Consider the following 57,671-nt stretch of genomic DNA (forward strand, 5'->3'; position numbering starts at 1 on the left):
CCGGCAGTCGGCATCGTCGCTGGTGTTGGAGAAGATATCGAACAGGTCAGCAGCGGACTATTGCGCAAACATCAGCTTCTGCCCAATGGCGAACTGAGGCGAGCAGCCCACACCATTCGTTCGACGTTACGATATCAGGATGATGGTGGTCGTACGGAAACTCCTGCTTTCGGTCCAGACCACTTTCAAAGCCTTCAACTCACCCCAGACGACATCCCCGGGCAATTTCGGCCCGCTTCTGCAGCCTATATCTTTCGCGATTTGTGGCCGGAGTTTTGGAATAGCTACACGCGCCATCGCTCCGATCTTGGAACCACTCTTTGGGAGCTACAGGGAGACGTCGCCGGTCCTCAACATTGGCCAGCAATCAAGGAGCGCCTTCCGGACATAGACATCTTTTCACTTAACCTCGCTGAAGGTTGCAGCCTATTGGGCGAAGCACTGTCGCCGCGAGAGATCGCAGCCGAACTCGTCAACGCTGGCGCACGTGTTGTTGTGCTCAGAATGGGTGCTCAGGGCGCATTGATTGCAACAAGCGATCACCGACTGACCGTCCGACCTCCAAATTACCAGGTGGTCGACGTTACTGGAGGTGGAAACGCCTTTTGCGGCGGATTTCTTTCAGGTTGGGCTCTGAAGCCCGGAGATCTGGAGCACGCGGCACGCACCGGAGCCGCATCAGCTGCGCTGTGCATTGGACAATACGGACTACCTGATCCAGCGACAGCCAATTTCGCGGTGCGGCTTGCCAATGCCTGTCACGTGGAGTGGGAGCCCATCGACTCTATTGCGGGGGGCACCGTTCATGCATGACGCAAAGATCCCTTCGCCAACTGTTGCCATAGGGGCGACGCAAGCACAGCGGCAAGTCAGTCGTGTCAGGGTCAGAAAGTCCGGCAGCGGTTTCCAATACGCACTTTTTGTCCTGCCAGCACTGCTCCTCAGTGCCTCTGTCGTCGTCGTGCCTGCGCTTTTGACTTTCGCAGCATCTCTGACCGATTGGGACGGTGTGTCCGAGCCGTATTGGGTTGGATTGGAGAATTTCCAGGATCTTCTTTCAGACGGAATATTCTGGCAGGCTATCGTCAACAATATCACCTGGACGGTCATTTTCTTGACCGTTCCCATGGCGGTCGCTCTCGTTGCAGCCTCGATCCTGCTGAACAGAAAGAAGAGCGCAGCCATTTACCAAGTCATCCTCCTGACGCCGTACATTCTTTCCCCGATCGCAAATGCCAGCATCTGGAAGTTCATAATTTTCGACCCGATCTCTGGTGTCGTTTCCTTCGCCAATCGGCAGGGAATTCCGCTTCCAAACCCTCTCGGCGAACCATCGGCTGCGCTTTACGCAGTAGCGGCTGTCGATATGTGGCACTTCTGGGGTTATCTGGCAGTCGTCTTTCTAGCCGCTATGCGCCAGACCCCAGCAGATCAGCTCGAGGCTGCGTTTCTCGAAGGTGCCAATGGCTGGCAGGTTTTTCGCTACGTGACCTTGCCAAACATACTGCCGACGATCGCGCTGATGTTTGCGATGGTGACGATCTTTTCCTTCCTCACATTCGACTACGTGTACCTCCTCACGAACGGTGGGCCGGCGCACTCGACGGAAATGCTATCGACGCTCGCCTATAGCGCGGCGTTTAGGACCTTCGAAGTCGGCAAGGCCGCCGCCATTGCGCTCTTCATGAGCCTATTTGGGCTCGTTGCGTCGTTTATTTACGTCTGGATGAGCCGGGAGAGCCTGCGATGAGCCAGTCCATTCCAAACGCTCGAGCAACGCAGCGAATTTCTGGGAATCTGTTTCTTGGTCTTGCGGTGGTCGTCGCATTGGCACCGTTCTGTCTCGTGATCATGAATGCCTTCAAGCCACATGTGGACATTGTCGCCAATCCCTTGTCGCTCCCCAAGACCCTCAGCTTCGCAAATTTTGTCACGGCCTGGACAACCGGTCATTTCACGACAGGGCTCATCAACAGCGTCGTGATCTGCGCGTTCACCATTGTGATCACAGTTGGGTTTGCAGCGCTTGCGGCATTTCCTCTTGCCCGCAGGAAAGGTCGGATCTGGAGAGCCATTTCGATCTATTTCCTTTGCGCCGTGACGGTGCCGATCCAGCTCTTCATTTTCCCGCTTTACTTTATCTACGCAGCACTGGGTATCGTCGGAAACCTGTTCGCAACAAGTCTCATTCTATCGGCGATCAATCTCCCGCTCGCTATTTTTTTGTTGCGCACCTACGTCCTCGCCATCCCGACGGAACTCGATGACGCCGCATTCATGGACGGCGCCGGGCCGTGGAAGACATTTTGGTATGTCATTCTTCCGCTCCTCCGACCTGGCCTGATCACAGTCGGCATCCTCGTCGGCTTCAATGCCTGGAACGAGTTCATGATCACCTCGACCTTCCAGCAGGGTCAAGCCAATTTCACGATGACCCTCGGCTACCTGTCGATGAATTCAACGATCGTCACTGATCGCGGGATCATGATGGCCGGCGCACTCATCATCATCTTTCCCATCATTATTTTCTTCCTCGCGATGCAGCGTTTCTTCATCGGCGGAATGACAGCAGGAGCAGTAAAGGGATGAACATGCCAATCGATAACAAGAGCATTTTGAACAAGGACGGGTTTGCAGAAAAGACCTATGCCGGAGTCGTCGGAAAACTCATCGGCGTATATCTGGGTCGAGCCGTGGAAGGCTGGTCCTATGATGCGATACGCAACACTTTCGGCGAGATCGATTACTTTGTGAACGACAAGGTCAACTGGCCGCTGATCGTGCCCGATGATGATATCTCCGGCACATTTTTGTTTTATCGCGCGCTCGAGGACAATGGCTTTCCGACAGATATCTCCGCCAAGGCGATCGGCGATACATGGCTGAACTATATCATCGAGGACAAGACCGTTCTCTGGTGGGGTGGCCTCGGTCGTTCGACCGAACACACCGCTTACCTTCGGCTGAAGAATGGTATCCATGCGCCCGAAAGCGGGTCGGCAAAACTCAATAGCCGCGCAATGGCGGAAGCGATCGGCTCAGAGATTTTCATTGACACCTGGGCAATGTCGAACCCCGGAAACCCGGAGCGAGCTGCCGATATGGCCCGCAAAGCTAGCACCGTCAGCCATGATGGTATTGCGGTCGAGGCGGCGGTGCTGCTCGCCGCAATGCAGGCCGCCGCCTTTACCGAGACGGATATCAATAAGCTCCTTGAGATCGGCCTGCGCCATTCACGCCACGACGAATTGAGGCGGATCGTAGGTGATGTTCGCGAGCAGTGCGCTAAGGCCAACCACTGGAGAGATGTCCGGCAGTGGCTGGAAGAAAACCACTCCTATCGCCATTATCCCGGTTGTTGTCCGATGGTTCCAAACCATGCGCTGTTGCTCGCATCCTTCATCCTCGGCGGAGACGACGTGCAGCACGGTCTCAAGATCGCGGTTTCGTCTGGCTGGGATACGGATTGCAACGCAGGCAACTTAGCGTGCCTGAATGGCATCCGTCTCGGCTTGAAGGCGTTCGAACAGGGTCCCGATTTCAGAGGGCCGATCTCCGACCTGATGTACGTCGTCGGCGCGGATGGCGGCGACTGCCTCAGCGATGCCGTCATCGAGACGCGCCGTGTTCGCAGGACCGCCGCAGCTCTCAACGGCTGGGCCTATGACCAGCCAAAATCGCGTTTCGCATTCGAATATCCAGGCTCCGTGCAAGGCTTTCAGTTGTGTCCGCTGCATGACGGAAGGCAAGCGGTAACCGCCGTCGGTAATCTGAACATGTCGGGTGGCGATAACGGCCTCGAAATACGCTACGAGGCACTCGCCAAGGGTGTAAGCGGGTCGGTTTCCGTCCCGACCTTTATTGATCCGAAGCCGCGTGCACTATCGGAGACCAGCTACTTCGAGGTGCTCGCCAGTCCGTCAATCTATGGTACCCAGACCGTCAAGGCCACGGTTCGCGCGTTTGACGCTGACACGCCGCTCCTGAACTTTTTCGTCATCCACTATGATGGTGATGGCAACCTTGCGAAGGTCAAGGGAGAAACATTCAACCTCAAGAAGGGCGACAACGCTCTTATGTGGAAAGTGCCGGACGTTAGCGGTCTACCTATTCACCGCGTCGGCGTTGAGCTGAACGCAGAAAAGCGTATCACCGGCAAGATCGCGCTGCTCGACATGGATTGGTCCGGCGCGCCGGAAGCCTTCGTCATGGGCTCTGCTCCCGATCTCTCGCCGAGAATGTCGCCGTTTGACACATCATCATATTGGTTGAAGTCCTTTGTCAGCTCTGCCTTGCATTTCAGGCCGGATGTCGACACCACTTTTGCCCTTTCCCATCCATTCGAAAACGGTGCGATCACCACAGGTGGCCGCGACTGGGACGACTATAAGGTGTCGTCGCGCCTGACCATGGATCTCCATCGCGCGGCGGGTCTGATCGCACGATCCCGCGGTCACCGGCGTTACTATGCCGGCATCGTGGAAGATCAAAAGGCGAAAATCATCAAGCGCAAGGACGAACAAGTCACCGTCCTCGCGGAAGTCCCATTCGCCTACGACGAGAACACGAAACTTAAGTTCGTGTTCTCCGCCAAGGGCAATCAGCTTGACCTTGCGATCGACGGCAACGCGTTGGTGAAGGCAGCAGACGCTGAATACGTGAGCGGCGGAGCTGGCTTCCTCATTGAGGAGGGCACCATTCCGGCGCTTGGCTTCGAAGTTCACTCTCTGGCGTAAGACGATTAAGGAACGACGAAAATGGCAGATCTCCGTCTCAACCGAGTGACGAAGAGTTATGGCGATCATTTGGTAATCGAACCGCTCGATCTCGCGGCTGAGGCGGGGGAATTCGTTGTCTTTGTCGGCCCGTCCGGATGTGGGAAGTCAACACTCCTGCGAATGATTGCTGGTCTCGAGAACACGACCGGCGGTGAAATCGAGATTGGGGGAAAGGTGGTTACACACCTTTCCCCTGTCGATCGCGGCGTGGCAATGGTGTTCCAGAGCTACGCGCTTTATCCGCACATGACGGTCGAGGAAAATATTGGCTTTGGCCTCAAAATCGCCGGCCTTCCCAAGGCGGAGCGGAAGGCAAAGGTAGAGAAGGCTGCGGAAGTATTACAGCTGACGCCTTATCTGCAGCGAAAGCCCAAAGCTCTATCAGGAGGCCAACGCCAGCGTGTTGCGATCGGCCGTGCGATCGTCAAGGAACCTCGAATTTTCCTGTTTGACGAGCCGCTTTCTAATCTCGATGCAGAGCTCCGCGTTCAAATGCGCCTGGAGGTCGCGAGGCTTCATCAGGAGCTCGGTGCCACAATGATCTACGTCACGCACGATCAAGTGGAGGCAATGACGTTGGCTGACAAGATCGTCGTCCTCCGCGGAGGGAGGATCGAGCAGGTCGGCAGTCCGATGTCGCTCTACGAAGATCCCGACAACACCTTTGTGGCGGGCTTTATCGGCTCACCCAAAATGAACTTCGTCAAGTGCGCCGTAGACGCGGTCGACGAAGGTCGCGTTTCAGTGACGGCTCCCGAACTGGGCGAAGGTTCGTTCACCGTCTCCAGCATGCGAGGACAGGTGGGTCTCGGGACTGACCTTACTCTCGGTTTCCGTCCCGAACACGTGGCGATCGGGAGCGACCTTCCTGTCACCGCACGGATCGAGGTCGTCGAACGGCTCGGAAATGTGACCTACGCCCATATCGCAACATCCCAAGGTGCCCGCCTGATCCTGGAACTCAGGGGCGACGATCGTGCCCGGCAAGGAGATTCCATTTCCTTCAAACCCAATCCCGACAGAGTGCTGCTCTTTGATTCCAACGGCCAGCGCGTCTGACGGTAACGACTGAAACAATAAAAGAGAGGAACTGAACATGAAGCGGATTTTTGGAAGTGCATTGATCATTGCCGCCAGCCTCGGTGCAGGGCCAGCCCTTTCGAAGGACAAGGTCACAATGTGGTTTTGGGGCGCGTCGCCCGCCTATCAGCAGGCACTGGATGACGCGCTGATTAAGCCGTTTAACGCCTCGCAGGATAAGTATGAGCTTGTCATCGAGTACCGGACCTCCGTTGACAATGATGTCCGTACATCCGTAATGGCCGGGCAGGGGCCAGACCTCGTCTACACTTCAGGCCCGTCCGACGTGACGCCCCTAGCGAAGGCCGGCAAGCTTGCGCCGATGGAAGACTATGCGAAGAAATATGGCTGGAACGAGCGCCTTCTTACACCGATCCTCGATAGCTGCCAGCAAATTGGGCATCTCTATTGCCTGCCGCCCTCTGTGATGGCCGACGGCATGTATTACAACAAAGCGGTACTCACGGAGAATGGCTGGGACGTTCCGAAGAACAAGGAAGACCTCGAAAAGATCATGAAAGCCGCTCAGGCTAAGGGCATGTATGCCTCGGTGACCGGCAACAGCGGTTGGCAGCCGATCAATGAGAACTACGCTTCCATCTTCCTCAACCAGATAGTTGGACCAAAGTCCATCTATGAACTGCTTACCGGAAAAGGTGACTGGTCTTCGCCGGATATGGTGGCTGCGATCAAGGAACTCGATCGTTGGTACAAGGCAGGCTACCTCGGTGGCAAGGACTACTTCTCACTGAACTTCGACTCGTCACTTTCCCTATTGCAGCAAAAGCGGGCGCCTTTCTTCTTCGCGCCCTCGTTCAGCTATCAGTGGGCCGTGAACTATTTCAAAGACGCCAATGCTGACGATCTTGGGTTTACGGCATTCCCAAATATGAACCCAGCGCAGCCCTATCCAATCTACTCGATTGGAAGCGCCTTCACTTATTCCATCAACGCTAACTCCCAGGTGAAGGACGGCGCCGCGATGGTTCTCGACATGATGATGTCGAAAAAGTTCGCCACCGATATCGCGAAGGTCTGGCCGGGTTATTGGTCTATTCCGCTCAATGATTTCCCGAACGATCCTTCCGCGACCGGCATCACCAAGTCCTACTATCAGGCGATGGCGGACATCACCGCCGCAGTGAAGAAGGGACAATTCGGATACAAGATCGTCGCGTTTTTCCCGCCCGCGACCAAGGATGTCTTCATTCAAGATCTGGAATCGGTCTGGTTGAGTAAGGAGACACCCGAGGAGATGTTGCAGAAGGCCGGAAAAGCCTTCGAGAAAGAGTATCGTCGCGGGCTTGTACCGCAGGTTACCGCACCGACCTTCTAAATGGATCTGCCGCGCGGAGACGCGCGGCAAACCTTTCTTAGGGATTGGACCAATGCAGCACCCGGAAAACATCGCACACCAGATCGAGCAAAAGGTTCGTCCGTTCGCCCGCGCTGACTCTCACTTCCACCTCGACTTCAGTCGGTTCATACCTGGCTTCCATGGCGACGAGGAAGCCGCCTCACGCTTTGCCAAGCACCCAGCATATCAACGCAGCCACCGTGTCTTCATCACGCCAGACAATTCGCTGATCCCGATCCGGCAAAGTCTCTTGGAGGAGGGCAGGGATATTGTGTTGCCGACCTATGGCCTCCACGATGGATTCATCATCATATCGGCGGCAACGATACCGATGGGCCACGAACGCTTTGCGAGTTGGCTTGACGGAGCACAGCACTTTGGCAGATCGGTAAGCCTGGAAGAACTGTGGCAACGGGGAGCATTTGACCTTATCGTTGCGGGCGCGGCCGCTGTCGATCGCGCAGGGCGACGGTTTGGTATGGGCAGCCATTATCTTGACATCGAGTGGGGAATCTTTGCCGAAGCGGGATTGGTGAATTCCGAGACCTCGGTTGTTGCCATCGTCCACGACTCTCAGGTTTCGGACCAATTGGTCTCTGCAAGCACCAGTCATGTCCGGGCCGATGTCGTGGTAACAGCCACCCAAACGTTGGACATTGGAATCAAATCGAGGCCGGTTGCTCTCGATTGGAGCTTGGTCGAACCGGAACTGTCTAATGCCCCACCGCTTCTGGAGCTGAGGTGAGACCGCTAGCGGCTATTCCGGCGGGCTCGTGAGATGCGAAGTGGAACCTCACCTGCCCGGACCAAAGTGCGACAGTGTACTCCGTCGGCTTGTCGGCCGCGTCGTAGCCGGTACCCGTAAAGCGAATAGCTTGTGTTTCGGCGTCGATATGAAGTTGGTGCGCTTCAGAAGGGGAGACGCTTACCAATTCTACGATGTTGTCGGTTCGAGAGAGATGGACACCGTAATGCTCCGCCAGCGCAGCCCACAGGGATCCATTGGTCAGGTCTACATTCTCGATGCTCGGAAACCGAGTAGTGGGAAGCCAGGATGTGGTAACGGCCATCGGGCGTCCCTCGACCTCTCTGACGCGCCGGAATACAAGGCACTGCTCGTCCGAACCCAGAGCAAGAGCCACCCGAACTTTCTCCGGTGGATCGATGACAGCTTTAAGATCGACGATTGTCTTCGTTTCAAAGCCCTGACGACGAAGTTGCTCAGTGAAGCTCATCATCAAGCTCAACTCGAAGGTCACCGGTTCCTTTGGTGCGACGACAATCGTTCCTATGCCATGTGTACGCTGGATGAAGCCGCTCGAAGCGAGGCCTTCCAGGGAATGTCGAATAGTCATTCGGCTGATGCCATAGAGGTTGGCGAGCTCGGTTTCGCGGGGTAGCCGGCTACCGTTGGCGAGTGATCCCGACAGGATCTGACGCCGGATATCCTGCTCGACCTGCGCGTATACCGGAACAGGTGACTCCACGTCGATCAACCCCGGCTCGAGACCACCTTGCTTGCTTGGCATTTTCTTTCCTCGTCAATGGTTTGACCAACTCTCGGTGACTCGGATTTCAAAAAAATACAAGCCCCCTTGCTGATAGAGGTATCATAATGTAGACCTATCGCAACAGCACAGAGGAAAATGAGAATATGACTATCTTAGTAGCAGGAAGCGCAGCGCACGAAGACCTCATTCTCGACGCGGATCGCCAACCTTCGTCCTCCGAAGTTGCCACTCTTGCAATCAACCCTGGTTCCAAGGGCATTTGGCTACCAGGAGGTGCTGCTAGAACAATCTCGCTCGCGGCGAGAATGCAAGGCGCCGATGTGCGTCTTTGGTATCCCCAGCCTGTGACGGATCGCGCGATAGCCCTTCTCGAAGAGATGGGCGTGGATATTTCCCAAACGCCAGTCCAAGACATCGACGCCGTTCGCTGCCTCTTGGTGTACGGGAACGAGGGCCGACTTGCCTGGTCGACACGCCTTCTTTCCGTCGCTCCAGCTTATATTGAGCGCCTTTTGGAGGGCGTGACGCACACTGTGATTTCGCCGGTCTGGGGGCCGTGGGCGGACATTCTCGTCGAGGCCTGTGACAAGCGCGATATCCCGGTCTCCTTGATCGGCGACGCGTCACCACAAGCTCGGGCCTATAAGTGGCATACGGTAATCCTTGATGCGGAGCAGTTTTCAGCCATTGGCGACATCAAGTGCGAGACGGCTGTTGTCACAGATGGAGAGCGTGGCGCGACGGTCCGACGCAACGGGGCGCTCACAAAGATTGAGGCGGTTAAAGTCAGGGTGGTCGACACCACCGGAGCCGGAGACACATTCGGTGGTTCTTTCCTTGCCTGCAGGCTCTTGGGGCAAGGCATCGCCGACGCTGGAAATATAGCGGCGAAGATAGCCGCGCGTGCGTGTGAGGGATGGGGTTCGTGGGCCGCATTCGAAAAAAAGGAGCAAGCTAAATTGTCAAACGATATTTTCGATCGGATTGAAGGCGCACTGCTGGCAACAGCCTGTGGTGACGCGTTTGGTATGCCAAACTCGTTTCTGAAGTCGCCCCCATGGCGCTCCCAGATGGATGTTGGTCCGGAAGACAGCCCGTATCACGCGGGATACCCGGCCGGCCGCATCACAGATGATACCGAACAGGCGCTCGCTCTGACAGACGCCTTGGAAGAAGGCTTTACGCCCGAAATCGTCGCAAGGCACCTGAATGACTGGTTTGTCAGTGTCGGCGGCGAAGACTCGCTTGCCGTCGGACCAAGCACCAAGCGTGCACTCATGGCATATCAGGCCGGTGCACCGGTTTCTGAAATCGGACGTTTCGGCGTGACGAACGGCGCCGCAATGCGCATTTCCCCGATTGGTGTCTATGGAGCAATCGCCGGCCTTACGCTCGAGCAGCTTGGAAGGCTCGTCGCCATCGCTTGCATGCCTACCCACGCCACAAGTCCGGCGATCTCAGGCGCGCTAGCGCTCGCCGCCGCGATCTCGGCCGGGATCGAGGGCAAATCCTGGGAGGAGGTTATGGCTGCCTCGGTTGCTGGCGCCCGGCTTGGAGCGGAGCATGGAAACTGGATTTATGCTGCCGATATGGCATCTCGGATCGAGCTGGCTCGTCGTTTGGCTAGCCAAGCAAGCAGCAAGCTTGAGCTCGCAAGGCTGATGTCGGAAGTCGTCGGCGCTGGCGAACCAACGACTGAATCTGTTCCCGCTGCCATCGGAATTGCCGACTTCGCTCGTGGCAATCCCACGCTTGCCATCGAAATCGCAGGCAATCTTCGCGGGGATACTGACACCGTTGCTGCCATGGCTGGTGCCGTATGTGGCGCCTTCGCCGGAGCGTCTGCACTACCGAAGGAGTGGGGAACGCTTGTAGAGGTAACAAACAGCTTCAGCAGCCGTCAGTGGGCGGAGCGACTTCAAGCGCTTGCAGAGCGCGACTCGGCCGGAGCAAAGCGGAGTGCTGCGGCATGATCCCGACCCTCATCGATTGCGATCCCGGGATCGACGATTCTGTTGCGATCTTTTTTGCACTTGGCTCGGGCGTCCTTGACGTCCGAGCTATCACGGCGGTCTCGGGCAACTTGACCTCGAACATATGTGCACAAAACGCATGCCGGATCCTCGACCTTGCGAACCGGCGCGACATTCCGGTCGCTGCCGGTCCTATGAAGCCCCTTGTTCGCCCATATCCACGTGACCCCTTCTCACATGGCAGCGATGGACTTGGAGAACTCAATCTGCCTGAGCCGAGCCGAGAGCCGGATGGCGTTTTTGCGCCCGACCTGATCATTCGTGAGGCAAACCGCCACAACGGTGAGCTCGTCATCCTGGCTTTGGGGCCGCTGACCAACATCGCACTCGCTCTCATCAAGGATCCGCTTCTACCTCGTAAAGTGAAGCGTTTGATCATCATAGGGGGCTCCTACGGCTTTCAATCGAACGGAAGTACGCGCGCGACGGGCGACAACCCCGCAAGCGAATGGAACATCTATGTCGATCCTGAAGCTGCAAAGCTCGTTTTCGAGGCCGGCTTTAATCTATCTGCTGTCGGCCTGGACGTTGCCACCCATCCATCGATAGAGCTTTCGAAGGAACATAGAGCCACTCTGCTCGGCTCAGCAAATGCCCAAAGCGAATTCCTGTTGGGCGTTGTCGACTTCGTGGAGAAGCGGGGCTTCCGATCGTACTGCGGATTGATCGACTCTCTTGCGGTCGCGACGGCGATTGATAGCAGCGTCCTGAGATACGAAGCCGTTGCTGTTGCAATCGAAACGCAAAGCTCTCTCAGCCTCGGACAAACGATCGTAGATCGTCGCGATCACTTCCGCTGGTCGAATCTTCCAATTGTGGATGCTGCGAGCGAGGTCGATGCTCAGCGCTTCTTCGAGTTGCTGATAGCGAGCATCACTTCTCCTGTCCGAACCGACACGGAAAACTGAAAAAGGGGATAAGAAATGGATCACAAATCGTCCGTGCGGGAACGGGTTTGGGCCGATCTGCGCAAGGTCGCACGCGCCGATAGCCGTTTTCACTATGATTTCGGCGAATTTATCGCGGACTTCGAGGGCGGCGATGCGGCCTGTGCCCGGCTCACCAGCCATGAGTACTACCGCAATAGCAAGCTAATCTTCATCGCGCCCGATAACTGCATCGAGCGGTTGAGACTCCAAGCCCTTCGCGATGGCAAGAAGGTGCTTATGACGACCTACTCGATCAAACGGGGTTTCTGGTTACTGGATCCCGATGTCATGAGCCCCGAGGATTTTGTTTATGCCTCGACACTCGACGGCATGGAACGGGTGGGGCGACCCGTGACACTTGCTGAAATTTCGTCCATGCAGCCGGTGGATTATCTTGTGACCGGGACGGGTGCCATCAACCATGAGGGCGTTCGGTTCGGCAAGGGGCATGGGTTCTTCGACGTCGAGTGGGGCATGCTTTTCAAGCTCGGGCGGATTACCATCAATACGCCGGCTGCGGCCGTTGTGCACGACTGCCAGCTCCTTACCGAGAAGCTTCACCCAGAAGTTTTCGACACTGTTGCCGATGTGATATTCACGGCCACTCAGACCATCCGCGTCGAGAACCCGCATAAGCCAACCTGTGGAATTATATGGGATGTGCTTGACCCGCACATGTACGAGACGATTCCGCCTCTACAGGAATTGCGCGCCATGGGTCTTTGATCCCAGCGTAGCAGGAACTGTACTGTCGAGTGGCGGCTGCGCGCCGCCGCTCGAAACTCGCGGTATCCGCAAAGGCTCAGCAGATACTCTCGCACCGTGATCAATTGCTTGTCGGCATACGGAAGTGAAGGCGTCTTATAAGCGTACCGCTGCGGCCGCTGAACCTGCTCCATCCTGATACGGTGCGAAATAATATTCTTTAAGATTTTTAAGGTACGCTATATAGGTCATTATACGGTCAGCCGCCTTGCCCGGCTCGATTATCCTTGGAGATGCTGTCGATATTCAGACTGTCTTATGGCAGCGACTATGTGGTGGTATTAGGATCGATATATCGATTGTAAAAATCTATAAAGTTCTTTATATAGATCTTTATGAAGACGACACAGTATCCACCTTCGGTGCAGCGCGCCCTGCGAAAGTTGGGCCAGGACATCCAGATTGCGCGCAAGAAGCGGCGCATGACGGTGGAGGATTTTGGCGACCGGTTGGGCGTAGGCAAGGGGACGGTCATCAGACTGGAGCGGGGCGAGGCGGGTATTTCCATTGGCACGCTGACCATGGCTCTCCTGGCGCTGGGCGAGCTGCATCGAATGTCCGACCTGATTGACGTGGCGAGTGATGACTCCGGGCTGCTCCTTGACCGCGAGCGCCTGCCGGAGCGGGTGAGACATCCTCGCCCCACTTCACGCTCCAAGGATGAACCGCAGGACAATGGACCAGAGACCGAGGGGATGGGTTTCTAACCATGGTTTCGCGTACCGTCCGCCTGGCGCTTGGTGAGCGTCTTCTCTCAGTTGGCAAGCTGACTTTCGACAGCGATGGCCGGCGACAGTTCAGCATGTTCCGATATGATGAAGCCTGGCTGACACATCCTCAGCGGTTCGCACTCAGCCCATCGATGCCGCTTTCCGATTCTCCCCATATCGCGTCGGGGTCCAGGGAAAACATGCGTGCGGCGCTCCCGTACGCGATATCTGACGCCGCGCCCGACGCCTGGGGTCGAGGCATCATATCGAAATCGCTCGGTGGCGCTCCAAGCGAGCTGGATTTTCTCCTGGCCGCCGATGATCGGACCCGCCAGGGCGCACTGCGCTTTCTGGACGAGGATGGTAAGCCGCTCTCGGACGCCGATCCGCCCGTGCCGCGCCTGAACGATCTGGAAGATCTAAGAGAGCTCGCGCGGGCCTATGAACTCGATCCCGATATGGCCCGCCAGGCCGCCGATCGGTTAATCGGCTTTGCCGGATCACTGGGCGGGGCGAGGCCAAAATCGAGCTTCGACGATGATGGCGTGCTGGCCATCGCCAAATTCACCTCGGAGAACGACACCATGCCCATCGAGCGCGTCGAGGTGGCGACGCTGAGACTCGCTGCGAAGGCCGGGATCCGAACGCCTGCGGCGCGCCTTGAGCTGGCGGAGTCAGATCGACCGGTAGCGATCATCAGCAGGTTCGACCGCGGTCGGGGAGTGCGAATACCCTATATCTCAGCGCAAACTCTCACCGGCATCGACGCTCGGGAGGGCGGTTACTACACCGACATCGCGGACGCGATCCGCGCGTATGGGCTCGAACCGCGCAAGCAGATCCTCGAACTCTATCGCCGTATGCTATTTACGCTCTTGGTCTCGAACAACGATGATCACCTCAAGAACCATGGCTTTCTCTACGGCGGCAACGACAAATGGCTCATGGCGCCGATGTTTGATGTCAATCCGCAACCCGAGCGCCATCGCCATCTCGAAACCGGTATCAGTGAGTTGAGCGGGAACAATCCTTCGGTTGAGGCGGCCATCGAGGCTTCGCCATTTTTCGACGTCGATCGGGACGAGGCGGTGAGCATCCTTGGCGAGGTGCTGATAGCCGTCGAGCAGAATTGGAAGTCGCTGCTGCTGGAGGCGGGTCTAACCGAAAAGCAAGCAAAAATCTATGCGTCGGCCTTCGATCACCACGAGACCGAAACCGCCCGCCGCCTTGTTATGCCGAACTAACCTCGACTATCTCGCGCCGGACGCTTACGAAGCCAGTCTCTCGCAACAGCGGCAAGGGACACCAGACGCAATTCACAGCGCGGAGAACTGTTACTGACTGCTGTCTCACCAAAGGGGTGCAGTCCACGACAAGGCTCACTGCATCATGCCGCGCGCAGCCACGGGAAAGACGGCTTCAACACGTCCGCTGCGCATGCCGACATACCAGTCGTAACGGTCGACCGTGGGGTCGCAGTGGCCGGGAACAAGACGCAGCGTTTCGCCGATGGCGAGACTGCCTGGGCCTGAGCGAACAACAAGCGCCCCATGCTCGTCCGAGGCACCGGCAAACTCGATGTCCTGGCGCGCATGGATGAGGGGAAGCCCGCTGTCGACGGCTATGCCCTTGTGACCACAATCCAACACCGCGATGCCATCGCGGGCAGCACTCATGACGGTGCTCAGGACGAAAAGCGACTGCTGAAAGGGAGGAGCGGGGCGGTTTCGCGCATAATCGGCGTCCATAAACAGATAGGAGCCGGCTTGCAGCTCGGTGTAGACGCCGCTTGCCGCCTCATGAGAAAATGTTCCCGTGCCCGCACCGCCGACAATGGCGCATTCGAGGTGTTGCTTCCGGATGGCGGCAATCGTATCCGCCGTTCGCTCCACCGCCCGGCCGATTGCCTCGCTCCGCTCTTCTTCGGTGCGCAGATGCTGCGCGCCCCCGTGATACGATTGCAGGCCGCCGAACACCAGATGGCGGCTTTTGGCGATGCGTGTTGCCAGTGCTGCGGCCGGCTCGCCAGCCTCCACGCCGCAACGCCCACCGCTGACATCGATCTCGACCAGAACGGTCATCCGGGTGGCGCAAGTTTCCGCCAGCGACTCGATCTGATCGATGACCGCGGCATTGTCGGCGCAAACCGCCATCTTCGCCATTTTCGACAAGGCGGCGAGCCTTGCCAGCTTGCGGGGGGAAGCGACCTCGTTCGAAACGAGGATGTCACCGACGCCGCCCCAGGCAAGCACTTCGGCTTCGGCCGTCTTCTGCACGCATTGCCCGACGGCGCCCCGCGCCATCTGCCAATGGGCGATCACGGGCGATTTGTGGGTCTTTGCATGGGCTCTCAACCGCACGCCTGACTTGCGGCAGAAATCAGCCATGCGATCGAGATTACTTTCCATGGCGTCGAGATCGATGACGAGGGCAGGGGTATCGATATCCGCCTCGCTCATTCCGGGCTCGGCAGGAGGGCGTTGAAGCATTTTGTTTTCCTCTGATCGCGGTGATTTCGATCATGGTCATGTGGGCGGGAGGGGTGACAGTCTTTGCACGGCTGCGGGAGACGATGCACGGCGGGACCACCCCGCATCGTTCGGGTCGCATCAGGCGGCAATCGACGGTTTTGCCTCCCGCGATAGTGTCTCGAAATTATCGCGGATATAGGCGGCGGCGCGCAAGGCGAGCGCCGAGATGGTCGGCGTCGGATTGACGACCCCGCCGGTCGCAAGCACACTACCGTCGACAATGAAGAGGTTGGGAACCTCCCAAGTCTGGTTCCATTCATTGACAACGGAGGTCGCCGGGTCGCTACCCATGCGGCAGGTGCCGATCATGTGCCACGCGGGAGTTCGGTAAACCCCATCCTTGTCACGATAATCATGGAGTCGATATTCGAAGGCGCCGCAAGCCTTGGCTAGTTCCTCCAGGCGCTCCAGCATGTAGTTCATCATGCGCTTGTCGTTTTCGCCGGGAGCGTAGTGTGTCTTCGCTGCAGGTACGCCGTCGGAATCCGTCAGTTCGGGATCGAGCGTGACACGGTTTTCCGGGTTGGGTATATCGTCGCCTATGCCGAATACGCCGATGGAATGACCGAAATGACGCTCAAACCATTGGTGATGCTGGGCGCCCCAGGGTGCACGGGCGGGGGTGAACCAACCGGCTGCGAGTTCGCCTGCCGAGGCGGCGGAGGTGATGCAGTTGAAATTGAAGCCGTTGACGAAGCCACGCGACACGTCGGTCTCGGCAAATTGCCGGGATAGAAGTGAAGCAACATAGCCGATCTGACCGTCGACAGGCTCATCGACCCACATTTCGCAGGCGACAAGCGTGTGGTGGAGCAGGTATCGGCCGACTTGGTCGTTGCTATTGGCTAAATTGTCGGAGGCGAGCAGCAGTCGTGGCGTGCCGATGCCGTTCGCCGCGACGATGACCAACCTGGCCTTCTGGAAATGCTTCTGCCCGGTGTTGCGGTCAATATAGAGCGCACCGGTGGCTCTGCCGTCGGCACCTTTTTCGATCTTCAGCACGCGCGCGTTGATGCGCAGTTCGCAGCCGGCCTCGAGCGCCTTTGGCCAGATCGACAACGAGTATTTGCTCATCGAACCGCGCGGGCAGCCATTGCACATGCCGCAATTGTTGCAGGCGGGCCGGCCGTCATAGTCTTCGGTGATGACGCCAGCTTCGGCGGGCCACCAGTGCCAATCGAGCGCGTCAAAGCCGGAGGCGAGCCGCTTGGCGACTTTCGAGACGGGCATCGGCTGTGTCGGACAGCGTTCGCGCGGCGGCATAGCGGGGTCGCCCGCTAGACCGGACACGCCGACAAGCCTGTCCGCCTCCTCATAATAGGGAGCGATGTCTTCATAGCTGATCGGCCAGTCCGGCTGCATGCCGTGTTCCGTCCCCTTGCGGAAATCGGAGGGGCGATAGCGCGGCCAGATTGCGCCATAAACATTGGTGGAGCCGCCGACGGCATTCCACATCAGGATCTGGGAGGAATCGGAATTGACCGGAAAGTCGTCCGGATGGCTGCGCTTGTTGACATCCGGGCTCCAGTTGGTCCGCCGCTGCCAGGACCAGTCGGCATGAAGGTGGGGATGGTCCTTGGCCTCGACCCAGGAACCCTGTTCTAGGCAGACGACATCCAACCCGGCATCGGCCAGGGTGAGGGCCGCCAGTGATCCGGTCGCGCCGGCGCCGATGATCAAAACATCGCAGATGCGTTCCGTTGTCATCTTTCCACTCCCCACTGAACGGTTTTCACCGTGTCGAGATCGAGTACCGACGTATCGACCGGCGCAACCTCGTCCGTCTTGAGATAGTGACCGCGCCCGTGCTTGGGCATGTCGCGATTGAAGTCGAAAGGCTCCATCTTGTAGCCCGTGACGTGCGGCCGATACGAGTAGGGGCGGCCGGTGTTCTGAATGGCTTCGATGACGAACGGCGTCTCGTAGTAGGCGAGTGTCACGGCGGTATAGATCTTGTCGAAAAGCTCCGGGTCAGCTGTCTCGAAGCCTTTGACCGCCATGACGCGCGTTTCGGCATCCGTGCTCGATAGCCCGCCGCTCCGCCAGCCAAGCATGTTGGCAAGGGCGACGATCCGCTCGTCATTCCACTCGGCGAAAATGCGCAACCCGACAATGCCGTGGACGCCCGCGTCGGATGCCGATGGCCACCCGTCGGCGCCTGGGATCAGTTCGTCGACGAGCGCCTTTATCATCTGCGTTCTCTCCGAAGGGGAGATCAGCGAATTCCTGTCTTCGATTGATACGGAGGATTGCCTAGTCATGCTGCACCCAACTTATGGTTCATCGTCACGGTGATCATCTTCAGCTCGGTCATCGCCTCCATCGTATGGATGCCGCCGAGACGGCCGATGCCGCTCTTGGTGCCCGAGCCGCCGCCGAAAGGCAGATGGATCTCCCACCAGGTGCTGCCGGCGTTGACGTTGACGATGCCGGCAGGGATCGCCTTTGCCATCGACACCCCACGGGTGATATCAGCGGTAAACACGCCAACCGAAAGGCCGTATTCGCTGTCGAGCGCCAGATCCAGCGCTTCGGCTTCGTCCTTGAAGGAGATGACGGGGACGACAGGCCCGAAGGTTTCCTCGCGGTTGATCCGCATTTCGCGGGTGACACCCGAAATTACCGTCGGCTCGAAGTACAATCCGCTGCCGAGATCGGGCCGGGCATTGCCGCCATAGAGCACCTTGGCGCCCTGCGCCACCGCGTCATCGACGTGTTCCTTGACCTTGGCCGCGACCTTGGCGTTGTTCAGCGGTCCCATCGTGGTTCCCTGATGCAAGGGGTCGCCGAGGACATGCTTTGCCGCGTGGGCCACGAGCTTTTCGGACAGGCTGTCTGCGATCGAATGATGCGCAAGGACGCGACCGGTCGCGGCGCAGACTTGGCCGGCATTGAAGAAGGCGCCGCCGGCTGCCGCGGCTGCAGCAGCGTCCAGATCCGCATCCTCGAAGACGACCACAGGGCCGTTCCCGCCAAGTTCGAGCAACAGGGGTTTGCCGGCGCCGCGCTGGGCGATGACCTTGCCGGTTGCAGCGCTGCCGGTAAAGCCGATCGCAGCCACATCCTTGTGAACCACCACGGCGTCGCCGGCGGTCGCGCCTTCGCCGATGACAAGGTTGATCACGCCGGCCGGCAGGCCGGCGCTGTCGATCGCTTCCATCAATGCGCAGGCGACCAGCGATGTCGAAGGCGCTGGCACCCAGACGATGGTGTTGCCGGTGGCAATGCCCGGCGCCAGATATTCGACGGGGATGTTGACCGGGAAATTCCAGGGCGTAATGACGCCGTAGACGCCGCGTGGCTGGCGGATTGTCATAACCAGCTTGGTCGGATCTTCGGCGGGCAGCGTCTGGCCGCCCATCTGCTTGACGAGCTCGGAGGCCAGCCGGAAGCCGTCGGCCGCCTTGCCGACTTCGCCCATGGCTTCTGCCAGGATCTTGCCCTGCTCGGCGGACAGAATGCGGGCGATCTTCTCGCGCGAGGCGTCGATTGCCGCGCCGATGGCAACGCAGATTTCCGCCCGCTTGAAGACAGGTGTATCCGCCCAGGCAGCGCCGGCTGCCTTTGCAGCGGCGACGGCCTTGTCTGTGGTTGCGCGGCTGGATTTGGGGAGCTGCGCAATTGTCTCGCCGTTTGCCGGGTTCACGGCCGGCATGGTCTCGGGTTCGGTCTGCCATTCGCCGGCAATGAAATTGGCCGGGACATTCTTCATCGTGTAGGTGCCGTCCATTGTCCGATCTCCTCTATTCGGCTGCCGCTGCAAGCGGCTGTGCATCCGTGCCAATATTTTTCCCGGCGATCACGAGTCCCGCCGCAAACAGTCGCTCCTGAGCAATGACGATGTCGCCGCGCGTATCCTCGAGCGAAAACCTGCCGCTGCGCAGTTCCAGAACGCTGGCATCGCCGGCTGCGCCGATCTTGAAGGTGCCCAGTTCCGGCCGATTCAGCGCCTTGGCGGCATTAACTGTCGATGCCGCGATGACGTCGTTGATCGGCATGCCGAGCGCCAGGAATTTGGAAAGGGTCGTTACCTGGTCATAGGCCGGCCCCTCGATGCAGAGCGCATGAACGTCGGACGAGATCGTATCCGGCACGAAGCCCTCCGCCATCATGGCGCGAGCGGTCTTCCAGGAGAATGAGCCCATGCCGTGGCCGATGTCGAACAGGACGCCACGTTCGCGTGCTGCGATGACCTCTGGCTTGATCTTGCCCTTGCCGTCGACCGGTGCATTAGGAAAGGGACGGAAGCAATGGGTCAGAACGTCACCGCCGCGCAGGCGAGAAACGACAGCCTCATAGGACGGCGGCGGTTCGTCGATATGGGCCATCAGCGGCAGGCCGGTCTCGTCGGCCACTTGGAGTGCAACATCGAGAGGGTAGATGCCGGCTGGACCCGACGCGTTGCGGCCGATGCGCACTTTGACACCAATGATGACGTCACGGTTAGCGTTGATGACCTCGACGGCTTCCCGGGCTGCCAGCAGGCGGATGTCATGGCTCTCACCAAGCATGATATTCTTGGCAAAGCCGTAGATTCCGGCGAACGAGATGTGGAGGTAAACGAGAATGCGAGCCGTGCTCTGCTCGATCACGTGCTTGCGGAAGCCGAGGAAGTTGCCGGGGCCGGCGCTGCCGGTGTCGACGCAGGTCGAGACGGCGCTCTTGCGGGCGAATGCATCCGGATCAACGCCGAGCGACGTGCCGCCCCAATAGACATGCGTATGCAGATCGATGAGGCCTGGCGTTACGATCAGGCCGGAAACATTCTTTTCCTCGAGACCGGAGAGATTATTCTCCAGTGCGGCAACCTTGCCTCCAGAGAAGGCGACGTCTGTGATGCGATCGATACCTTGCGACGGATCGATCACACGTCCGTTTTTCAAAACGAGATCATAGGGCATGAATTCGACTTTCAGTTTCCATAAAGTTCTGGTTGATGCGAACGCCGCTGTCGGCGGCAAACAGGCGGACGGCGTCAGAGCTGGCACCGAGGGTGATACTTTGGCCGGGAGACAATCCCGTCGTGTCGGTACAGGTCGCGCGCACGACATGGTCGCCGACCGCGACGTCGATGAACTGGAACGGGCCGGCCGGCTCGATCAGCAGCATCTCGCCGGTCAGAGAAAGGCCGCCATTGGCGCGGGCAGTTGGCTTCAGATCATGCGGGCGCACGCCGATGATCTGGCCCGCGCCGCCACCACAGAGGTCGGCAGGTAGAAAATTCATCTGCGGACTGCCGATGAAACCGGCTACGAACTGATTGGCAGGCTTGGTGTAGACCTCCATCGGCGGCGCGAACTGCTGAACGACGCCGTCTTTCATGACAGCGATGCGATCCGACAGTACCATCGCCTCTTCCTGATCGTGGGTGACGAAGATAACGGTGATGCCGAGTGCCTTCTGCAGCCGGCGGATCTCGGTTCTCATGTGCACGCGCAAGGAGGCATCGAGATTGGACAGGGGTTCGTCCATCAGCAGGACCGACGGGTTTCTGACGATGGCACGGCCGACGGCGACGCGCTGGCGCTGGCCGCCGGAAAGGGCCGCGGGCAGGCGGTCAAGGAGTGCCTCGATGCCGAGTACATCGGCGGCCCAGGCAACCTGCTTGGCGATGGTCTGTTCGTCGAGCTTCTGCTGGCGCAGCGGGAAGGCAATGTTCTCGCGCACCGTCATATGCGGATAGAGAGCGTAATCCTGGAAGACCAGCGCTATGTTCCGCTCGCGAGGCCCAAGATCGGATATCTCCTTGCCGTTGAAGCGGATCGATCCTTCGTCGATCTCTTCCAGGCCCGAGATGCAGAAGAGGAGCGTGGACTTGCCGCAGCCCGAAGGCCCGAGGAAGGAGATGAACTCGCCGTCGCTGATGGTAAGGTCGAGGCCCTTGATGACGGGAGTTTCTCCGAACTTCTTGACGAGACCGGCTATCTGGATGGATGCCATTGTTGAACTCCTTTCAGCCCTTGACCGCGCCTGAAAGCGCACCCTGGACGAGGTAGCGTTGGAAGAAGAAGGCGACGGCAACAGGCGGGACGATCGCAAGCACGCTGGCAGCAAACATCGGGCCGTATTCGTAGAAGCGTGCCTGGCTGAGGAAGCCGGCGATGACGACGGGGATGGTCTGCGTCGCCGGCGTCGATGTCAGGATCATGGCGAAGAGGAACTCGTTCCAGGATACCAGGAAGCAGAAGATCAGCGCCGCGATGATGCCGGGCCTAACGACCGGCACCAGAACCTTGCAGAACATGGTGAAGCGGCTGCATCCGTCGATCTGGGCCGCGCGCTCGAGGCTGAGCGGAATGTTCTCGAAGCTGGTCTTCATCATCCATGCGGCAAGCGGCATGAGGATCGTCGAATAGGCGATGACGAGGCCGATATGTGTGTCGATGAGCCCGAGGATCCGGAAGATGACGAAGAACGGCAGGACCAGTGTCAGGGCCGGTATCATGCGGGTCAGCAGGAGCAGCCAGAGGCTGATGGAAAAGAAGCGCTTGTCGGCGTAGCGGGCAAAGCCGTAGCCGGCCAGCGTTCCGAGCGCGACATTGATGACAGAGACCACGATGCCGGTCCCGAAACTGTTCAGAAGCGAGAGTGGAACGCGCGCGGCCTGAACGCTCGTCGTGCCCTGCGCCATCAGCACAGCCTTGTAGTTGTCAAGGGTGAGTGCCGAGGGGATGATGGACGGCGGCGTGCGGATGAGGTCCGTGGGCGGAGAGAGGCTGATGAAGATGAGGGCTACGATCGGTAGGAACGACCAGAGAAAGATCAAGGCAACGGCGATCGCAAAGAGCGCCCTTCCGATGTTCCGCGCGGTCGTCGGGCGCATCATGCGCCTCGGCTTCCATTCCGGCAGGATGACCATGGCGGCGCGGGGCTTGGCCATGGCTGCGGAAGTTGTAGCCGGCGCTGCCGTCACCTTCTTTACCCGCTTCGGGCTCAGAACCACGAAATAGAGAATTGCAAATGCGAGGCTGAGGAAGGTGAGGATATAGAGCGTCGCAGCGCCTTCCCCGAACTTGAGAAACTGGAACGACTGCATGTAGCCGAGCCATGACAGCGTGGTGGTCGCAGCACCAGGGCCACCGCGCGTCATGATCCAGATGATGTCGAAGGCCATGAAGGCGTTGATCGTCGCGATGATCGTCGAGAACAGCAGCGTCGATTTCAGCCAGGGCAGGGTGATGGAAAAGAACCGTTTCATCGGTCCGGCACCGTCGAGAATAGCGGCACGATGAAGGTTGCCTGGCATGGACTGCAGGCTGGACAGAAGCATCAGCGTCGTCAGCGGCGCTTGGTTCCAGACCTGCGTGAGGGCCACGAGATTCAACGCTAGAAAGCCGTTGCCGAACCACGCACGCGCCCAGGAGCCGAGGCCGATATCGTTGAGAAGGCCGTTGAGCAGTCCGAAATTGCCGGCATAGATGAAGGACCAGAGCACGCCGATGGAAACAGGCGCCATGGCCCAGGGGACGAGGACGATGCTGCGAAGAAAGCCTCGTCCGGCAAAGCGCTGGTTCAGCACCAGGGCAATCAGCGTTCCGAGCACCGTGGTGCCGACGACGGCAAGCAGCGAGAAATATAAAGTCCGGCCGAGTGCGTACCAGAAGTCCGCGTTCTGGAAGACGTTCACATAATTGTTCAGGCCGACGAAGATCCAGCGCTTGGTGATCGGGTTAGTGCTGTTGAAGGACAGATAGAGGCTGTAGATCAGCGGTAGACCGACGATCAGCACCATCAGGATCAGGGTCGGGGCGACCGAAAGATAGGCAAATGCCGGGAGCCGGCCCTTCCGCCTGTCTTCACGGGCCAAGGGCTCTACCCTTGTCGACTGCAGGGTCATTGTCATCGCGTCCTCGTGCATCATGCGGACCGCTCGAACGAGCAATGGTCCGTCTCATGATGTCGCTGGCGGTTGATATGCTGGGAGGAGCCGACGCCATCGAGAGCCGGCTGCTCTCGTTTCCCCGTTTTACTGATACTGTGTCTTCAGTTCCTTGGCCTTGGCGGCTAGAGCGGCGACCAGCTCATCGGTGGAGCTGCCCGAGCGGATATATTCCTGCACCTTCTGCATCATGAACATATCCCATTCCGGGAACCAGATCGTTTTGCCGATGGCGCGCGAGGTCGCCATGCCGAGCTGCTTGGAGGAGATGTCGAGATCACGCCACTTGGAGAAGCTGGCGACGATCTCCGGATCTGCCATGACTTCCTTGTAGCCGGAGCCCAGACCGAACTCGAGCGCCCAGCGTTTGATCACGTGGTACTGGCCATCCTTTGCCTTGCCGCCGAAGAACTGCAAGAGGTTCCAGACCCGCTCTTCGTCGACGGGCTGAGCACCCATCAGATAGGCGGCGGTCCATGCCATGGTGGAATGCGTAGCACCGGGCATGATGGCATTGCGCACCTTGCCGGCGATCTTGGAAACCGCAGGATCGTTGGCGACCTTGTGATTGTAGTCGTGGACGACCATGAACGTGTGGCGACCAGAAGCGTAGCTTGGAACACCTTCGCCGGGCAGCGTCATGATGTCCTCGACGACCAGCTTCTCCTGATAGAATTTCTGGTTGATTTCGAGGATCTTGCGCAGAGCCGGCTCGTCTACGAAGTTGCCGTCGGCATCAAACACCTTGGCGCCTTCCGAATACCAGGCTGCAAACATGTACCAGGACATGTCTGGCCACTGCTGCTGCCACATGGCATGGAACGGCGCGTCCGAAATGCCGTCCTTCTTCAGCTTGCGGCAGGCTTCCAGAACTTCGTCCCAGGTTTCCGGCGGCTTCAGTCCGGCCTTCGTCAGGTGCTCTTCATTATACAGGAACGTGTTGTAGCCGGCGTAATATGGCAGGCCGCAGAGCGGGCCGCCGTTGGGGAGCGACAGCGAAGTCACGCTGACCGGGAACATGCCGGCCTTGATATCGGCGGCGCCCGTGAGGCTTTCGATGTCCTTGATCCAGCCCGCCGTATGCCAGCGGGCAATATAGTTTTCTTCCGAATAGAGCATGTCGATATGCTGGCCGCCGGTCAGCTTGGTCTCCGCCACCGGATGGTAGTCGCCTGAGACAAGCTCATAATTCACGTTCTCGTCGTAGAGCTTCATGAACGTCTTCACGTTCTCTTCGACGATCTGTGGCTGATATTGCCAGCCGACGAAGCTCATTGCCGTTGAGGGAGCGGCGTAAGCACGCGATCCCATCATCGCAGCGGCGGATAACCCCGCGGCGCCTTTCAATATCTGTCTTCTGGACAGCAGGTATCGTTCCAGCGAAGAAATCATGCCAGTTCCCCATTGTGATAGCTTTTTTTGATTTCGGCCAACCGGCTGAGCCGGAAGATAACTTTCGGTATCTCCGGCCTGGACTAATCGTCGGGCCGGTTAAGCTCTTGCTGTGGAGTAAATATGCGCAATATTTTTCCGCTGTCCAACGAAATTTTCATTTCTGGATCATTTTTTGACATTTATTTCGGCTTGATTATTTTTTACGCTATTTTTTGATCAAGAAAACAAAAAATAGCCATTCGCTCGCGTCAATCGCACAAAGGTTGGGTCTGTGCTGCATCGCGTGCGATCGCCAGCTGCTGCTTGAGGCGGCGAAGCTTTTCTCGGCCGGCATCCTTGCGTGCAATGGCAACGCCATAAGAGATGATATCGATCGCAATCAAGTAGGCATAGCGGATCGAGGCTGGGCTCAGAATGTCCTCGTCCGGAGGGCTGTCGATCGGCAAGAGTTCGTCGACGGCGGCAGCAAGAGACGTCCCGCTCGGCGTCAGAGCGATCGTCGTGGCTCCGTACTCCCGGGCAACGGATATCGCTTTCTCGAGCTCGAGGTTGGCGCCCGTGAGCGAGCAGCATATGACGACGTCCGTGCGCTCCACCGCCGTTGCCAGCATGAACTGCATCTGGTGATCGTTACAGGGAATGACACGTATGCCCAGGCGGAAGAAGCGATTCTGGATCTCCTCGATCAACCAGGAGGAAACGCCACCGCTGCCGAATGCATAGAGCGTGTGGCAGGCGGTGATCCTGTCCACCACTGCCTGAGCGCGTTCAAGATCGACGTTGTGGTGAATGTCTGCAATTGTCTTCTGCGCCCGTTTGCTGACCCGCTCCGCCACCTCGGCGATGGACCCAGGTGGCGTCTGCGGTTCAAGATACCGGATACCTACACGGACAGATCCCATGATTTTGAGCTTGAGATCCTTGAGACCATCACACCCCAGCATTCGGGAAAACCGCGTCACGGTTGGTGCAGATACCCCAAGCCACGTGGTGAGTTCTTCTATGGGCTTTTCTACGAAGCTATGAGGCTCACTCAAAATGGCGTGGGCTATCCGCTGGTTTGTCTTGGAAAATTGTGACTGCTGGTCAACAATCAATCCGATGATATCTTGTGCGTTGCGCTTATCGTTTTGGATGGCCAGACTACCATAGTGTTGTGATATGCGATTTTCTTGTGACCGATCGCGAGCCATTGAATCTCTCCGTTTAGGTCGAGGTTTTGAATTAAACCGTCAAGGTGTCAACATTTCTCTGAAACATCATGCCCATCGATGGGACCGGCAACTCGGCTCGCCCGCGCGGTTGTTTCAATTGGTGACTCACCTGACGCAGAAATCCGCCAGTAAATTCATGCGCTTGTCGCCTTCCTGCCGAGGCGTCAAACTTTAATCCTGGTTCACAACCATCTTTGAAGTGTGGTCAGTCCGACCGGCCAAGAAAGCGGCAACCTGCGCAAATTATCCAGTCAACAAGCTGTTCAGCGGTGGGGCGATATCTCTGGGGTTTGTCGTGGACGCCGCTAAACAGCCGCCATGACGTACAAGCGAGATTGTTCCTTCGAAGAACCAGAACCAAGCTTGCATAAATGGCCTATCAACCAGGCTAACCTTCGAGGTTCGACTGAAGTTGGTTCGCTATAGCTTCAAGTTGGTCCGGTGGATTTCGCCCGATCACCATGAATGAGTGATTGGCGCTCGACCAGAAGATGATGTTCATCCCGAGCCGCTGCTCCCTCTGAAAGCCAGTTTTTCCAGTGCTGCTATGCGTGACGCAGAGAGCGATGGGGCCATATCTCGGGTCAAGATAAGCGATCTGCGCCAGCGGCTTTTTGTCAAACGTCAGCAACTGAGCGCGCTTGAAGGGAATACCGGAAATCATCAGGCCTTGCGTTGTTAGCGGCAGTTGCATGACGTTCGCTACTCTTGCAATCTGATCTGCCTTCACTGAGGGATCATCACTCAAATTGCTCAACGTGTCGGCAGAATAGAGCTGCATATAGTCGGCAACCACGGCTCTCCAATTCTGGGAAGAAGCATCCTCGCCTGATGAAAGGAGCCGGACTAATCCTCCGCCTGCGACCGCACCGGCCATGAGGCAGGCGGCAGCCAGGAATCGACGTCGATTCGGCAAAGCGGGGCTTGGGCCGATTTGGCCTAAAGCGGCAGGAAGTTTCGATTTCATCCGCTCGATGGGGGCGTCATCCAGAAGAGCAGTGAAGGCGGCGTCCATCGAAACAGTGTTGGAAGCCAGGAATTCGAACCGATCGCGAAACGCGCTATCCCTGTTCGCGCGATCCTCCACAGCCAGTTTTGAAGCTTCGTCCAGTTCGCCGTCAAGATAGGCGACAATCAACTCGTCGGCAGACATCGAGGCCAGATCAAGATGTGTTGACATCAGTCTCTCCTTTCCCGAAGCGCCGACACATTTGCCGTGGACATGATATCAGCAAGTCTTGCGCGCGCATTTGCGAGACGGCTCATGACCGTACCGATCGGAATATCGAGAACTTCGGCAATCTCCTTGTAGGAAAGGCCTTCGACATAGGCCAGAAACACGGCGTTACGCTGTGCTTCGGGAAGCCCGTCGATGATCTTCAAAACTTGATTGGCCATGAGACGCGTTTCGCTTTCATGTTCACCGTCGACAATGAGCGCGCAGTCGGCATCGACGATGCCTCCGCCCAAACGAATGCGCCTGGACCGCACCTCATCGATCCAGATCGAATGCAATATCGAAAACAGCCAACGATCGAGCCGCGTACCGGGCGTATATTGCACCGCCCGTTCGATTGCCCTTAGGCAGGTGGCTTGCACCAGATCCTCCGCCACGTCACGTTGCCGGGATAAAACATATCCATAGCGCCACAACCTTTTCAGGTGGTCGACAAGGCCGCTCTGCACCTCTTGCTGACCTGCGTGGAGTTTGCGATCGTCTATCAAGACACGCTATCCTCGTGCTGTTAAACTTTGTCGATGGTCGAAGGTGGCAGCCGACCGTTTACGATCAGCTGCCACCTTCCCAAGGTTCGATCATATCGTCAATTTGCCCTGCCGCGCTGCGGCATAACGCTCGTCGATCTTTGTCCAATCGATAACCTTCCACCATGCCGAAAGGTAGTCTGCCCGGCGATTCTGATAACGCAGGTAATAAGCATGTTCCCAGACATCATTGCCGAAAAGGACGCGCTTGCCTTCCATCAACGGCGTATCCTGATTGGGACGAGCCTCCATGCCAAGCTTGCCCTCCTGCGTGATCGTCACGAATACCCAGCCCGACCCGAATATTTTGGCTCCCGCCACGTTGAAGGCGGTCTGCAGCTGATCGAGCCCCCCGAAATCGCGCTGGACGGCGGCGGCGAGTTCGCCGGTGGGTCCGGCGCCCGTACCCCCCATGATTTCCCAGAACATGGTGTGGTTGACGTGACCACCAAGGTTGTTTCGGACAGTCGTGCGGACGCTGTCGGGTACCTGATCGAGATTTGCCAACAACTGCTCCATCGGATGATCGGCTATCTGGGGCGCCTGCTTCGCCGCCGCGTTCAGATTTGCCACATAGGCGGCGTGGTGCTTGTCGTGATGCAGATGCATCGTGTCGGTGTCGATTGCTGCCTGAAGCGCATCATAGCCATAGGGGAGCGGCGGCAATTTGAACGGACCTTCGCCGCCATCCGTGGCAGCACCATTTTGCTGCGCGGCGGCGATACGGGTTGTAGCGATCGCTGTCATGGCGCCAGCTGTTGCGGCGATCATATGCCTGCGGGTGAGATTGAACATCATCGTTTCCTCTTCGTTTGAGATAACCAGTGCTTGTGGAGCTCTCCTCTCCGCGATTGTGATCGCGGTCGGACATCTCCTGTATTGCGGATGAAGAAAATGGGGGTCTCTTGACTGGGGCGCGGCTCATTGCCGTGCTGGAAGGCCCCGCATCAATGAGCTAGGAAAACATAGTCGGCGCTGTAGGGCTCCAAGTGCAGGTCGCCGATCTTGTCGCAGGCGCCGGTGAAGATGCCGCCCTTCGTGTTCAACCGTTGCACGGTATCGATCTTCGACAAATCTCCGTTGCCATCATGCAGAATGACGTCAAGCCGCAACACGGGGATATCCTTGTCGGATGCGCCTGGAGCCTGCGCTACAACCTTCCCCTTGATCCGCGACCCGTCGGCAAACTCCCAACCCGGCCCGGCAAAGTGACGACCGACGGTCTTGTCATCCGATATCAGCGTCGCCAAAGGTTCGCGGAATTGCCATGTGGATTTGCCCGTCGCATCAGCCTTGCATTCGTAAATCTGAAGGCCTACTGCGTGAACCTGCCAGATAACCTTGGCGCCGTCGGCTCGGATCCCGTCGGGAAGCGGTGCCGCCGCTGCACTGACCGCCGAAGCGAAAGTTAGAAGCGCGATCGAGCCCATGATGATATAGAGAGCCACTGGCATAAGCCGGTTCTTCACGGCTGCTCGCCGAATGGTCGTCGCCTGGACGGCGGCAAAAGCGGACCCGTCCTGTCGGTGATATCTAGTCATCGTCACATCTTCCCTTTTTGCAAAGCGAACACTTTCGCTTCGTTTCAGGCTGTGAACGGAGCAGTCGTGTTTTTATTCATATCGATCGAAAAAGATTCGCGGTGCTATCGATCAGGAGTGCGACTCCGGCTAATTGGCCTGCTGCCCTTAGGCTGCCGTCGAATATTTATGCCGGGTTCCCCACGGCCTGAGGCCGGGTCTTACCGAAATACATCAGTTCCCAGATGGCGTGGTCTTCGAAGATCTCGGTCCTTGTTTCCCCGTCAAACTTCTCGAGCGTCACCTTGCCGGTGAAGCGGTGATAGGCGCCGTCAAAGCCGATCAATCTGGCGATTATCCGCTTGAACGGCGGCGCGCGGTCGGTGAAGATGGCCTGCAGGATGGTTTTCTGGCGCTCGAACGATACGACATAGCGAGTATCGCCAGCGCTATAGGTGTAGCGTGTAGTGTCGGCCACCGGCTTGCCGGTCCTGCTGTCGGTCTCGATGCGTTCCGCGTCAAAGATGACCTTGCTCTCGTCGTCGGCAATAATCTGTCCGTCTTTGGCCAGCATGTAGACGATCTGCGTTTCATAGCCGTAGGCGGCAGTAGCGGTGATATAGGATGCAATGACGGTGTAGGGGCCGACGCTGGCGCGTGCCCAATACCAGTTGTGCATGAGCGTCTGCATGGGGACATCGCCCCAATTGTGATCGTGATATCCGCTGCCAGAGGCGTGGTATTCCTCATTGCCGATCTTGTAGCGGACGCTTGCCGTGCCGTGGGGCACAGAGGGGAGCCACGCAAAGAGCTTCTCTCGGCCGTCGGTGCCAAAATAAAGATGACCAGACTTGGGACGCCACGGGCGGACTTCTCCCGCTAGTTCGATATCGACCGATATCTCCTCGATCGTTGCTGTAATGCGGTAGCGGTGGAGATCACCGACGAAGCGATTTGCGCCAATCTTGACGTCGCAACCGGATTTCGATGCGCTGAACGATTCCGGCTTGGTGTCGAGAAATTTCTCGAAGGTGCGGCCGTCAGGCAAGGTGAGGTTGATGGTGATCCGTGGCGCAAGAGGACCATTCGGGCTGACATTGGGCTTTGTGTAGAACACGACCACAACGGTTGCACCGTCGTCGAGATGGGCGTCGAAATACCACCATTCATAGCGGCCCTTGTTTGTGCCGATGCGCTGACCGTCCTCGAATTGCAGGACATAGGCCGGGTCGATGCCGAGCCGCTCATAGTCGGCAGGGCGCCCTGCTAGGCGAAAGTGGGGGTTGTTGTTGTGGTCCATAGCCTTCTGTCCAGTTGCAATTGTAGGGTCAGACCGGCAGGCCGAGTTGCTTACGATACTTTGGCACCAGCATGGTTTTTGCCTTCACTTTCCGGATCAGCCAAGTCGAGCGAAGAGTTCCGACCAGCGGAGCGAAGATGACACCCGCTTGACTGCCCAGGGTGACCGCCATCATGAGGTTGCCGGTCTTCGCCTTGTAAGTCTTGGGCGGCTTACGCCCGGATGTCATCGCGCGAATGTTCGCTTCCGCGACACTAACCTGGCCGGCGATATGCAGCGCCATCTTGTTTTCCTTGAGGTCGGTAATGTCACCGAGGGCGAACACGTCGTTCTCGCCCTCCATCAGGAGCTGCGGCGTCACCCTGACACGCCCGTCGGCATCGAGGCGATCTGAGAAATGGGTACGTAGATACTCGGTATTTGGCCGCCCACCGATGCAGCACAACATGAGGTCATAACCGATGCGCTTGCCACTGGCGGTTCGGGCCTCGCCTGGCTCGGCAGAGTAACCGTTCGGTGGCAACGGTGTCTCGATCCGTTCGCCGGTGAGCAGCTTCACCCGGCGCCTTCTCAGAAATTTTGTCGCTAGGACAGAGGCCGTGCCTCCGGTCTCGGCCAAGATGCGCGCGCCGGATTGGACGATGGTCACGGCGCGTCCCGGCCAGGTCTCAATGATCTCACCGGCGATTTCGACACCCACAGGGCCACCCCCGACAATCAGGATGCGCCGCGCAGAAGCGAGCGATGCCCTTAGCTGATAGAAGCCAGCCTTACGCTCTTCGATCGAACCGCTGGACGATCGGATGAACGGGCCGGAGAAGCGGCTGCCGGTCGCCAGCACGGTGATGTCGGCCGTCACCATCCGTTGGCCGCCATGATCATCCTCAATGCGCCCGCCGGCCCGGCTGAACTCGACGAGACGCCCACGGATATATTGCGCTTTCGGAAGGGCTTCGGCGATCGGCACTATAGCCTCTTCGCCGTATTCGGGTCGGACCATCAGCCGCGGCATTGCCATCGGCACTTCGAAATAGTCCGTCGGTGCGATGACCGTCACGTCAAAATCGTCGGAGAGACGGCTCGCCAGCACCGCGCCTGCCATTCCGGTTCCGTAGATCGCAATTTTGCTTTTCATTTTTTGTACCGCCTTCAAGCATCGGATCGGATCTTACATTGGCGTTTTCAAACTCATCGTAGTAGACTATATATTTCGATAGCTATCATCGTATGGTGCTATAGATGCTCGACGGCGTCACACTTGATCAGTTCCGCACCTTTGTCACCGTTGTGGATGAAGGCAGCTTTTCGGCGGCTGGCCGTCGCCTCAGGCGCGCTCAATCCGTGGTCAGCCAGACGTTGGCCAATATGGAAGGGCAGTTGGGTATCAAGCTCTTCGACCGGACCAAACGGATCCCGGTTCTCACGGAGGCCGGTCGGGCACTCCTACCCGAAGCGCGGGCGGTCACGGACGCTATTGACTCTTTCAAGGCCCGGGCGCGTGGATTGGCAGGGGGCCTGGAGGCCGAGCTACCGGTCGTCGTCGACGTCATGTTGCCCACCGCCATCCTGACGCAGGCGATAGCAGAATTCTCGGTGAGCTTCCCAGACGTTCCTCTTCGCCTCTATGTCGAAGCGCTTGGCGCGGTTCTCAAAATGGTACTCGAGGGGACTTGCGCGTTCGGGATCGTCGGAACGTTGCCCAACGTGCCCGAAGATGTCGTTCGCGAGCATTTGATGGAGGTGCAGATCGTACCGGTCGCTGCGCCGTCCCATCCACTCGGGCTTCATCCCGTGCCACTTACGATCAATGACCTTTCGGAACATGTTCAACTCGTCCTGACCGATCGCTCCAGCCTGTCGAATGGAACGGAGATCGGCGTCGTCTCGGCAAAACCTTGGCGGTTGGCTGATTTGGGGGCAAAACACGCGTTCCTCAAGGCGGGTATGGGGTGGGGGGGCATGCCACTGCATCTTGTCCAAACCGACATCGACTCCGGCGCGTTGGTCATCCTCGACATTGTTGAAATGCCGAGGAGAGGTGCGTGGATCGCACTGTCCGCCGTGTTCAAAGCGGACGCACCGCCTGGCCCGGCCGGCCGATGGTTGATCGAACGGTTTAAGGCGAAGGCTGAAAAAGACTGACGCGGTGTTATGTCCAGTCGAGCGTCGAGGTCGCCTTCATGGCAGTTTCGCTTGTCATTGTTCGGCTTTCGCCGCATCGGGGACGCTTTTCCCTGACCCTCCGACCTCATCACCGCTGCGACCGTCCTGCTCCGCGACGCTGCGTTTTCTCTTTGCCCATTCCGCAAACGCGATCGCGTGACGGCCGAGGGGGGTTGGGGTAGGGCGGGTCATGATCGGCGCTGATTGAATGTAGCACCTGGCATGATCAGCCCCTCCGCTGCCCATCGCCATCGAAGATGTGCAATTTGGCAGAATCGGCCGAAAGGGCGATCGTTTGATCAATCCTGATATCAACGTCTGCCGGAATCTTGACGATAACCTGGTTGACGCTGCCGATATCGACGTAGGCGGTGATGAGTTCTCCGAGATTCTCAACGACCGCCACTTTCCCGCGCACCAAGGCGGCACGGCCCTCGGCAACGAAAAGATTTTCCGGACGGATTCCCAAAAGAATGGCACCATCGCTGTTCGACGCAAAGGGCGATGTAAGCAGGTCTCCGGTTGCGGTTTTTACCTTGATCTCCGGTCCCTGCCGGATGACCTCCGCCTTGATGAAATTCATCGCGGGCGATCCTATAAAGCCGGCGACGAATTTGTTGGCAGGTTTGTGATAAAGTTCCATCGGTGTCCCGACCTGCTCGATTCTGCCGCCGTTCATCACCACGATCCGGTCGGCGAGCGTCATCGCCTCCACCTGGTCGTGTGTCACATAGATCATCGTCGTGTCGGGCATGCGCTGTTTCAACTGGGCGATCTCGATGCGGGTCGCAACCCGCAATGCGGCATCGAGATTCGACAGCGGCTCATCGAACAGAAAAACCTTGGGTTCCCGGGTGATGGCGCGGCCGATCGCCACTCGTTGACGCTGACCGCCGGAGAGCTGCTTCGGCAGCCTGTCGAGCAGAGCCGTCACCTGCAGCATTTCCGCCGCCCGATTGACGCGGTTTTCGATCTGAGATTTTGGCATTTTCGCTGTCTTTAGGCCGAAGCTCATATTTTCGCGCACCGTCATGTGCGGATAGAGCGCGTAGGATTGAAAGACCATGGCGATGCCCCGTTCCGCCGGAGGCATGTCGTTGACGATTTTTCCATCAATCGCGATTTCGCCGGAGGTGATTTCCTCAAGCCCCGCGATCATCCGCAGCAAAGTCGATTTGCCGCAGCCGGAAGGACCAACGAAGACAACGAATTCACCGCTTCTAATATCGAGGTTCACGTTATGCAGAACGGTAAGCGCGCCATAGGATTTCTTCAGCGATCGGATGGTCAGACTGGTCATTTGCGGGCTCCTCCACCCTTGGGGCCATTGGCAGCGGCATCCAAATTCTGTATGCGGGCTTCGTCGTGTTGTCCTCTAGGTCAGCGTTCCGACCTGCCGCCGGACTTCATCCATGGTCTCCATGACGCCAATAGCAAAATCGAAGGGGTGGAGGGGCGAGTCGGTCAGTCCATCGGCAATATGCTGCGCGACAGCTGCCGCTTCCCAGGCAAGTCCGTCTCGGAACCCAAGCCCGGTGTCGTTAACGAACTGGATGCGCACGTCCCCCTTACCTGGCGCGACGAGCTCGAAGCCGGCCGGGACGGCAAACCACGGATTGACTTCGATGCGAGCAGCAGAGCCGCTGATGCTGGCGCGGGCTGGGCTGAACGCCATGAGATTGGTGCTGAGAACGGCCTGAGCGCCGCCATCATAACCCAGGACGATTGCCGTGCGGGCATCGACGCCCGTGGAAGTCAGATTACCGATCGCCGTGATCGCCTTTGGCCTGCCGAGCCACAGATGACTGAACCAGATCGGATAGATGCCGAGATCAAGCAACGCTCCGCCGCCTAGCTCCGGATTGTAGACACGGCCGGCCGGATCGGTCGAGCCGCGCGTACCGAAATCGGCCAGTGCCAGCTGGAGGTCGCCGAGGACGCCGTCCGCCTTCAGCTGCATCATGACGTCGGTTTGCGGAAGATAGCGTGTCCACATCCCCTCCATTGCGAAAACCTTTGCCGCTTTCGCGGCATCGCGTATTTCGCGCGCCTCCGCCGCCGTCATCGCCACCGGCTTTTCGATCAGCACATGCTTGCCGGCCGTGATTGCCAGCAATGCGAGGCGCTTGTGTTCGCTATGCGGTGAGGCGACGTAGACGATATCGACCTCGGGATCGGCGACCAGCGCCTCATGGCTGACGTACCAACGCGCAATACCGGCGTGGGCGGCAAAGGCAGCGGACCGTTCCAGCGAACGGCCGGCGACTGCAACCGCTCTCTGCTCTGTATGCGTATGCATGGCGCGTACAAAATCGAGGGCGATGGCGCCGGGCGCTAGCACGCCCCAGCGCAATTTAGGTCCGCCCCGAAGGGGTGAGACGCGAGGTTTGGGAAGAGTCTTCGGGAAGGTGCTCATGCCCGGCTTGTATAATATGTGTTAACAAATGACAAGGGCCTTGGGCGCTTGACCGAACAATATCTATGTGTTTACATTTTATCATTAGCTCAGCCTCTCACCAATGCCATTTCCCCATCCAGGCATGGCGACAACAATCGTCGAAAGGAATTGCAATGCCCAAGTCTCTTGGTGTCGTCCTCGTGGGGTGTGGCGGGATCGCCCGCAGCCATGCATTTGCCCTGTCGAAAGTTCCAAACGCCCGGATGATCGCAAGCGTCGACATCAATGAGCAGTCCGCGATCAACTTCAAGGAGCGCTTTGGCTTCGAGACGCATTCGACAGACTTGGACGCAGTTCTCGCTCGGCCTGATGTCGATGCCGTCGTCATTGCCACGACATCGAAAATTCACGGGGCGTTGATCACGAAGGCACTGAATGCCGGCAAGCATGTGCTTGTGCAGAAACCGATGACAGCCTCGCTTGAAGAGGCGCGCCAGGCCGTCGCGCTCGCAAAGAAAACCGGTCTGAAGTTGATGGTTTCGTTTTTCGAACTCTTCCTGCCGCCAGTCGAACGGGCACGGCAGATCATCGAGGCAGGCCTCATTGGCGAGCCCTTTCTGTTTAAGGCGATGATGGCCTGGCACACGCCCGATGTTACCAAAGGCTGGCGCTTCGACCCTGAAATCGCTGGTGGCGGCGTCATCCTCGACGGCAATGTTCATCATGTTTCCAATGCGCTCTATCTGCTCGGCAATCCAAAGATTGAAAGCGTCTATGCTGAATACGGTGCGCTGACGGCGGATGTTAAGGTCGAGGACACAGCTGTCATCCTGGTTCGCACCGATAAGGCGATCCTGGAGATTTCCGGTTCGAACCGTCTGCAGGAGCCGGGTGGCGCGACCATGGCCTTCAAGGACTACTGGCAAGTCTTCGGGACGAAAGGCACCATTCAATGGGACGCCGCGGCTCGGCCGACCTTCCGTGTGTTTACCGAGGACGAAAAAGCTCTCGACCCGCTCCTGGCCAATGGCTGGGTATCGCCGAAGCTACCGGTCATGCCGCCGGATCACCGCGAATTCTCGATGCACATCAACGGCGAGGAAAGCCCGTGGGTCCCCGAGCACCAGCATTTCGTCGATTGTTGCCTGAACGACACGCCGGTCAGAAGCGATGCCGAGTTCGGCCTCACGACACAGCTCATCCTTGAAGCTGCCTACAAGTCCGGCAAGGTCGGTCGCAGGCTGAGCCTTGAGGAGGCTCAGGCATGAGTCCCCGGAACATCATAGACGCGCATTCGCATATTGGCCGCACCATGACCAATGGCGTTGGCCAGGATGTCGATACATGGCTTGCCGCGATGGATGCGGCAGGCATTGCCCAGTCGATCATCTCGGTTGCGGCAGGCGGCCTTCAGGCGGAGGGCCTGGCCGACACGCGGCGCGCCAACGACGTGATCGCCAAGGCTGTCAGGGAACATCCGGAGCGTTTCCCGATCGGGCTTGCGAGCATCGAAGTCCGCCACGGCGAAGCGGGCCTCGCCGAAGTGCGCAGGGCGATGACGGAAATCGGCCTCAGCGGCCTCGTCTTTCACACCACGTTTGAAGGTTTTGGTGTCGATTCTCCGCTCTTCGACAGCATATTGACAGCACTCGGCCTAGGGCCGGCGCTGATCCTGATGCATTCTACGCCGGATGGACGCGCTAATCCAACCGCGATCGCTACCGTTGCGAAACGGTTTCCACAGATCCATTTTCTGCTCGGCCACCCGGTCTTTACCGAGGAACAGCGCAGGCAGTGCGTCAAGGCCATTCAGGAGAATGCAAATCTCAGCCTTGATCTCGCCTATCAGGCCGATCCCGCCACGACCGAATTCTTTGTGCGGGAGGTGGGTGCCGACCGGGTGCTTTACGGAAGTGACGCTCCTTATTTCGAGCCGGCGCGGGTGATTACCTCGATCGAAACGGCAAAGATCACCGACGCCGACAAGGAGCAAATCTTTAGCGGCAATGCCGAGCGCCTCATCAAATCGCTTCGCTGAGACTTGGAGGTAGCGGTGACCCACCCCAAGGGCAGCTTTACGACTGTGCCTTGTCGAGGGAGACCTGATGACCGCTCGCAATCGATTGCTCGGCGGCAGCGAGGATCGTCGTCACCCTGGCGCCAAAGCGTGCATCGTACGGCGTCGGTTGACCGCTCTTAGCGGCAGTTGCAAGCTCCGCAATCGCGTTGCGGTAAGCCTGTGTTGATTCACCATTCCAATCTTCAGGGACCGGAACCTCGTTCTTGCCGGACGCGCCAAACAACACCGTTCCGCCAGGAAGCGGCGAGGGCGCATCAAGCGTTATGGCAATGGTCGAAATCACACCGTTGTCATGGACGAGGGTGGTGAGGGTGAAATCACCGCGTCCTTTACTGGCGGACACGGCCACAACGTCGCCAAGAGCGGCGCAAAGCAACGAGACGGCATGGGGACCGACATCCCAAAGCGCGCCGACTTCGGAACGCCATCGTGTGCTGTAAAAGGGATTGCCGGGATCGGATATCACGCGAGCGAAAGTCTCCGTCCGCGCCGATAGCCAGCCGCCATTGGCCGCGGCCTCGTTCACCCATTGTCGAATTTGCGGCGTGAAGAGCCGTGTGAAAAAGACGGCAGATTGAACGCCATGTTTGGCGCAGGCCTCCGCAATGGCGTCGGCAACGACAGGGTCGGTCGCAAGAGGCTTTTCGAGAAGCAAGTGTTTCCCGGCCGCCGCCGCCGCGATGGCGAATTCCGGCTGGGCATCGGGCACAAGGGAAATGCCGACAATGTCGACGGAATCAAGGAATGCACCGAGGCTGGTAAATGCCTGCGCGCCATGCGCTTCGGCAATCTCCTTTGCCGCGATTTCGCGCCGGCCGAACACCGAGCAAAAATGCACTGCATCGCAGGTGGCTGCGGCAGGCGCTTGAACCGTCCTTGCCCAGATGCCGGTGCCGATAAGTCCGAATCGTGGTTTGCGATCAGTCATTTGCAATCAATGAACGAACGGACGAAGATTGTCGCGGGCAATCTCGAAGCCGCGTTGCACTTTTTCAACCGTTCCTTCGAATGCCCTGTCTTCGTGTTCGATCGAGGCGACGTAATCATAACCGACGGAATAAAGCGCAGCAAAGAAGGCACCCCAATTCACCTCGCCGAGGCCACAAAGGCGCGGCACCTGCCAGCCGACCCCAGCACTTATGACGCCATGTTCATAAAGCCCATCGGTTTGAACTTCCAAATCCTTGGCGTGCACATGGAAAATGCGATCGCCGAACTCGCGCACGGCACGCGGAATATCGATGAATTGCCAGATGAGATGAGACGGATCAAAATTGAGCCCGAAATTCCGATCAGGAATGATCTCGAACATGCGCCGCCAATTGGCCGGATTGTAAGCTAAGTTGTTACCGCCGGGCCACTCGTCGCCTGAGAAGATCATCGGGCAATTTTCGATGGCGATCTTGATGCCATGGTCGCCGGCAAAATGCACGAGGTCGGGCCAGACGCGGGCGAACTGTTCAAAGTTGTCATCGACGGAGCGCGTCTTGTCGCGGCCGGCGAATGTGCCGACGATCGGCACGTTCAAAAGTCTTGCGGCGACGATAACCTTGCGCAAATGCGCGAGCGCGGCAGCAGAGGCCTCCCTGTCGGCATCGAGTGGGTTGGGATAATAGGCGAGGGCCGATATGGTTAGTCCCTTGGCTGCGAGATTGTCGACGATGCGGGCGGCTTCAACCTTATCAAGCGTGTCGACATCGATGTGGGCGGTACCAGCGTAGCGGCGCTCGACTTTGCCACCGGTGGGCCATACGGCGATTTCCAGCGACTGGAATCCGGACCTGCTTGCCCACGTGGCCACTTCGTCCAGGGTCATTGTCGGAAAGGCTGCGGTCAGAATGCCAAGTTTCATCGTCTATTCCCTTCATATTCAACGCTTCAGTCGCGCTTGACGGCGCACCAGCGGCCGGTGCGCGCGCTTTCCGCAACGGCTTCCACAATCAATGCTTCCTCGTGACCATCCTCGAATGTTGCGTAGGCGGGAATGTTGGAGGGGCCGCCCGCGGCAATATCGGCATAAACGGCGCGGTACATTGCCTTGAAGCCGTTCTCAAAACCTTCGCCATGGCCGCCGGGTAGGGTGGCGATCGCCGCTGCCTCGGGCGAAAGCAGCGATGGATCGCGCATCAGGATTTCGTTCGGCCTCGAACGATGACCAATCCAGAGTTCATCCGGACGCTCTCCGCGCCAGGCAACGGACGACTTCGCACCGTTGATTTCAAGCGTGATGCCATTCTTGTGGCCGGCACTGACTTGCGAGGCGGTCACGACCCCCCGCGCACCGTCTCTGAAGCGGACGACAATCAACGCCGCATCCTCTGATTGGATGGTGACATCGATCGTTGCACCACCGACCAGGTTGGAAAAAGTCTCCACCGGACCGATAGGCTGTTTCCGTATCGGAATGAAGGTCGGGAGTTCCGCCATCACCTCGACGATCGGCTGGCCCATGACGAAACTGGCAAGATCAAACCAGTGCGAGCCAATATCGCCGACGACACGCAGATCGCCGCCGCGTTCCTCTTCGACCCGCCAGTTCCAGTCCGTGTCGTAAAGCAGCCAATCCTGCATATAGCTACCGGTGACGAGAAATGGCGTGCCGGTCGATCCGTCGCGAATGCGACTGCGCATCTCGTGAACCTGCGGATAGAAACGGATGTTGAAGTTTACCGCCGCCACACGCCCTGTCTCAGCGGCAATCTTGCGCAACCTGTCGGTCTGCCCGGAGGTGAGCGCCAGGGGCTTCTCACAGATGACGTGCTTGCCCGCCTTGAGCGCCGCCTCGGCCTGTGCCGGATGGTCGTCATTGGGCGAGGTGATGTGGACGACGTCGACGGCCGGATCCGCAAGCATATCGTCATAGCTGCCATAGGCGTGGCCTATGCCAAACTGGAGAGCCTTTTCCTTCGCGCGCTCTGCCGAGGACCCGACAATGCCTGCAATATTGACCCCCAGGCGCCGGATGGAATCGATGTGGACGGCGCTGATGAATCCGGTGCCGACAACCGCGGCATTGAGTTCGTTAATGGCTTTCACAACAGACGGTCTCCTCCCGGCGTCTCTCGTGAACCCAAGCTATAAGGGTGACAATTGCTTGTCAATTGGTTCTATTGATAATACATATTAACAGGCGGGCCATGGCCTGCCTGTTCATGTCAGCAACCCGGAGTCCATCTCGTGACAGAGCTTACCCCCAAGCGACCCCGTGTCGTAATAACCGGCGTTTCACGCGGAATCGGACGAGCGACTGCGCTTGCCTATGCGTCGCTTGGAGGCCGTGTCGCTGGTCTTCACCGAGGAAGCGATCCGGCAATCACCGAAGAATTAAGCGCGGAGATTCTGGCGCACGGCGGCGAGCCTCTGATCCGCGTCGGCGATACGAAGAGCACCGCCGATATCGATGCGCTGGCGGATGCGGCCGCTGAAGCCTGGGGCGGTATCGATGTCTGGATCAACAATGCCGCGCGCCTGCTGGTACAGCCTTTTCTGGAGATGACAGATCACGACTGGGCGGATCTTATGGATTCCAACCTGTTGGGCTATGTCCGAGGTGCACGCGCTGCGGCGCGGCACATGGTGGTTGCTGGTAGCGGCTCGATCATCAATATCAGTTCCGCCGTTGACCCGTTTCCTCCGACCGACATGACCGGATACGTCACTGCCAAGGGCGGGATCGGGGGCCTGACGCGCTCGCTTGCGGTCGAGCTTGGGCCTCACGGTGTCCGTGTGAACGCGATTGCGCCGGGCGCTACCGAAACGCCGCTCAACGACGAGGCATGGACGGAGGCGGTGAGGGCGACCTATCGTGATCGCATTCCATTGCATCGCATCGCCAGCGCGGAGGAAATCGCGGATTCCATCGTGATCATCGGTTCGGATGCCGCCCGCTATATTACCGGCCAGGTCATCCTCGCCGATGGCGGGCTGACGCTGAATGGGTCGGTGGGGCACAAGAGGAATTGAGGTGAGCAACCGCCGGCAACCAGCGCCGGCGGACCCTGGCGGACAGTCAAGCCGGCAAGATAATCGTCTTGAGACCTTCGCCCTTTGCCGCCGCATCGAAGCCCTCCTGCCATTTATCGATCGGGACCCGGCGGGTAATCAACGGCTCGAGATTGACGAGCTTCTGTTCGATCAGGGCCATCGCACGTCGCCATGATGTCGGCGTCGACGCAAAGCCGCTGGATACCAGCAGCTCCTTGTAGAGAACGAGATCGAGCGGAATGGTGACATCCTTCCCGAATATCCCGATCTGAATATAATGAGCGCCGCGCCTTGCGGCCCGCAGAGCCGCTTCGGCGGCTTGAGCGCTGCCGGAGCACTCGATAACGACGTCGAAGAGATTTGCCTCCGGAATGCTGGTGATCGTCGAAATTCCGAGCGAGTGAGCAAGCGTCAACCGATCGGCGTCTTTTTCCAATCCGGCAAGAGTAACGATGCCGCCCTGTGCCATTGCGACCTGTGACGCGAGCTGCCCGATGGAACCAGGCCCGGTGACGAGAACGCGGTCGCCGGCGCTGACGATCGGCGGATCCAGCAGAGCTTGCGTAACACAGGCAAGCGGCTCCGCCAGCACGGCTTCGCTATCGCTCACTGCATCCGAAACCAGATGCAGATTGATGATCGGCACGACGACATAGCGTGCAAAACCGCCGTTCTCAAACGAGCCGATCGAACGCCGCGTCGGGCAGAGATTCCGCCGCCCCGAGCGGCACCAATCACAGCTACCGCAGGTCGAGAAATATGTCTCGCAGACGACGCGTTTGCCGACAAGGTCGATATCTTTTCCATCGCCGACGGCATCGATGACACCGAGCACCTCATGTCCCATAACCACGGGCGCCTCATAGGGATACTCGTCACGCGCGATATGGATATCAGTACCGCAGATGCCAGTGGCGATTACTTTGATGCGGGCGAGCCCGGATGCCGCCTGCGGCTCTTCAACGGCCTGAAGGTGGACGTTATCGCTGCCGGGTCCGGCTTTGACGATTGCCAACATCTGGTCCTCGCGAGCGATTGGGACGGACATGATCGGTCTCCTTGAGGTAAGCGGCCGTGAGCCGGGCGTTGTTTGGCCTTACAAATATGTTAGTTTGTCTTATTATTAGGATCATGTTACAGGCGCGCTCCGCCGACTTAATGCCAGCATGTCCGCAATATTCGACCGCACGACGAAAGTGAGCAGATGACGATTTCGATTGAGGAACTCTTCGTGAGCCTTGACCGCTCTGGGCCGATCCCGATGTACTATCAGATCGCCAAGCGAATGCGTGAGGCGATTGAGAGCGGTGACCTGCCAGCCGGTTCGCGTATCGATAACGAGGTCAAGCTCGCCGATCATCTCGGCATCTCGCGCCCGACGATCCGTCGCGCAATTCATGAATTGGTCAACCAGGGGCTGCTGGTTCGCCGCCGCGGGATCGGTACGCAGGTCGTGCGCGGTCACCTCACACGCAACTTTGAAATCAGCAGCCTTTACGATGACCTCAAATTCAAGAACCGGGCGCCCACGACAAAGATTCTCCTGCGCGAGGAAGTCGTCCCGCCTGCTGATATTCTCGACGCACTGACCCTGCCTGAGGGGACGAAAGTGCTGCATCTGCGTCGACTGCGCTACACAGACGGCATCCCTTTTGCGCTGCTTGAGGACTTCCTCCCGCCAGAATTCTTGACCATCAGCGCCGATGCCCTTGAAAAGCATGGACTTTATCAGTTGATGCGGTCGCGCGGCACAACGCTTCGTGTTGCCCGCCAAACGGTCGGCGCGCGCGCCAGCACCAAGGAAGAGGCCAAGCTTTTTGAGCAAAAACCAAAAATGCCGGTGTTGACCATGGCGCGGACAGTTTTCGATCAATCCGGCCACGCTGTTGACTATGGCACGCATGCTTATCGGCCGGACCTTTATTCCTTCGAAATGACGCTCGTGGAAAAATAACCCGGGCAGGGCCACTCCAAGCTGTTCCATCATCCCTTCACCGCCCCGCCGGTCGTACCGGCGGCGATATGCTTCTGGACGAAGAACCCAAGTATGATCAGGGGAACCATGGTTGCGGTTGCCGCCGCGCTGCTGAGGCCCCAATCGACCGAGATCGAGCCGACGAAGCCCGCGATGCCGACGGGCAGGGTATAGGTATCGAGTGTCGTCAATTGCAGCGAGAAAAGCAGCTCGTTCCAAGAATATTGCGCACTGAGAACGAAGGCAGCGGCAATGCCGGGAAAAATGATCGGGAATAGCACCTTCCAGAAAGTCTGCATGCGTGTGCATCCGTCGATCATCGCCGCCTGATGCAGCTCGTGCGGCACATCACGCAGGAAACCCGTCATCAGCCAAACGACGAAAGGCAGGTTGAGCGCGACGTGCGCAATGATCGGGCCTGCCAATGTTCCCCGCAAGCCGATGCTATTGATGATCACAAAAAGCGGCAAAAGCATCGAGATCACCGGCACGAGCTTGCCCAGGAAGAAGCCACCGGCGATCGTGTTGGCGACATTCAACCGGAAGCTCGTCAGCGCATAAGCAGCAAATGTTCCGATGACGATCGCTATAACAGTGGAAACGAGGGCGACGATCGTACTATTGAGATAATAGAGACCGAAATTGGCTTTGGTGAACGCATTGACGTAGTTGTCGAGCGTCGGCGTGAAAAACAGCCGTGGTGTCGTGGTGAAAATATCCTTGGCTTTCTTGAAGGAATTGACCACGACAAGCGCGATCGGAACGATTGTCCAAAATGTAAAGAGTGCAAGGGCCAGCCAGGTGCCAATGGTATTGAATCTAGGCTTTCTCATCGTTGGGCCTGCCTACGCATCGTTGCTGTTTCGCGCAGAGTTGCGCATGAAGGGACCGAAGAGGGCGACAAGACAGATCAACGTTATGACCGAAACCGCCATGGCAAATCCCATTTGATTGTTTTCAAAGGCTTCCTTGTAGGCATAGATGCTTAGCGAGGTCGTCGAATTGGCCGGCCCTCCGCCCGTCAAGCCGTAAACGAGGTCGAAAATGCGGAACGCGTCCGTGCCGCGAATGAGGATAAGGACAGTCAGGACTTTAGCCATCAATGGAATGGTGATCTTGAACAGCATGCGCAACGGAGACACACCGTCGATGTGGGCGGCTTCGTAGAGTTCCTCAGGTATGACCGTCAGGCCGGCAGAAGCCACCAGAATGACGAAAGGCGTCGCATGCCAGACATCCGTCACCACGATGCAGAGGAGGGCGGTTGTCGAGCTAGTCAACCCTCCGAAATCTTGAAGTCCGACCAGCCCGAGCAAATAATAGACGAGGCCGTAAGTGGGGTCATACATATAGCGCCAGATCAGGCTGACGATGATCGGTGAAATGAGAACCGGCATCGCAAATATTGCCCGTAGGATGTTGGCCGCCGCCGGATCGATACTCTTCAACAAGACCGCGACACCGAGACCCAAAGAGAGGCATAGAGGCAGCGACAAAGCCGTGAAGATCACGGTGTTGATGAGCGAGCGCAGGGCCACCGGATCGCTAAAAAATCTGACATAGTTGTCGAAGAAGACGAACCGCATGCTGTCTTCCTGGCCGAGGCTATAGTCGAACAGGCTGGCATAGAGCGCAAAGCCGAGCGGAACGATCATGACCACAAAAATCGCAACGGCGGCCGGCAGCAGAAGCAACACGGCAAGCTGCTGATCGCGGCGAATATAGTTCGTCTTCGAAGGATGCATGCGAAGCGGTTCAGCCGTGGCTATTGTCATTGTTCCAATCTATCCATGTTCGTCGTATGTTTTCGGTTGCGGCCGGGTGGAGACCAGCCGCAACCTTCCATGGCTGGAAGTTCAAAACTTCGCTGACTGCGATGTCTCGACCCCCTTCAGCATCTGGGCCGGATCGTCGCCATTCGTAACTACGCCGGAAAGGCCAGTTGCGAGCGCGTCGAGAAGCTGCGACGCGGCGGGCTGGAGCGGCAAAGTCACGCCGTTTGCGAGGACTTTGTTGGCAGTCGCTAGCCACGGTGCGTTCTTTGCTATTTCAGGATCGGACGCCAGTGACGAACGGAAACTGATGAAGGATGGATCGGTCTTGCTGATTTCCTTCAGGGCCTTTTTGCTGTCGAGCCAGGCGGCGAGCTTGAAGGCTTCTTCCTTATTCTTACTGTCTGAAGGCACTCCCCATGCCCAGGTCTGTAACAGTCCGGCCGCCTGCTTGTTATAGGGGATGGCAGCATAGCCTAGTTTTCCGGCGACATTGGATTCGTCGGCGTTCTCCAACGCCGTGAATAGGCCCGATGTGGTGATGCCCATTGGCGCTTGGCCAAATTGCAGCGCCTTGTTCACCTCATCCCAATGCCAGCCATTGCTGCCGTTGAGCCCGTATCTGCCGAGGTCTTGCATGAATTTTACGGTCTCGACGACTGCGGGCTGCGTCAGATCAAGCTTACCGCTTGCGTTGAAGAAATTCGCACCGTCGCCGGCAAGCAGGGTCGCCATGACATTGGTGATGGCAGATCCCTGACGGTAGGGAAGCGCGATGCCGGAGCCATGCTCCTTGAAATATTTCGCTGCCTTGAGCAGGTCTTCCCAGCTCTTCGGTTCATCGAAGCCCGCCTGCTTCAAAGCGTCCTTGTCATAAACCAGAAGCGGCGTCTGTGCGAAATAGGGCAGAGCCTGTAGCGAACCGTTGGCCGTATAGACAGCAAGGCCCGCCTTGGTAAAATCCGCAAAGTCCCAGCCTTCGCCAGTAAGCTTCGTATCCTTCAGATAATTGTCGAGCGGCACCAGATAACCCGCTTTCGAATATTCACCAAACCAAGCTTCAGGCAGGTAGATCAGGTCATATTCGCCAGTTTTCGTGCTCATGTTCAGGGTCTGTTTTTGCTTCAGCTGACCGTAGTCGATCGCATCGAGCTTTACCGCTACACCTGTCTCTTTGCTGTATTCATCAAGTAATTGCTTCTGTGCATCCGCCTGAGGTCCTGCCCAGCGCGATACCGTCAGTGTCACATCTGCAGCGCGAGCCACCGCTCCTCCCACAGTCCCAACCGCCAGCGATGCAAGCACCGCAAGTCCAATATTCCGTGTCCGACGCATATGTTCCTCCCGAGCGTTAGCCACATGTCAAATTCAAAGCTTGCTCCACAAATGACGGCCGACTTCTGTCGGCTAGGCCTGTTCGCCAGGCCACTCCGTCGTCAATTGCAACCAAACATCGTTCATTTGATAATTCATCCTAATGTATTATCAAAGTCGCGTCAATGTGAGGGGAGAAAACCAAGAAATCAGATTAAAAAATCAGTATATATCGAATAATATCAGCTACTTAAAAGATGTTTATCTAGAGACGAGAGAATCTTTGAAGGCGGCGATTTCAATCAGATTTTCTGCTGTCGTAGCCTCATCTATTCGGACTCGATTTCGAATTTCTGGCGGCATTCGGTCGACAAGATGTACTCGAAGGGCCGGCTCCGGAAGGCGTGACCATTGCGGAATTGGTACGACAGCCCGGCCTATCAAAAGGCGGTGCAGCATCGGTTTAAGGGCGCTAGGCTTTCGCTGTCGAAGGTTTAAAGCAAACGAATAAACTGAACGACGTTGGTGTGGGCGCAAGGTCGTCAGCTGTAAAACGGAACGTAAAATGACCACCAGAGGCCGATTTCAAGGGTAAAGAGGACCTAAAAACGACCAGGGATGGAACGTAAAAGGTCCACGCTTTTGGCAACAAAAAAGCTCGAGAAGACTCGGGCTGTTCAGTCGGAATTCTTTGGGATTAGATTGACCTAAGAGCGGGTCATCCGGCCGTTGTTCTCTTGGCAAGATCGGCCATCGTGGAATCCTGCAGCATGCCTAACAGTGTCAGGTAACCTGGCTGCGTTGATTGTCCCCAGAGTTCAATAGCCATCCGGCCGAATGCGGTGCCGGCATCTTTGACCTGGCTCGGAAAGATTATCTCTGGGAGCATGCCCGCGAGGGCACCTCAAACCGCGGCGTCCTCAGCACAAGGTATCTGACCAGGAGCTCCGACAATGTCCGTTACATTTTTTGCAGCATTCAAGATTGCGCGTGGAAAGCAGAAAGATACCTAATCTGAAGTAAAAATCCCTCATCCGAAGGATAACTGTTCATGTACCTAGCTATGCCATATGCTGACCTATTGTGGTTGAAATTGTGGGGCATACGTTGCATCACTTTGGAGGGGAGATGAGAGAGCGGGTTAGCGTGGCCTTCGTTGATGATCATCCAATGTTGCTCGAGGGGATCGCCGCAGTCTTTGCGCGACATGGAGGCTATGAAGTTGTAGGCAAAGGGGCAACTGCGGACGCGGCGCGGCAAATCTTCAACGAGTTGCGGCCGGGTCTGATATTTGTCGATCTCAGCATGCCGGGCGACGTCTACAGTGCGATCAGTGACATTACCTTTGTGGGCGCCGGAACAAAGGTCATTATCTATACCGCCTGCAACAACGTTGATATGGCCGTCCGATCTCTTGACAGCGGTGCGAGTGCCTTCATCCTGAAGGACAGTATTTCGAACGAGTTGTTCGGCGCCGTCGAGTCGGTGCTCAGGGGCGAGCTTTTTATCTCCCCAAGCTTTTCGGGAAAGGTGTATTCGTTCCTGAGAAACAGAAATGGGACAGCGACCGCGAAACTCAGCCACCGGGAAGAACAGGTCGTGGCCCTCCTTCTGAAGGCATGCTCCAATAAAGAAATTGCCCTTTCGCTATCGATCAGCGAAAAGACGGTCAAGCATTACATGACCAATTTGATGACAAAGCTGAATGCCCGCAATCGGGTCGAGGTAGCACTTGCCGTGCACCAGCAGCTTTCCGCCCTCAGCTGAGTTGCTGCGGATTTTCCAGGTCGAGCGGAAGCTTGACCTGCAGTTCGGTGCCACCGTCCGCGCGAGACCTAATCGACAGCGTCCCTGACAAGGCGGCGACGCGATTTTGCAGGCCGACGAGTCCCAGCCCAGGGCCTCGTCCTCCGTCATGCCTCGCTTCGGAAACGCCAGGCCCGCGATCGCCGACAATGATCGTCAGCTTGGCATGGTCCTCTCGGGCCGTCACCGATTGTCCTACCGCCGACGCATGCCGGTAGGCATTATTCAAGCCCTCTTGGATTACCCGATAACAACATATCTTAACAGCTGTCGGTACAGTCGAGGGAAGGTTGCCCACCTCTCTCTCCACGGCGGTTCCGGTCAGTTGTTCATGCCGGCGAATGGCAGCCTCAATGGTTTCCGCTAACCCCTCATCCTGAATGCCCGGCAGGACGAGCCCGCTAGATATATTGCGGAGCTCGGAATAGAGAAATCTCGCGAGCCGTATGGAATCCGGCGGCCCACCTTCGTCTCTCGTTGTTTCGATCGGTTCATGATCTTCCTGGCCGTCTCGCCCGTACTGAAGAGACAACATTAGAATGCTCAGCGTTTGGAGGGGCCCATCATGCAGTTCCGATCCCAAGCCCGCTAGAAAATTCTCGCTATCTTCACTCGCGCGAATGCGCGCCCGCTCTGCGGTCTTGCGCAGTTCATTGTTCTGTTCGGCCAGGCGTGCGGCTTCAGCGTAACGCCGCTTCAGGTCATCACGTTGCAAGTCGATAATCCTGCTGCCGCGGGACACGATCAAATGCAGAACCGCAACCATGGCAAACGACGTTGTCCCTACGAGCAGCCAGGTCGAATTGCGCGCCTTGGTGCGTTCGTCGATCAGCGCCGCGGCACTTTGATAGAACTCGCCGACGGCAATGACGCGATCGGATTGCATTTGGTAAAGCGGAGCATAGACTTCGAGCAGTTTGACGTGGGCTTCCTCCTCGGGAACGCCTTCCAGCAAATCATCGATGTCCTCGAACCCGGTCGCAAGCTCGCCTCTGGCTGCCGTCCTGACTTCAACCTCAGCCTCTTCGCCCTTTTTTATGCGGATGCTCGAACTATAGGCGAGCGTTCCGTCCAACCGCCAGATCTTAAGCAGGATAAAGCGCTTGCGCAGATCGCGGTCGGAAAACAGCGTGTTCTCAAATAGCGTGTTCAGGCGCGTTTCCATCTGTTTCGAAGGCGGCTCGGGTAATGCCAGTTCCTGGACGTAGGGCTGAAGGAACGCCTGGAGGAAGATCGCGCCAGCCTCGGCAGCGCTGCGCGTCGCACTTCCCTGCGCGCGTTCGCTCATCCAGCTTCCGAGCGTGAACATGGCGATGCTGACGATCAGCGTTGCCGTGATCAGGAACTGCCGCGACAGGCTGCCGGCCGACCACTTCGCCTGCAACGTGCTGGAGACTCGGGACCAAAGTCGCAGGAGACCGGCGGCTAAATGCTCAGTCCTACCATTGGACTTCAGTTCCAGCATCGCATGAGACTTTCTCTGCTAATATTCGAGGCAGATATCGATCAAACTCATCTTCCATCAGATCTTGCGGCCAACTCCGGGTTTATCGGGGCTGACCCCACCAAAAGGGGAGATGAATATGCCTTCCGTTAAGCCATTCGAGATCACACTCGGCGACATCAACTATCTAATCGACCAGATGCGCGACGCGATTTTTGTCGTCAGATTCGATGCGCAGGGCCGGCCAGTTTACGGGTATCACGACTCTGCCGGCGTCGTCCACGAACTTGGTTTATTTGGAAGTTTCGACCCGCTCAGTGTCGTCGATCCAATCACGGGCCTGTCGATCTACGATGGCGCCCGCGAGGCGAGCGGCTTTCGCGTGCCCAGCGGATTCTTCAATAATCTGGTGGATCTCACACGCTGGAACTGGGGCTCCGGCCATAGTCCTTTCCCGCGCCTGACGGCGGCGGACTACAGCCACTATGTCCAGCAGGTCCTGACCAATCGGGCGCTTGCAGGCGACGCCACACATGACGGCTATCTCGATACGCATCCGACCGTGAGCGACCCGAATGCGAGCACGACGCTAGCAACGCCGGCGGCCTATGCCGATCCGAACAAGAGCGTGGTCGACTATACGCCACGGATGATAGCCCAGACGATCAGCTCGTCGAACACGGGAGGCGCCCTCGACAAGGTGGAGCTCAATGCGCCTGGCACGGTGACCGACGTCGTGACCTCCACCTATGCCGACGGATCGGTGCACACCGAGAATATCGTCCGCAATCTGAACACGCTGCCTGGCGACCCCTCGACAAGCGGTATCTTCACCCTGTTCGGCCAATTCTTCGACCACGGGCTCGATTTCATTGACAAGGGCGGCCAGGGCGCCAAGATCATCATCCCGCTGGATCCTGATGATCCGCTCTACCGGGCGCCTGGAACAAACGGGGCGGCGGACCCCGGCAACACGACCATCACGATCTCGCGCGCGACGCCCGATCAATACACCTTGAATGATATTCACGGACGTCAGGTCTCGATTGCCGGCGCCGACAACACCTGGGGCACGGCTGACGACGTAAAATCGCTCGGCGCTGACGGTGTTCTTGGAGGAACCGGTGCCAATGCCGACGTTCTCGGGCCAGTAGCCAAACCCGCCGTAGCGACTTACACCGACCACACTTCGCCCTATATCGATCAGAGCCAAAGCTACGGCTCCGACACCCAGATCACGCTGCTCTTGCGCGCATGGGTGCTGGATCCGAATACCGGACAATATCGGCCGGGCGCCGAGTTGTTTGATGGTCACCAGACTCAGGCCTATAACAGTGCTGTCTTCAATGATGCGGCACCTGGCGGGCTGGGGGCAGGCATGACGACAAGGACGGTGCCGACCCTTGCCGAGCTGCGCGCTCATCTCCTGGCAACCGGCCGAGATGACTTGACATGGGATGATGTCAACAACTACCGCGCCCGAGATGCGAGTGGCCATATCATTGATACGAACGGCGTCGATCTCGGCGGTTATGTCTTCACCGGCCAAGCACTGCTCCTGGACATGAATCCAAACATCGGCGCCATCGATTTCAGCAATTCCACCATTGCCGCCGGGGGCATCACCGCTGCGAATCTGATGTCGTTCATCGATTTCTCGAACTTCTCGATCCGCAATTCGGTTGCAGGTGTCGCTGTCACAGCTCAGCAATACGCCGCGGTCAGCGAAGCGCTCATGCAGTCGGTCGCCAACCACTATATCGCCGGCGACGGTCGCGCCAACGAGAACTTTGGTCTGACGGCGCTGCATCACGTCTTCCACGAGAATCACAACGTCCAGCTGGTCAATCTTGAGAACGCGATCCTGGGTCAGGCCGATGCGGCCGCCCGCCACAATTTCCAGATCGCAGTCAACGGACCTGGCGGCCCCTACACCGATGTCGATGGAAACTACCTTACCTCTGCGGGCGGGCCGATCTCCTGGGATCCCGACAAGATGTTCGAAGCAACGAAGCTGATCAATGAAATGGAATATCAGCATGTGGCGATCGACCAGTACGCTCGCCTCGTCACGCCCGACCTTCCCGAGTTCGTCACCTACGACAACGATATCAACGCCAACATCTCGCTAGAATATGCGCAAGCCGCCTTCCGCTTCGGTCATTCGCAACTGCGAGAGACGATCGACGCCATCGATCCGGCTGGCATGGTCAGCAAGTTCGCCCTGGCAGGCGCATTCCTGAATCCCGGCCAGTTCGCCGCCGTCGGTGCCACCGACATCGTCCGCGGCATGTCGCAGCAGCTATCGAATGAGGTGGACGAATTCCTGACGCCTGCCATGCAGCAGTCGTTGCTCGGCCAACCGCTCGATCTTGCCGCGATCAACATTGCCCGTGGCCGCGACCTCGGCATTCCGACCCTCAACGAGGTGCGCCGGCAGCTTCACGACGCGCTGGTTGCAGAACGCGCCGCCGATCCCACGACACCGCACCACACCAACCTCATCGTCGACGCGCTCAATCCCTATACGAGTTGGGCGGAATTCGGCTCGCAGATGCAGCATCCCCAGTCGCTGGTGAACTTCATCGCTGCCTATGCCTTCGATGGGGATCTTGCCAAGGCCGAAGCCATCATCGGCCTGGAGAACGGCTCGATCGCCGAGGGAACTGCCCAGGCTCAGGGCTATAGCGTCGAGGATGCGATCAGCTTCCTCAACAACTCGGCAAGCACGCCGGCCGGTCCCCCCGCAGGCGCCGACGCTTTCAACAATATCGATCTCTGGATTGGCGGCCTTGCCGAACTTCACGTCTTCACCGGACAGCTCGGAACGACATTCAACGCGATTTTCGAGGACCAGATGGAACGGTTGATGGACGGCGACCGCTTCTATTATATCTACCGCCTGCAGACCGCCCTGAATATCGATACCGATCTTGGCCACGCCATCGTCACTGAACAATTCAAGGACATCATCGAGCGGACGACAGGCGCAATCCATTTGAATGGCGATGTCATGGGTTATGCCGACAGCAATCTCGAGCTTGCCAAGACTGTCCTGCCCGGCACGGCGCTCAGGGCAGTCAGGGGCGAGATCATCCTCGACATCAACGGCAATTCCGTGGTCGCCAATATGGGCGACCTCAAATATGACGTTAATCACCAGCTGATCATGCAGGACTACAAGACCGCGCACGCCTACGGTGATCTGATCGCGCTGCATGCCGGCGACGCCAACGGTACGGATGTCGTCGGTGGCGCCGCGAATACCGGTTATGGCATTTACACGGGCGTCGGCAACGGCACCGTCGGAAATGGTGGCCTCATCACCAAGTCGAACACCGACCTTGGCATCACGCGAACCTTCATTCGTGATTTCCGCCCCGACATGGGCGAGAACCCGGATGGGACGCCGGCCTCGGGATACAATTCTCACGAAGTGATTGCCGGCACGGATTATGACGACTGGATCGACGCCGGCAACGGCGACGACACGATCTATGGCGACCGCGGCGACGACGTTCTGGATGGTCGCGCCGGTGCAGACCACATCTATGGCGGAGACGGTCAAGATGTCATTTACGGTGGCGATATCGAGGATTTCCTCGATGGCGGCTCAGGGGACGATATCGTCTATGCCGGCACCAGCGCCGGAGCGCTCGATGTGGTGATCGGCGGCGGCGGCAATGACAAGCTTTATGGCGAAGCTGGCATCGACGAAATCTACGGCGGCAGCGGCGACGACTATATCGACGCAGGCGGCGACACCGACCTTGCCTTCGGCGATGACGGCAATGACGAAATGTATGGCGGCGACGGCCCGGACGAACTGCGCGGCGGCCTCGGCGACGACATCCTTTCCGGCGGCTCCGGTGCCGATATGCTGCTCGGTGAGGGCGGCGACGACATCATCCTCGGCGGTATCGGTCAGGCGGCCCAGGTCGGCGACGCCGATGAGGCCCTTGGCGGCGACGGCTTCGACATCGCATCCTATAGCGATGTCAGTATTGTACTTGATACGGCGGCAGATTTGCGAAACCAGGGACTGACGGCCGCCAACGGCGGAACTGCGTTCAACCCATTCAACCAACTGCTGAATCAGATCGAAGGCCTGGTGGGTTCGAAATTCGCCGATCGGCTTATCGGCGATGCCGGCGCCAATTGGCTAATTGGCGGCGGTGGTGGTGACCGCTTCAACACGACAACGGCAGACGCAACCGGCAACATCGGTAGTGGCGGCAATGACCTCATTATCGGCGACAGCATCCGCCTGGACACCCTCATCGGCGCCTATGGCGGTTACTCGACCACGCTGGACGCACTTGGAAACGCTGTCCATAACGTCGGCAATGTCCTGAGCGCGGGCTTGCTTGGCAATCTGTCACTTGGCACCCAGATGTTCGCCAAGCACTACACCGATCTACTGAAGACTGCGAAATTCAAGGATATAGTGCTCGGCTCCGATGGGGCGGCCGCGGGGACGGACACTGCTGTATACTCCGGCAACAGGGCCGACTACACGATCACCGCGATCACCTTCGCTTCGGTGAACCAGGGGACGATCGTGGCCTACAAAATTGAAGACCACCGCGCCGGGTCGCCTGATGGCACAGATCTGGTGGTCGGTGTCGACCTCTTCCAGTTCGCGGATCGAACGCTGGCGGCGGACCAGCTGGCAAATCACGCCGCGACGGGCACCGTGTCGTTCAATGCGGGGTCACTCGGGAGCCTTGCGCGTCTTGCGCCCACAAGCGCTCTCTTCGACGCCGACAACATCACCGTCGCAAATCCGCAGGGTAGCATCACCGTTCCAAACGGGGGATATAATTGGCAGACAAGTGTCGATGGAGTGGCCTGGACGACGATCCCTTCCGGCAACGGAGGCGGCCAGCAATCTTCCCCGCAGCACATTCTTAGCCAAGGTCAGACCGCGGGAAAGCTCGTTCGGCTCGTTGCATCCTTCACCGATGCGTTCGGGAATCCGGAATCCGTTGCTTCGAGCGCGTGGAACCTCATCGTTGGCACGAACTCCAACAACTCCGGCGCCGCCGCCCTCAGCGGCACTACCAGCCTGCTGATCGGGGACGTCATCTTCGGCCTCGGCGGCAACGACACGTTGAACGGCCTGGCCGGAGATGACCAGTTGTTCGGCGGCGACGGCAACGACACGCTGAGTGGCGGCGAGGGTAACGACTACCTAGACGGCGGCAACGGTAACGACACGCTGATGGGAGGTGCCGGCGACGACACCTACGCGATAGCCGGCGGAGGTACGCACACGATCGTCGAGCAAGCAGGCGGCGGTACCGACCTGGTCCTCAGTTCCGTCGACTATACTCTCGGGAACAATCTCGAGAACCTGACACTGACCGGCGGGGGCAACAATGACGCCACCGGCAACGGGCTCGCGAATATCCTCATCGGCAATTCCGGCAACAATATCCTCGACGGCGGAACCAATGCCGACTCGATGACCGGCGGTGCCGGGAACGACACGTATATTGTCGACAATTCAGGCGACAGTGTCCATGAAGATGCCAATGGGGGAACCGATACAGTGCGAACTGCACTTCCAACGTTCGCCCTTTCCGACAATGTCGAGAACCTGGTCTATACCGGTAACGCGGCGTTCACGGGCACAGGCAACGCCCGCAACAACGTCATATCAGGGGGCAACGCCGGCGACACGCTGAATGGCGCCGATGGCAACGACACGCTGAACGGCGGTGGCGGCAACGATACCCTGAACGGCGGGACCGGCAACGACATCCTTGTCGGCGGGGCCGGAAATGACAACCATACCGGTGGTGCGGGCGCCGATCAGTTCGTTTTCAACACCAACCTAAACACGGCAGGTGTGGATACGATCAGCGACTTCGTCAGCACCGCTGCCAATCCAGCCGAACACGATCGTATCGCTCTTGACAATGCGAGCGGTATCTTCAGCCAGGTCGGAAACAACGGAAACCTGTCTGCGGCTGCCTTCTGGAGTTCGGCGTCGGGCACCGCGCATGATGGTTCCGACAGGATCATCTACAACACCACCACCGGCTGGCTGACCTACGACAGCAACGGTAATGCCAATGGCGGGACGCAAGTGCACTTTGCTACCCTCGAAGCGAACCTCACGTTGCAGGCAGCCGACTTCCTGGTTGTCTGAAGCAGAGGGGCCAGCCATGCCGAACGCCCCTACGCGCTGGCTGGCCCCGCTTCAGTCATGTTCGATCGCTTCGCATAAAGAGTAGTGGAGTTCACGATGCATCAGCCATTGCGTGCCGCAAATGCCAATCACAGTTTGTTCGATCCCAGAATTTCCAGAACATTGCCCGCGACCATCGCGTTCAAGCGGCGGATGTCCGACCTGCAGGCAGTCGGCGTTTTTTCGGGCGTCATCAGCATCCTGACGCTGACGGGCTCGTTCTACATGCTGCAGGTCTATGACCGGGTCCTGGTCAGCCGCAGCGTCGAAACCCTGCTGGTGCTGTCGCTGATCGCGCTCGTCGCCTTCGCGCTCCAGGGACTGCTGGACGCGCTTCGGCTTCGCATGCTGAGCAGGATCGGGGCGCAGTTCGATGAGGATCTCGCCAGTCTCGCTTTTCGCGCCGCCAGCCTCCTGCCGCTCAGAGGCGCAAAGCCCGACGAGGCAATGCAGCCAATACGCGACGTCGATCAGGTTCGCGCCTTCCTCGGCAGTCCAGGCCCCACGGCGCTCTTCGACCTGCCGTTCATGCCGCTTTTCGTTGTCGGCTGCTTCATCCTGCATTCATGGCTCGGCTGGCTCGCCGTTGGCGGCGGAAGCATCATCGTCATCCTGGCGGTGGCAACCGATGTGCGCACGCGCAGTCCCGTACATGATGCAAACCTGCAGGGCAACAAGCGACATTTGTTTGCGGAGTCGGCTCGGCGACACTGCGAGGCGGTGGACGCCATGGGCATGCACGGTGCGCTGGGCATCCGATGGAGGAAACTCAGCTGCGATTTTCGCGACACGAGCCTGCGCTCCAGCGATGTCCAGGCGGGCCTCGGCGCTTTCGCGAAAATATTCCGGACAGTCCTGCAGTCGTCGATCCTGGCGCTCGGCGCTTATCTCGCGGTCAACCAGGAAGTATCCGGCGGCGCAATGATCGCCGCCTCGATCATGACGTCGCGGGCACTCGCGCCTGTCGAAACGGCGATCGCGCACTGGAGAGGGTTCGTCAGCGCAAGGGCGGCCTATGTCAGGCTTAAAAGCTCACTGTCCATTGCAATCGAAGCCGACCAGGTCGAATTGCGGGCGCCGGCGCGCAGGCTCACCGTCGAAGGGCTTGCCGCTGCCGCGCCGGGTGCCAGCGATCCCATCCTGTTGAACGCTACCTTTGAACTGCATGCCGGAGACGGCCTCGGCATCATCGGCCCGAGCGGATCGGGAAAATCTTCGCTCGCGCGTACGCTTGTCGGGGTCTGGCAGCCCCTCAAGGGCACGGTGAAGCTCGATGGCGCCCTTCTCAACCAATGGAACCGCGACGATCTCGGCCGGCATGTTGGCTATCTCCCTCAGGATCTGGCCCTTGTCGACGGCACGATTGCCGAGGCGATCTCACGCTTCCAGGTGGAGAGCAATTCGGAAAAGATCATCAAGGCAGCGACGGCGGCGGGCGCTCACGATCTCATCGTCGGCATGACAGACGGCTATGAAACGCGGATCGGCGACGGCGGCGTGTTTTTATCTGGAGGGCAGCGGCAACGGATCGGTCTGGCAAGAGCACTCTATGGCGATCCGTTCCTCGTCGTCCTCGACGAACCCAATTCGAACCTTGATGCAAGCGGCGACGCGGCGCTCAGTGACGCGATCCGCGCCGTGCGCGACCGCGGCGGCATAGCCATAGTCATCACCCACAGACCCCTCGGGCTCGCCTCCGTGGACAAGGTCGCGTTCGTTCATGACAGAAGCATCAAGCTGTTCGGACCGAAGGACGAGGTGTTGGCGGTCCTC

The 57,671-nt window shown here is 58.3% G+C and carries 46 protein-coding genes (2 of these 46 cut by a window edge); 20 read left to right on the forward strand and 26 right to left on the reverse strand.

Features of this window, described 5'->3' with window-relative positions; translation table 11 throughout:
* The 7 genes in view from JTP94_RS06195 to JTP94_RS06225 are tightly spaced (at most 52 nt apart) and all read left to right on the forward strand, a layout consistent with a single transcriptional unit that may run on beyond the window.
* Positions 1-813, forward strand: the 3' portion of a protein-coding gene (locus JTP94_RS06195; RefSeq protein WP_204849662.1) for a carbohydrate kinase family protein. 135 nt of this gene lie to the left of the window's left edge; the window shows 813 of its 948 coding nt (coding positions 136-948); its start codon lies beyond the left edge, outside the window; it ends in the stop codon at positions 811-813.
* Positions 806-1,750 (forward strand): carbohydrate ABC transporter permease, encoded by a 945-nt coding sequence (locus JTP94_RS06200; RefSeq protein ID WP_204849663.1) that lies wholly within the window; start codon positions 806-808, stop codon positions 1,748-1,750. Before JTP94_RS06195 ends, JTP94_RS06200 begins: the two co-directional genes overlap by 8 nt.
* Complete coding sequence (locus tag JTP94_RS06205) at positions 1,747-2,589, forward strand: carbohydrate ABC transporter permease (protein ID WP_204849664.1); 843 nt, start codon at positions 1,747-1,749, stop codon at positions 2,587-2,589. The genes JTP94_RS06200 and JTP94_RS06205 overlap by 4 nt, the downstream gene beginning before the upstream one ends.
* Positions 2,586-4,736 carry an ADP-ribosylglycohydrolase family protein gene (locus tag JTP94_RS06210; RefSeq protein ID WP_246754676.1) on the forward strand — a complete coding sequence of 717 codons (2,151 nt, stop codon included), beginning with the start codon at positions 2,586-2,588 and terminating at the stop codon, positions 4,734-4,736. Before JTP94_RS06205 ends, JTP94_RS06210 begins: the two co-directional genes overlap by 4 nt.
* A 21-nt stretch (positions 4,737-4,757) precedes the next feature.
* Positions 4,758-5,837 (forward strand): ABC transporter ATP-binding protein, encoded by a 1,080-nt coding sequence (locus JTP94_RS06215; RefSeq protein WP_204849665.1) that lies wholly within the window; start codon positions 4,758-4,760, stop codon positions 5,835-5,837.
* Positions 5,838-5,874: 37 nt separating this feature from the next.
* On the forward strand, positions 5,875-7,194 hold the full coding sequence (locus tag JTP94_RS06220; RefSeq protein WP_204849666.1) for an ABC transporter substrate-binding protein: 1,320 nt from the start codon (positions 5,875-5,877) through the stop codon (positions 7,192-7,194).
* Between the two features lie 52 nt (positions 7,195-7,246).
* Complete coding sequence (locus JTP94_RS06225; RefSeq protein WP_204849667.1) at positions 7,247-7,960, forward strand: 5-formyltetrahydrofolate cyclo-ligase; 714 nt, start codon at positions 7,247-7,249, stop codon at positions 7,958-7,960.
* Here JTP94_RS06225 and JTP94_RS06230 read toward each other — a convergent pair.
* A complete protein-coding gene (locus JTP94_RS06230) occupies positions 7,929-8,744 on the reverse strand; it encodes a GntR family transcriptional regulator (protein WP_204849668.1) in 816 nt (271 codons plus the stop codon). The two genes, JTP94_RS06225 and JTP94_RS06230, sit on opposite strands and share 32 nt — an antisense overlap.
* Before the next feature lie 125 nt (positions 8,745-8,869).
* Here JTP94_RS06230 and JTP94_RS06235 point away from each other — a divergent pair, with 125 nt between their 5' ends.
* The 5 genes from JTP94_RS06235 (at position 8,870) to JTP94_RS06255 (ending at position 14,407) form a co-directional block, all read left to right on the forward strand.
* A complete protein-coding gene (locus JTP94_RS06235) occupies positions 8,870-10,699 on the forward strand; it encodes a PfkB family carbohydrate kinase (protein WP_204849669.1) in 1,830 nt (609 codons plus the stop codon).
* On the forward strand, positions 10,696-11,667 hold the full coding sequence (locus JTP94_RS06240; RefSeq protein ID WP_204849670.1) for a nucleoside hydrolase: 972 nt from the start codon (positions 10,696-10,698) through the stop codon (positions 11,665-11,667). The genes JTP94_RS06235 and JTP94_RS06240 overlap by 4 nt, the downstream gene beginning before the upstream one ends.
* Positions 11,668-11,682: 15 nt before the next feature.
* The gene (locus tag JTP94_RS06245) at positions 11,683-12,414 is read left to right on the forward strand and encodes a 5-formyltetrahydrofolate cyclo-ligase (RefSeq protein ID WP_204849671.1); all 732 of its coding nucleotides are present in this window, start codon (positions 11,683-11,685) and stop codon (positions 12,412-12,414) included.
* Between the two features lie 374 nt (positions 12,415-12,788).
* Positions 12,789-13,160: a helix-turn-helix transcriptional regulator gene (locus tag JTP94_RS06250; RefSeq protein WP_204849672.1), complete on the forward strand. Its 372-nt coding sequence runs from the start codon at positions 12,789-12,791 to the stop codon at positions 13,158-13,160.
* A 2-nt stretch (positions 13,161-13,162) separates the two neighbouring features.
* Positions 13,163-14,407, forward strand: coding sequence for a type II toxin-antitoxin system HipA family toxin (locus JTP94_RS06255; RefSeq protein WP_204849673.1), 1,245 nt, complete (start codon positions 13,163-13,165; stop codon positions 14,405-14,407).
* A gap of 135 nt (positions 14,408-14,542) precedes the next feature.
* Here JTP94_RS06255 and JTP94_RS06260 read toward each other — a convergent pair whose 3' ends face one another.
* The 15 genes from JTP94_RS06260 to JTP94_RS06330 all read right to left on the reverse strand — a co-directional run bounded on the left by JTP94_RS06260 (position 14,543) and on the right by JTP94_RS06330 (position 31,901).
* On the reverse strand, positions 14,543-15,652 hold the full coding sequence (locus tag JTP94_RS06260) for a DSD1 family PLP-dependent enzyme (protein WP_204849674.1): 1,110 nt from the start codon (positions 15,650-15,652) through the stop codon (positions 14,543-14,545).
* A gap of 120 nt (positions 15,653-15,772) precedes the next feature.
* Positions 15,773-17,401, reverse strand: a complete 1,629-nt coding sequence (locus JTP94_RS06265) for a GMC family oxidoreductase (RefSeq protein WP_204849675.1) — start codon at positions 17,399-17,401, stop codon at positions 15,773-15,775.
* The gene (locus tag JTP94_RS06270; protein ID WP_204849676.1) at positions 17,398-17,886 is read right to left on the reverse strand and encodes a hypothetical protein; all 489 of its coding nucleotides are present in this window, start codon (positions 17,884-17,886) and stop codon (positions 17,398-17,400) included. The genes JTP94_RS06265 and JTP94_RS06270 overlap by 4 nt, the downstream gene beginning before the upstream one ends.
* Positions 17,887-17,951: 65 nt before the next feature.
* Positions 17,952-19,424 (reverse strand): aldehyde dehydrogenase, encoded by a 1,473-nt coding sequence (locus JTP94_RS06275; RefSeq protein WP_204849677.1) that lies wholly within the window; start codon positions 19,422-19,424, stop codon positions 17,952-17,954.
* Between the two features lie 13 nt (positions 19,425-19,437).
* Complete coding sequence (locus JTP94_RS06280) at positions 19,438-20,595, reverse strand: amidohydrolase/deacetylase family metallohydrolase (RefSeq protein ID WP_204849678.1); 1,158 nt, start codon at positions 20,593-20,595, stop codon at positions 19,438-19,440.
* Entirely contained in the window at positions 20,585-21,634 is a 1,050-nt protein-coding gene (locus tag JTP94_RS06285; protein WP_204849679.1) for an ABC transporter ATP-binding protein, read from the reverse strand. Before JTP94_RS06285 ends, JTP94_RS06280 begins: the two co-directional genes overlap by 11 nt.
* A gap of 13 nt (positions 21,635-21,647) precedes the next feature.
* On the reverse strand, positions 21,648-23,537 hold the full coding sequence (locus tag JTP94_RS06290) for an ABC transporter permease subunit (RefSeq protein WP_204849680.1): 1,890 nt from the start codon (positions 23,535-23,537) through the stop codon (positions 21,648-21,650).
* 123 nt (positions 23,538-23,660) lie between these two features.
* Positions 23,661-24,965, reverse strand: a complete 1,305-nt coding sequence (locus JTP94_RS06295) for an ABC transporter substrate-binding protein (RefSeq protein ID WP_204849681.1) — start codon at positions 24,963-24,965, stop codon at positions 23,661-23,663.
* 251 nt (positions 24,966-25,216) lie between these two features.
* Positions 25,217-26,161: a MurR/RpiR family transcriptional regulator gene (locus JTP94_RS06300; protein WP_204849682.1), complete on the reverse strand. Its 945-nt coding sequence runs from the start codon at positions 26,159-26,161 to the stop codon at positions 25,217-25,219.
* Positions 26,162-26,570: 409 nt separating this feature from the next.
* On the reverse strand, positions 26,571-27,362 hold the full coding sequence (locus JTP94_RS06305; protein ID WP_204849683.1) for an anti-sigma factor: 792 nt from the start codon (positions 27,360-27,362) through the stop codon (positions 26,571-26,573).
* Positions 27,362-27,907, reverse strand: coding sequence for an RNA polymerase sigma factor (locus JTP94_RS06310; RefSeq protein ID WP_204849684.1), 546 nt, complete (start codon positions 27,905-27,907; stop codon positions 27,362-27,364). Before JTP94_RS06310 ends, JTP94_RS06305 begins: the two co-directional genes overlap by 1 nt.
* A gap of 90 nt (positions 27,908-27,997) precedes the next feature.
* Positions 27,998-28,741, reverse strand: coding sequence for a superoxide dismutase (locus JTP94_RS06315; RefSeq protein WP_204849685.1), 744 nt, complete (start codon positions 28,739-28,741; stop codon positions 27,998-28,000).
* A gap of 152 nt (positions 28,742-28,893) precedes the next feature.
* A complete protein-coding gene (locus JTP94_RS06320) occupies positions 28,894-29,487 on the reverse strand; it encodes a DUF3455 domain-containing protein (RefSeq protein ID WP_312038138.1) in 594 nt (197 codons plus the stop codon).
* A 166-nt stretch (positions 29,488-29,653) separates the two neighbouring features.
* Positions 29,654-30,766 carry a hypothetical protein gene (locus tag JTP94_RS06325; RefSeq protein ID WP_204849686.1) on the reverse strand — a complete coding sequence of 371 codons (1,113 nt, stop codon included), beginning with the start codon at positions 30,764-30,766 and terminating at the stop codon, positions 29,654-29,656.
* Between the two features lie 28 nt (positions 30,767-30,794).
* Complete coding sequence (locus JTP94_RS06330) at positions 30,795-31,901, reverse strand: NAD(P)/FAD-dependent oxidoreductase (RefSeq protein ID WP_204849687.1); 1,107 nt, start codon at positions 31,899-31,901, stop codon at positions 30,795-30,797.
* A gap of 104 nt (positions 31,902-32,005) precedes the next feature.
* On the opposite strand from JTP94_RS06330, the gene JTP94_RS06335 reads away from it, so the two are divergent.
* On the forward strand, positions 32,006-32,908 hold the full coding sequence (locus tag JTP94_RS06335; RefSeq protein ID WP_204849688.1) for a LysR family transcriptional regulator: 903 nt from the start codon (positions 32,006-32,008) through the stop codon (positions 32,906-32,908).
* A 247-nt stretch (positions 32,909-33,155) separates the two neighbouring features.
* Here JTP94_RS06335 and JTP94_RS06340 read toward each other — a convergent pair whose 3' ends face one another.
* Both JTP94_RS06340 and JTP94_RS06345 read right to left on the reverse strand, forming a co-directional pair.
* Entirely contained in the window at positions 33,156-34,229 is a 1,074-nt protein-coding gene (locus JTP94_RS06340) for an ABC transporter ATP-binding protein (RefSeq protein WP_204849689.1), read from the reverse strand.
* Positions 34,230-34,304: 75 nt separating this feature from the next.
* Complete coding sequence (locus JTP94_RS06345; protein WP_204849690.1) at positions 34,305-35,345, reverse strand: Gfo/Idh/MocA family protein; 1,041 nt, start codon at positions 35,343-35,345, stop codon at positions 34,305-34,307.
* 155 nt (positions 35,346-35,500) lie between these two features.
* Between JTP94_RS06345 and JTP94_RS06350 the strand changes: the two genes are divergently transcribed.
* On the forward strand, positions 35,501-36,595 hold the full coding sequence (locus tag JTP94_RS06350) for a Gfo/Idh/MocA family protein (protein WP_204849691.1): 1,095 nt from the start codon (positions 35,501-35,503) through the stop codon (positions 36,593-36,595).
* Positions 36,592-37,365 carry an amidohydrolase family protein gene (locus tag JTP94_RS06355; protein WP_204849692.1) on the forward strand — a complete coding sequence of 258 codons (774 nt, stop codon included), beginning with the start codon at positions 36,592-36,594 and terminating at the stop codon, positions 37,363-37,365. Before JTP94_RS06350 ends, JTP94_RS06355 begins: the two co-directional genes overlap by 4 nt.
* A gap of 37 nt (positions 37,366-37,402) precedes the next feature.
* On the opposite strand, the gene JTP94_RS06360 is transcribed toward JTP94_RS06355, so the two are convergent.
* Genes JTP94_RS06360 through JTP94_RS06370 form a run of 3 tightly spaced genes read right to left on the reverse strand, consistent with a single transcriptional unit; the run spans position 37,403 to position 40,443 of the window.
* Positions 37,403-38,335 carry a Gfo/Idh/MocA family protein gene (locus JTP94_RS06360; RefSeq protein WP_204849693.1) on the reverse strand — a complete coding sequence of 311 codons (933 nt, stop codon included), beginning with the start codon at positions 38,333-38,335 and terminating at the stop codon, positions 37,403-37,405.
* A 6-nt stretch (positions 38,336-38,341) separates the two neighbouring features.
* Positions 38,342-39,259, reverse strand: coding sequence for a sugar phosphate isomerase/epimerase (locus JTP94_RS06365; protein WP_204849694.1), 918 nt, complete (start codon positions 39,257-39,259; stop codon positions 38,342-38,344).
* A 26-nt stretch (positions 39,260-39,285) separates the two neighbouring features.
* Positions 39,286-40,443, reverse strand: a complete 1,158-nt coding sequence (locus tag JTP94_RS06370) for a Gfo/Idh/MocA family protein (protein ID WP_204849695.1) — start codon at positions 40,441-40,443, stop codon at positions 39,286-39,288.
* A 141-nt stretch (positions 40,444-40,584) separates the two neighbouring features.
* Here JTP94_RS06370 and JTP94_RS06375 point away from each other — a divergent pair, with 141 nt between their 5' ends.
* Entirely contained in the window at positions 40,585-41,370 is a 786-nt protein-coding gene (locus tag JTP94_RS06375) for an SDR family oxidoreductase (RefSeq protein WP_204849696.1), read from the forward strand.
* A 46-nt stretch (positions 41,371-41,416) separates the two neighbouring features.
* Here the strand turns inward: JTP94_RS06375 and JTP94_RS06380 are convergent, their stop codons facing one another.
* Positions 41,417-42,439, reverse strand: coding sequence for a zinc-binding dehydrogenase (locus JTP94_RS06380; protein WP_204849697.1), 1,023 nt, complete (start codon positions 42,437-42,439; stop codon positions 41,417-41,419).
* Between the two features lie 156 nt (positions 42,440-42,595).
* On the opposite strand from JTP94_RS06380, the gene JTP94_RS06385 reads away from it, so the two are divergent.
* Complete coding sequence (locus JTP94_RS06385; RefSeq protein ID WP_204849698.1) at positions 42,596-43,345, forward strand: GntR family transcriptional regulator; 750 nt, start codon at positions 42,596-42,598, stop codon at positions 43,343-43,345.
* Between the two features lie 29 nt (positions 43,346-43,374).
* Here JTP94_RS06385 and JTP94_RS06390 read toward each other — a convergent pair whose 3' ends face one another.
* From JTP94_RS06390 to JTP94_RS06400, 3 genes are all read right to left on the reverse strand, one after another.
* Positions 43,375-44,199, reverse strand: coding sequence for a carbohydrate ABC transporter permease (locus JTP94_RS06390; protein ID WP_204849699.1), 825 nt, complete (start codon positions 44,197-44,199; stop codon positions 43,375-43,377).
* 12 nt (positions 44,200-44,211) lie between these two features.
* The gene (locus JTP94_RS06395) at positions 44,212-45,141 is read right to left on the reverse strand and encodes a carbohydrate ABC transporter permease (RefSeq protein WP_204849700.1); all 930 of its coding nucleotides are present in this window, start codon (positions 45,139-45,141) and stop codon (positions 44,212-44,214) included.
* Between the two features lie 81 nt (positions 45,142-45,222).
* Positions 45,223-46,473, reverse strand: a complete 1,251-nt coding sequence (locus JTP94_RS06400) for an ABC transporter substrate-binding protein (RefSeq protein WP_204849701.1) — start codon at positions 46,471-46,473, stop codon at positions 45,223-45,225.
* 1,107 nt (positions 46,474-47,580) lie between these two features.
* On the opposite strand from JTP94_RS06400, the gene JTP94_RS06410 reads away from it, so the two are divergent.
* Positions 47,581-48,219, forward strand: a complete 639-nt coding sequence (locus JTP94_RS06410) for a response regulator transcription factor (RefSeq protein WP_204849702.1) — start codon at positions 47,581-47,583, stop codon at positions 48,217-48,219.
* Here the strand turns inward: JTP94_RS06410 and JTP94_RS06415 are convergent.
* Complete coding sequence (locus JTP94_RS06415) at positions 48,212-49,723, reverse strand: sensor histidine kinase (protein ID WP_204849703.1); 1,512 nt, start codon at positions 49,721-49,723, stop codon at positions 48,212-48,214. The genes JTP94_RS06410 and JTP94_RS06415 overlap by 8 nt on opposite strands.
* A 118-nt stretch (positions 49,724-49,841) precedes the next feature.
* Between JTP94_RS06415 and JTP94_RS06420 the strand changes: the two genes are divergently transcribed.
* Positions 49,842-55,859 carry a peroxidase family protein gene (locus tag JTP94_RS06420; protein WP_204849704.1) on the forward strand — a complete coding sequence of 2,006 codons (6,018 nt, stop codon included), beginning with the start codon at positions 49,842-49,844 and terminating at the stop codon, positions 55,857-55,859.
* A gap of 96 nt (positions 55,860-55,955) precedes the next feature.
* Positions 55,956-57,671 carry the 5' portion of a type I secretion system permease/ATPase gene (locus tag JTP94_RS06425; protein WP_204849705.1) on the forward strand. It continues 60 nt past the right edge of the window, so the window shows 1,716 of its 1,776 coding nt (coding positions 1-1,716); it begins with the start codon at positions 55,956-55,958; its stop codon lies beyond the right edge, outside the window.

It is taken from the genome of Martinezella lusitana, from assembly GCF_016901135.1.
In the GTDB taxonomy this organism is placed as follows: Bacteria; Pseudomonadota; Alphaproteobacteria; order Rhizobiales; family Rhizobiaceae; genus Rhizobium; species Rhizobium lusitanum_D.

Excerpts from the sequence above, each read along its gene's own strand:
- JTP94_RS06325 (WP_204849686.1), bottom strand. The coding sequence starts at position 30,766 with ATGGACCACAACAACAACCCCCACTTTCGCCTAGCAGGGCGCCCTGCC.
- JTP94_RS06330 (WP_204849687.1), bottom strand. The coding sequence starts at position 31,901 with ATGAAAAGCAAAATTGCGATCTACGGAACCGGAATGGCAGGCGCGGTG.
- JTP94_RS06210 (WP_246754676.1), top strand. The coding sequence starts at position 2,586 with ATGAACATGCCAATCGATAACAAGAGCATTTTGAACAAGGACGGGTTT.
- JTP94_RS06235 (WP_204849669.1), top strand. The coding sequence starts at position 8,870 with ATGACTATCTTAGTAGCAGGAAGCGCAGCGCACGAAGACCTCATTCTC.
- JTP94_RS06395 (WP_204849700.1), bottom strand. The coding sequence starts at position 45,141 with ATGACAATAGCCACGGCTGAACCGCTTCGCATGCATCCTTCGAAGACG.
- JTP94_RS06360 (WP_204849693.1), bottom strand. The coding sequence starts at position 38,335 with ATGACTGATCGCAAACCACGATTCGGACTTATCGGCACCGGCATCTGG.
- JTP94_RS06320 (WP_312038138.1), bottom strand. The coding sequence starts at position 29,487 with ATGACTAGATATCACCGACAGGACGGGTCCGCTTTTGCCGCCGTCCAG.
- JTP94_RS06305 (WP_204849683.1), bottom strand. The coding sequence starts at position 27,362 with ATGTCAACACATCTTGATCTGGCCTCGATGTCTGCCGACGAGTTGATT.
- JTP94_RS06340 (WP_204849689.1), bottom strand. The coding sequence starts at position 34,229 with ATGACCAGTCTGACCATCCGATCGCTGAAGAAATCCTATGGCGCGCTT.
- JTP94_RS06240 (WP_204849670.1), top strand. The coding sequence starts at position 10,696 with ATGATCCCGACCCTCATCGATTGCGATCCCGGGATCGACGATTCTGTT.
- JTP94_RS06205 (WP_204849664.1), top strand. The coding sequence starts at position 1,747 with ATGAGCCAGTCCATTCCAAACGCTCGAGCAACGCAGCGAATTTCTGGG.
- JTP94_RS06335 (WP_204849688.1), top strand. The coding sequence starts at position 32,006 with ATGCTCGACGGCGTCACACTTGATCAGTTCCGCACCTTTGTCACCGTT.
- JTP94_RS06350 (WP_204849691.1), top strand. The coding sequence starts at position 35,501 with ATGCCCAAGTCTCTTGGTGTCGTCCTCGTGGGGTGTGGCGGGATCGCC.
- JTP94_RS06265 (WP_204849675.1), bottom strand. The coding sequence starts at position 17,401 with ATGACAACGGAACGCATCTGCGATGTTTTGATCATCGGCGCCGGCGCG.
- JTP94_RS06355 (WP_204849692.1), top strand. The coding sequence starts at position 36,592 with ATGAGTCCCCGGAACATCATAGACGCGCATTCGCATATTGGCCGCACC.
- JTP94_RS06410 (WP_204849702.1), top strand. The coding sequence starts at position 47,581 with ATGAGAGAGCGGGTTAGCGTGGCCTTCGTTGATGATCATCCAATGTTG.
- JTP94_RS06225 (WP_204849667.1), top strand. The coding sequence starts at position 7,247 with ATGCAGCACCCGGAAAACATCGCACACCAGATCGAGCAAAAGGTTCGT.
- JTP94_RS06385 (WP_204849698.1), top strand. The coding sequence starts at position 42,596 with ATGACGATTTCGATTGAGGAACTCTTCGTGAGCCTTGACCGCTCTGGG.
- JTP94_RS06415 (WP_204849703.1), bottom strand. The coding sequence starts at position 49,723 with ATGCTGGAACTGAAGTCCAATGGTAGGACTGAGCATTTAGCCGCCGGT.
- JTP94_RS06345 (WP_204849690.1), bottom strand. The coding sequence starts at position 35,345 with ATGAGCACCTTCCCGAAGACTCTTCCCAAACCTCGCGTCTCACCCCTT.
- JTP94_RS06420 (WP_204849704.1), top strand. The coding sequence starts at position 49,842 with ATGCCTTCCGTTAAGCCATTCGAGATCACACTCGGCGACATCAACTAT.
- JTP94_RS06255 (WP_204849673.1), top strand. The coding sequence starts at position 13,163 with ATGGTTTCGCGTACCGTCCGCCTGGCGCTTGGTGAGCGTCTTCTCTCA.
- JTP94_RS06400 (WP_204849701.1), bottom strand. The coding sequence starts at position 46,473 with ATGCGTCGGACACGGAATATTGGACTTGCGGTGCTTGCATCGCTGGCG.
- JTP94_RS06220 (WP_204849666.1), top strand. The coding sequence starts at position 5,875 with ATGAAGCGGATTTTTGGAAGTGCATTGATCATTGCCGCCAGCCTCGGT.
- JTP94_RS06245 (WP_204849671.1), top strand. The coding sequence starts at position 11,683 with ATGGATCACAAATCGTCCGTGCGGGAACGGGTTTGGGCCGATCTGCGC.
- JTP94_RS06315 (WP_204849685.1), bottom strand. The coding sequence starts at position 28,741 with ATGTTCAATCTCACCCGCAGGCATATGATCGCCGCAACAGCTGGCGCC.
- JTP94_RS06270 (WP_204849676.1), bottom strand. The coding sequence starts at position 17,886 with ATGATAAAGGCGCTCGTCGACGAACTGATCCCAGGCGCCGACGGGTGG.
- JTP94_RS06295 (WP_204849681.1), bottom strand. The coding sequence starts at position 24,965 with ATGATTTCTTCGCTGGAACGATACCTGCTGTCCAGAAGACAGATATTG.
- JTP94_RS06250 (WP_204849672.1), top strand. The coding sequence starts at position 12,789 with ATGAAGACGACACAGTATCCACCTTCGGTGCAGCGCGCCCTGCGAAAG.
- JTP94_RS06215 (WP_204849665.1), top strand. The coding sequence starts at position 4,758 with ATGGCAGATCTCCGTCTCAACCGAGTGACGAAGAGTTATGGCGATCAT.
- JTP94_RS06285 (WP_204849679.1), bottom strand. The coding sequence starts at position 21,634 with ATGGCATCCATCCAGATAGCCGGTCTCGTCAAGAAGTTCGGAGAAACT.
- JTP94_RS06260 (WP_204849674.1), bottom strand. The coding sequence starts at position 15,652 with ATGCTTCAACGCCCTCCTGCCGAGCCCGGAATGAGCGAGGCGGATATC.
- JTP94_RS06275 (WP_204849677.1), bottom strand. The coding sequence starts at position 19,424 with ATGGACGGCACCTACACGATGAAGAATGTCCCGGCCAATTTCATTGCC.
- JTP94_RS06390 (WP_204849699.1), bottom strand. The coding sequence starts at position 44,199 with ATGAGAAAGCCTAGATTCAATACCATTGGCACCTGGCTGGCCCTTGCA.
- JTP94_RS06380 (WP_204849697.1), bottom strand. The coding sequence starts at position 42,439 with ATGTCCGTCCCAATCGCTCGCGAGGACCAGATGTTGGCAATCGTCAAA.
- JTP94_RS06365 (WP_204849694.1), bottom strand. The coding sequence starts at position 39,259 with ATGAAACTTGGCATTCTGACCGCAGCCTTTCCGACAATGACCCTGGAC.
- JTP94_RS06230 (WP_204849668.1), bottom strand. The coding sequence starts at position 8,744 with ATGCCAAGCAAGCAAGGTGGTCTCGAGCCGGGGTTGATCGACGTGGAG.
- JTP94_RS06200 (WP_204849663.1), top strand. The coding sequence starts at position 806 with ATGCATGACGCAAAGATCCCTTCGCCAACTGTTGCCATAGGGGCGACG.
- JTP94_RS06290 (WP_204849680.1), bottom strand. The coding sequence starts at position 23,537 with ATGACAATGACCCTGCAGTCGACAAGGGTAGAGCCCTTGGCCCGTGAA.
- JTP94_RS06280 (WP_204849678.1), bottom strand. The coding sequence starts at position 20,595 with ATGCCCTATGATCTCGTTTTGAAAAACGGACGTGTGATCGATCCGTCG.
- JTP94_RS06300 (WP_204849682.1), bottom strand. The coding sequence starts at position 26,161 with ATGGCTCGCGATCGGTCACAAGAAAATCGCATATCACAACACTATGGT.